Raw genomic sequence first — 57671 nt, forward strand, 5'->3', positions numbered from 1 at the left:
TCGAGGCGGCCGTGACCCCGCGCACCCGCGCCGTCTCGGTCGTGCACTACGGCGGCGTCGCCCCGGACATGGACCGGGTGCTGGCGATCGCGTCCGCCGCAGATGTCGCGGTCGTGGAGGACAACGCGCACGGGCTGGGCGCGCGCTGGGGCGGGCGGGCGTGCGGCGCGTTCGGCGTGCTCGCGGCCCAGAGCTTCCACGCGACGAAGAACGTGCAGTGCGGCGAGGGCGGCGCACTGCTGGTCAACGACACGTCCCTGCTCTCGCGCGCCGAGGTGCTGCGCGAGAAGGGCACCGACCGGTCGAGGTTCCTTCGTGGCGAGGTCGACAAGTACTCCTGGATCGACCGTGGCTCCAGCTACCTCCCGAGCGAGCTATCTGCGGCGGTGCTCACTGCGCAGCTCGAGGCGTTCGACGACATCCAGGCGCGACGGCACGCGATCTGGGACGCGTACGCGACGGGGCTGGCCGAGTGGGCCGACCTCACCGGGACGTCCCTGATGAGCCCGCCTCCCGAGGCGGAGCACCCCGCGCACGTCTTCTGGCTGCTCGCTCCGACCGGGCCGCTGCGGGACGCCTTGCTGGACCACCTCCGAGCGGCCGGAGTGGGCGCGACGTTCCACTACATCCCCCTGCACTCCAGCATCGCGGGCGAGCGGTTCGGCCGGACCCCGGCGCCGTGCCCGGCCACCGACGACTTCTCGGCCAGACTCGTGCGCCTCCCGCTGTGGGCGGGCATGGCCGATGCGGCCGTCGAGCGTGTCCTCGACACGGTGCGGCAGTTCCGCCCCGTGGCGGTCTGAGATGTCGTGGGACGCGCTGGCGGCTGCGGGCGTGGTCTGCGTGCCCTCACCAGCCGAGTCCGCCCGGTTCGGGGTGGAGGTCCACCGCCTCACCATCGGCCCGGGGGAGCTGCGCGCGGGCGAGCTGCGCGCGCTCGTCGAGGCGTCGGCGGCTGACGTCCTCGTCGTGCGGTACGACGTCGGCCGGCAGGAGGTGCCCGCCGTGCTCGCCGCGACCTCGCGGGCGGTGCTCCCTGCCGGTGCGCTCACCTACTGGGAGACGCCGGTCCGGGCCGGGCGGGCGTCGGGGTCCACGGAGGTGGTCCCCTCGGGTGCACTCGACCCCGCCGTCGCGGAGTCGGTGGTGCGCGACGTGGTGCGGAGCTCGTTCGCGGCCTACGGCAACCACTACACGGCCGACCCGCTGCTCGACGCCGCGGCGGCGTTGGCGGGTTATGAGGAGTGGGCCACGCAGTCCCTGCGCCAGGACCCGGACGACGTTCTCGTGCAGCTGCTCGAGGGCGTCCCTGTCGGCGTCGCGACGGTCGAGCACGCGGACGACCACGTGGAGGTGCTCCTGGCCGGGCTCGTGCCGGTAGCGCAGGGGCGGGGACTGTACGGCGATCTGCTGGCTGCCGTCGAGGCCCGTGCGGCCGCGCGTGGCCTCGGACGGCTGGTGATCTCGACGCAGGTGCAGAACGTCCGGGTGCAGCGGGCATGGGCCCGCCAGGGGCTCAGGCCCTTCGCCGCGGTCGAGACGGTGCACCTGGTGCGTCGCGAGGCCCTCCGGGTCGGCCGAGCTCCGGCGACGTAGCCCGTCGACCGGACCCGCCTCGGTGTCAGAGGGACTCGCGGGCCGCCGCGACGTCGAGCGGAGCACCCGGGGCGCCGGGTGCCGACCCGAGCGGCCGGGGGAGGTACTCGGTCGCCGCGGCGAACCACTGCGCGAACGACAGGGTCGGCGCGTCCCCCGCGGGTGCGTCGGCCGCCGGGGCCCCCGACCGCCGCCGGAGCTGGGTCGTCGCGCGCGACAGCGGCGCGCCGAGCCAGTGGTCCAGCCATGGTCCGGCGTGCCGTCGGTCCCACCCGAGAAGCCGGCGCAGGTCCGCCGGCTGCAGGAGGTCGTCTGCGCCCGTCTCGGCGCGGGCGACGGCTGTGCGCTCGGCCGTCCCCACCCCCCGGTCGTAGAACTCGGGCCACCGGGCGGCGAGCGAGCCCGCGTCATCGGGCCGTTCCCCGGCCAGCCGCATGGCGTCACCGGACACCGTCGCGTCGATCCCCAGCGACGCGGCGTACACGACCGGGGTGGACAGCCGGTTCGACACCACGCGCGACGCCCCGGTCAGCAGCGTGTGCAGACGGCCGAGGAACCGGGGGTCCGTCCGGGTGCCGAGGGTGACGACCCGGTGACCGGCGCCGACGTACGCGTCGACGACCCGAGGGTCGCGCGCCTCGACGTGGTACAGGCAGACGGTGCTCGGACCCTCCGTGCCGGCCCACGCGCGCGCAACCGCGGCGTGGTCGCCGAGGAGGGGCTGCGTCGCTATGCCGTGCACCGGCAGGATCACCGTGCCCGAACCCGGCGGGCGCGGGCCGGCTACGGCGCACAGGTAGTGCCACGGCGCCCCGATCGCGACGCTGCGGCGGTCGCCGGCGGCCGGGTCCCAGGCGCGGGACCGGTGGGACCACACGAAGAGCGCACGGCGGCGCGGGCCGTCGGGGGTGCCGATCGCGGGGAAGTCGCGGAAGTGGGTGTCGAGCGGCGACGCCGCTGTCCACCCGTGCTGCACGAGCCCGGGCAGGTGGCGGGGACCGCGCAGCCCGGAGTACCGCGCGAGCGCGCTGCTGTGACCGTAGTAGTGGTTCTGGGACTCCACGAGATCGAGCCTACGGTGCGCGGGAGCACACCCGGTCGGCGCGGAGATGTCCACATCCGGCTCTCCGCCGCCTCCGTGGCCGTTACGCTGAGGACCAGACCGGATCGACAGGGAGAGCAGGAAGCGCGTGGCGGACAACGACGACGTGTGTCTCGTCATGCCCCTGTACAACGAGGGTCCCGTGGTCGGTGACGTCGTCGAAGCAGCCCGGGAGACGTTCCCCCGTGTCGTGGCGGTCGACGACGGCAGCGCCGACGGCTCGGCGCGGATCGCACGCGACGCCGGTGCCTTCGTCGTCCAGCACCCGGTGAACCTCGGGCAGGGCGCGGCGCTGCAGACGGGCTTCGACGCAGCCCGGAGGCTGCCGGGGGTCCGGTTCGTCGTGACGTTCGACTCGGACGGGCAGCACCGCACCGAGGACGCCGCGGCGATGGTCGAGCGGCTCCGCGCCGACGAGGCGGACGTGGTCTTCGGCTCGCGGTTCCTGGACGGACGGACGCGGCCCGGTCTCGTGAAGGGCGTGGTGCTGCGCACGGCAGTCGTCTACTCGAACCTGACGACCGGCGTGCGCCTGACGGACACGCACAACGGGCTGCGCGCGCTGAACCTGCGCGCGCTGGCCGGCATCCAGATCCGGCAGAACCGGATGGCCCACGCGTCGGAGATCATCGAGCAGGTCGGCCGGTCCGGGCTGCGGTGGGTCGAGCACCCGGTGCACATCGAGTACACCGACTACTCGCGGAGCAAGGGCCAGTCCGTGTGGAACGCCGTGAACATCGTCGCCGAGCAGCTGTACAGGTGATCCCGTGCTGATCAAGCTCCTCCTCCTGCTCGCGATCGCGGTGATCGCCGTCCTCAGCGTGCGCTCGGGCCGCGGGGCGAGGCGCCTCGCCTTCCGGCGCATCGGCGTGATCGGGTTCGCGGTGCTCGCCGCGGCGTCCGTGCTGCTGCCCGACGCGTGGAACGAGCTCGCCGCCGTGGTGGGGGTCGGGCGCGGCACCGACCTCATCCTGTACGGGTTGATCGTGCTGTTCTTCGCCTCGATGGTCACGAGCTACCGGCGGTTCCGCGAGATGGAGACCCTGCACACGGTGCTCGCCCGCCGGATCGCGCTGGACGAGGCGTTCGGCGTGCTGGCCGTGCTCCCGCCCGGCACCGCCGGCCCCGTCGCACCCGCCCCCCACCCGGACGAGGTCCCCGCGCCGCACGAGGGCACGAGCGCGTGAGGTCCCGCGGAGCCCGCAGTCCGCGAGCGCTGGGACCGCGGTCCGCCTTCTGGCTCACTTTCGTGCTGTTCGCCCTGCTCGGCGGGGTCTGGTCGCTGACCTCGCCGCTGTCGGCTGCTCCCGACGAGGCCGCGCACCTCGCCAAGGCGGCCGGGGTCGCCCGAGGACAGCTGCTCGGTGAGGAGTGGGCGCCCGGACGCTACGTCGTCGCGGTGCCTCAGGTGTACGACGACGTCGCAGACGTCAACGACTGCTTCGCCTTCCGTCCCGAGCGGTCCGCTGCATGCTCCGATGCCCTCCGAGAGACGTCCGCGGAGCCGACCGCCGTCCTCACCTCGGCGGGACGGTACAACCCGCTGTACTACGTGCTCGTCGGCTTGCCGACCCACCTGCCGCCGACTCCCGTCGCCCTGCACCTCGTGCGGCTGATGAGCGTCCTGCTCTGCGCGACGACGCTCGCGATGGGCGTGCGTTCCGCGGTCGAGACCCGGGCCCGGACCTGGCCCGTGCTGGCGGTGTTCGGTGCCACGACCCCGATGGTCGTGTTCATGCTCTCGGTGGTGAACCCGAGCTCCCTGGAGATCACCGCGGGTCTCGGGCTGTGGGCGACGTTGCTGGCGATCCTGCGCGACCCGCGACCGGACCTCCTGCGCCGGCAGATGCTGAGGGCGGGAGTCCTGGTCGCGCTGCTCGTCAACGCCAAGTCGGTGTCGCCGCTCTACCTGGCGATCATCGTGCTCGTGGTGATCGCGACCGTCCCGTGGTCGCGGACCCGGTCGGTGCTCGTGGACCGGCGGGCGTGGCCCGGCCTCGCCCTCGGTGTCGCCGCGTCGGTCGCCGCTGTCGTCTGGATCCGCCTGGCCGGTGCGATCGGGCGCCCGAGCGAGGCGCCCTACCCGGAGCTGACCCCGGGTGTCGCGGCGGAGCGGGTCCTGGGCCGCAGCGACCAGTACCTCGCGAACATGCTCGGGCAGTTCGGCTCGCACGACACCGGGATCCCGCTGTGGGGCTACATGCTGGCGGTGCTGGTCGCGCTCACCCCGGTCGTGCTCGCGCTGGCGGTCGGGAGCAGGCGGGACCGCGCGGTGATCGGCGTCCTCCTGGTGCTCGTGATCGCGCTCCCGGTCGTCCTCCAGGTGCCGCAGGCGACGGAGCTCGGTCTGCCGTGGCAGGGCCGCTACGTCCTGCCGATCGCGGTCGGGCTGCCCTTGCTGGCCGGCTACGTGCTCGCCGAGCACCGCGACGAGCTGGGTGGTCGGCTCGGGCACCGGCTCGCCGGCATGCTGGTCTGGTCCTGGGCGGTGGTCCAGCTGCTCTCGGTGGTCGCGAACCTCCGGCGGTACACGGCCGGCGCCGCGTGGCCGTTCGTCGCCGCCCGCGACCCGGACTTCTGGACGCCGCCCCTCGGGCAGGCGACGCTCCTCGTCCTCGCCGTCCTGATCTGCGGGGGAGGGGCCGTGCTCGCCTCGCGGCTCGCCCGGGACCTGGCACGGGCGGACGAGACGACGCGCGCCGCGCCGGAGGGTGGCGACGGCGGCGGGACAGGACCCACGGGTCGCCCTGCCGTCGAGGCCGACGTCGCCGGCGGGCCGAGGTGACCGACCGGACCACGCGCAGCGCCGCCGTGGTGCGACGGGTCGGCACGGCGACGGACGGCACGCTCGACGTCGCCGTGGCCGCGCTCGGCCTCTGGACCGCCGTCTACGGTGTGCTGCTCCTGGGAGTGCCGCTCGTCCTCGGGGTCGTGGTGTGGGCGCTCGCGGTGGTGGGACTCGCCGTCGCACGGTCGCGGGGGCCCTGGTTCGCCGATGCGGTGGAGCCCGGACCGTGGTCGACCGTCGGCGCGCTGGTGCTCGGCGCGGCGACGGCGGTGCTGTCGTCGGTGATTGCCCGGCCCGAGTGGGACGACGCCGCCTTCGTCGTGCGGTCGACCTGGGTGGCCGACCACGGTGCCCTGGCCACGGGCGACATGATCTTCAGCGACGACGGCGCGTGGCCGGCGACCTTCGGCCAGAGCCCGAACATCTCGTCGGTCGAGACGCTGCTCGGCGCCGTCGCGCACGTCACCGGCGTGTCGGCGGGTGACGTCGTCTACCGGTACCTCGTTCCGCTGGCGACCTTCGCGGCGGTCTGGGCGGTCTGGCGGCTCCTGCGCGTCTGGGGTGCCCGTCGCCCCCTGGCGTCGCTCGCGCTCGCGCTCGTCGTCGTCGTGATGGGCGGGTACACGCACGCGAGCTTCGGGAACTTCCACCTGGCCCGGATCTGGCAGGGCAAGGCGCTCCTGGTCTCCGTGCTGGTGCCCTACCTCTACGCGGTGCTGTTCGCCGCGGCCGCCCGGTCCCGTCGTGACGACCGCACCCTGACCCGGACGACGCCGCTGCTGCTCGCGACGACGGGCGCGGCGGCGGTGGGAGCGTCGTCGACCGCCGTGTTCCTCGTGCCGTTGATCGCGGTCATCGGGCTGGTGCCCATGCTGGTCCGGCGACGGGTACGCGACGTGCTCGTCCTCGGGGCGGCGACGGTGCTCGTGCCCGTCGTCGCCGGGGTGGTCACGGTGCTCTCGCCCAGCGGCTCGGGCAACGAGGCGGGCCGGTCGACGACGTGGCTGTGGACGCGCGTGCTGGATGACGGCTGGGTGGGCGCCGTGGTCGTGGTGGCGGCGCTGGTGGTGCTCGTGGGGGTGCTCCGGCCGGCCTGGGCCGGGGTCGTCGAGCCAGGGAGCCAACGCGGGCTCGCGGTGGTCGTGCTGGCCGGGTTGCTGTGCTCCCTGCCGCCGCTCTACCCGGTCCTCACCGCGCTGATGGGCGGGGACGCCATCGCCTACCGGCTCGCCTGGCTGGTACCGGTGCCGGCCCTGATCGGTCTGCTCGCCAGTCTCCCCGCCCGCCGAGGGTGGTTCCCCGTGGTGCCGTTGAGCGCGGGCGCGCTCGCGGTGGTCCTGGTCGTCGGGCAACCCCTGTGGGCGGCGTCCAACCTGGCGCACGTCGGGCGCCCCGGCACGTGGAAGGTCCGCGACCAGGCCGACCTGGCCGCGGCGCGGTGGATCGTCCAGGAGCAGCCCGAGGGCCGCTACCTCGCGGCGAACTGGGTGGCGATGATGACCGGGGTGCTCACGTCCGAGCTGCGCCCCGTCGGCACGCGCCTCGACTACGTGCGCTCGCTCGAGGGCGTGCCCGGTGCCGACGTCGAGAACCGGCTCCTGCTGCAGCAGATCGCCGACGGCAGCACGGAGCTGAGGACGACGGACCACCTCGAGGACGCGGAGCTCGCGCTGGACGCGCTGGATGTCGACGTGGCGTGCGTGGTGTGGTCGGACGAGTTCACCGGCGAGCTGTTCAGCACGTGGCAGCCGGGTTTCGCGTCGGGGCCGTGGACCTGCTGGAGCCGGGTGCCGTGAGCACGGCCCTGCCGGGGGCCGGTCACGACGAGGCCCGCACCCGATGGGGTGCGGGCCTCGTCGTGACGGGGGTGCGCGCGGCTCAGTCGCGGTTCTCGAGCAGACCGAGCAGGTACGCGCCGTAGCCCGACTTCACCAGGGCCTCGCCGCGCTCGCGCAGCTCGTCGTCGCTGAGGAACCCGCGTCGCCACGCGACCTCCTCGGGTGCCCCGATCTTCAGGCCCTGGCGGTGCTCGATGGTCCTGACGTAGTCGGACGCCTCGATCAGCGAGTCGAAGGTGCCGGTGTCGAGCCACGCCGTGCCGCGGGGGAGGACCTCGACCTGCAGGCGGCCCTGGGACAGGTACTCGCGGTTCACGTCGGTGATCTCGTACTCGCCCCGGGCCGACGGCTTGAGGTCCTTCGCGATCGCGACGACGTCGTTGTCGTAGAAGTAGATCCCCGGGACCGCGTAGGACGACCGCGGCTTCGCGGGCTTCTCCTCCAGGGAGAGCGCGCGCCCCTCGTCGTCGAACTCCACGACGCCGTAGCTCGTCGGGTCCGCGACGCGGTACGCGAAGACGGCGCCGCCGTCGATGCCGTCGAACCGGGTCAGCGTCGAGCCCAGGCCGGGGCCGTAGAAGATGTTGTCACCCAGCACGAGCGAGGCGGACTCGTTGCCGACGAAGTCCGCGCCGAGCACGAACGCCTGCGCGAGCCCGTTGGGCTCCGCCTGCACCGTGTACTGGATCGAGACGCCGAACTGCGAGCCGTCGCCGAGCAGGCGCCGGAACTGGTCGGCGTCGTGCGGGGTGGTGATGATGAGGATGTCCTGGATACCCGCCAGGATCAGCGTCGACAGCGGGTAGTAGATCATCGGCTTGTCGTAGACGGGGACCAGCTGCTTGCTGACGCCGAGGGTGATCGGGTGCAGTCGGGTGCCCGAGCCGCCGGCCAGGATGATTCCGCGCATGGGGGCCAGTGTGCCGCACCCTGCGCATCCGCCGGAAATGGACGCGCAGGGTGCGGGCGTGTCACCTGGTCGTGACGGTGCGGCACCCGAGCGAGGCGGCGGGTCCGGCCGGCGCGTTGCTCGGCACGACGCAGACCGTGTGCGGGCCCGCGGCCGCGGCGACCGTGAGGGCGAACCCGCGGTTCGGTCCGGCACCGGGGACGGCGCGCGCGACGTCGGGGCGGCTCAGCTGCGTGGTCGTCCAGTAGCCGCGACCGTCGACGTAGACCGAGATCCCGACCGGGGCCGTGGTGTCGGCGTCGTGCGCCCACCCGACGACGGACACCGTGCCCGCGCCACCGGTCGCCGCCTCGAAGTTGCCGACCGGCGGCGTGGCGTCGACCGGCACCCGCCGGCAGCCCAGCGCGGTGTTGGGTCCCGCAGGAGTGTTCACCGCCACGATGCACACCTCGTTGACCGCCCCGCTGGTTGCCGGCACCGTCAGGGCGAAGCCCTGCGCGGGTCCCGCGCCGGAGACGGCGCGCTGCACGTCGGGTCGGGCGAGGCTGGTGGTCGTCCAGTAGCCGCGGCCGTTGACGTAGACGGCGACCCCGACGGGCGCCGTGGTGTCGCTGTCGTGGGCCCAGCCGGTGACGGTGAGCCGCCCCCCGGAACCCGACGCCGCCTCGAAGTTGCCGCGCGGGGCGGCAGCATCCACACCGACGGTGCGGCATCCCAGGGCGACGGCGTTGCCGGTCGGCACGTCGACGGCGCTGACGCACACCTGGTGGGCCGAGCCGCTCGCCGCCGGCACCGTCAGCTGGTAGCCCTGATTCGGTCCGGCTCCGGTGACGGCACGCTGCACGTCGGGGCGCGGGACCTGCGTGGTGGTCCAGTAGCCGCGACCGTCGACGTGCACCATGATCCCGACGGGCGAGGTGGTGTCCCGGTCGACGGCCCACCCGGTGACCGAGATCTGGCCGTTCTTGCCGCTCGCTGCCTCGAACTGCCCGCGCGCGGGCGTCGTCGCGACGTTGACGACCCGGCAGCCCAGCGTGGTGTCGTACCCGCCGACGCCGACGTTCGTCGCCCACAGGCAGACGACGTTGCGGGACGCGTTGAGCGGCACCGCGGCCTGGAACCCGTGGTTCGACCCCGCCGACGGGTACGCGGCGGCCACGTCGGGCCGGGACTGGTTCGCGGCGATCGTCGTGCGCTGGCCGTTCACCGAGACGACGGCCTGGATCGAGGCACGGCTCTCGGGGTCGTGGACCCAGCCCCGCACGGTGAGGGTGGTGCCGCTCACGGACGTGCCGTCCCAGCTGCCGAACGGGGACGTGGACACGCCGCCGTCGATCAGCTGGGCCACACGCCCGCGGATGTCGCCGAGGGCGTTGTAGAGGTTCTGCCCCGGGCACGAGGTGAGGTTCGCGTCGCGGTGCCCGTAGATGGTCGGGAAGGTCACCACCGTCCCCGCGGGGTACTTGGTGGCGCCACCGCCGGAGACCATCGAGACCAGGGCGTTGCCGCGCACGCGCAGCTGGGAGAACTTCCACGCGATCGTCTGGGAGATGGCCTCGAGCATCGCGGCCGGCGCCGCGGCGCTGCCGTACTCGCCGATCGCGGAGACCCCGAAGGTGCGGCTGTTGAAGCCGCCGGTGTGCACGCCCACGATGGTCTGGTCGATCGAGCCGGCACGTCCCTCGAACACCCGGCCGAACTTGTCGACCAGCATGTTGTAGCCGATGTCGCACCAGCCGCGGCCGCCGGACGCCTCGGGGCGGGTGTGGTACGAGTAGAAGCCGCGCAGCAGCCCGGGCACGTCCGCCGCGCTGTAGCTGTTCGACGACGCCGTGTGGTGCACCGCGGCGGAGACCATCTGCGTCGAGACGTCGGACTGGCAGCTGCGCAGCGACTCGTCCGCCCCCCACGCCGCGCGCGAGATGATCGCGGGCGCGGGGTGCGACGCCGCGGTCCGCACCCCGGCGGCGGACGACGTGCGGTACACCGCGGAGGTGATGTCGGCCGTGCCGGACGCGCTCGCGGACGGCACCACGTCGGCCACCACGGGCGCGGGGTCCTCGCCCGGGTCGATCAGCACGGCCTTGAGGCCGCGGACGGTCCCGGCGTCGGCCTCGGCCCAGATCTGCAGGCCGTCGGCGTCGACCGCCACGATCGGGTCGGTGGCGCCGCGGGTGCCGGTCGCGTCGGTCCGGCTGTTCCCGTCGGGGGCGATGTCGGAGGCGCCGGCCGCCTCCCAGTCGGTCCACTCGCCGGCCGTCCGGTAGCGGTACCGGACGACGACGCCCTCGAGCCCGGGGTCGGCGTCCCAGGTGATGCCCAGGACGGAGAAGGGGTCGGTGTCCAGCTCGCGGGTCAGCACGTCCGGGGCGGGGGCCTCGGTGGCCTCCGGCGTCGGCTCGGCGGTGGGCTCCGCGGTCGGCCCGGCGGTCGGGCCGGCGGTCGGCCCGGCCGCGGGCGCGCTCGGTGCGGGCTCGGGGTCGGTGGTCGCGTCGGGCTGCGCGGGGGCTGCGGGCTCGGTGGGCTCGGTGGGCTCGGCGGGCGCTGCGGTCGCGCCTGGCGCGGCGGCGTCGTCGGCGTCGGCGGCGACGTCGGTCGTGACGGCCGCGGTCCGGAACACGGCGCCGGCGTCCGCGGACGCACCGGTCACCTGCGCGTCGGGCAGGACGGACTCGGTCGAGTCGAGCTCCTCGGCGGGCAGCGGCGCCTCGTCGGGCAGGGCGGCCACCTCGGCGGCGACGACGCCCCCGAGGTCGAGCTCCTGGACGGAGACCTCCGGCGCGGTGGCGGTGGTGGTGGTGTCGGCGGTCGCGACGACCGCCATCGGGGCGACCAGCCCGCCCGTGAGTGCCAGGACCGTGCCGGCCCTGCCCCAGTGTTGCGCCATGCGAGCGCCCCCATTCGTGTGTCTCGGTGCGCCTAGGGGACCATCTCGCGGCCGCGCGCGTCCCGCGCGACACGCGTCGCGCCTGCCACAGCCGGGCCGGGATCGCCACCCGGGGTGTGGAATCGTGGGTGAACCTGCGGGCCGGACGGGTGACAGGGCCCCGGACCGTGTCCGATATGTGCCAATCTGTCCCCATTCCAAGCCGAGGGGAGCGTGATGATCCGGATCTCGAGTGCCGAGCTGCACTACGCCTGGGGGTCGCCGTCCGCGATCCCCGACCTGCTGGGCACGCCGGCGACCGGCGGACCCGTCGCCGAGGCGTGGTTCGGCGCCCACCACGCCGGGCCCTCCCGGATCGTGCCGGACCCGGCCGGCCACGACCACGCGGCCCCCTCCGGCACGCTCGCGGCGGCGATCGCCGAGGACTCCCGGCGCCTGCTCGGGGACGACGTCGTCGCCCGGTTCGGCCCCACGCTGCCCTACCTGCTGAAGATCATCGCGGCCGACCGCCCGCTGTCCCTGCAGGTGCACCCGAACATCGAGGCCGCGCGCGAGGGGTTCGACCGCGAGGAGGCCGCCGGCGTGCCGCTCGACGCGCCGCACCGCTCCTACCGCGACCGCAACCACAAGCCGGAGCTCGTGTACGCGCTGACGCGGTTCGAGGCGGTCAGCGGGTTCCGCGCCCCGCGCCGGGCGGCGGAGCTCCTGGCGGGCCTCGACGCACCCCTGGCCAAGGAGCTGCACGACGAGCTCGCGGCCCAACCGGACGCGCGCGGCATCGAGGCCGCGTTCACCTGCCTGCTCCAGCCCGGCACCCGGCCCGGCCCGGAGGCGGTGGAGGAGGTCGTGGCGGCGTGCGCGGCGCGGCTCGCGCACGGGTCGCCGTCACCGCGCGCCGACCGCACCGTGGTCCGCCTCGCCGAGGCGTACCCCGGCGACCCGGGCATCGTCACGTCGCTGCTGCTGAACCCCGTGACCCTGCACCCGGGCGAGGCGCTGTTCGTCCCCGCGGGCGGGGTGCACGCGTACCTCAGCGGGGTCGGCGTGGAGATCATGGCGTCGTCGGACAACGTGCTGCGCGCCGGGCTCACCCCCAAGCACGTGGACGTCGCCGAGCTGCTGCGCAACGTCGACTACGTGGCCGCGCCGCCGATCCGGATCGCCCCCGAGCGGTTCCACGGCGCCACCCGCGTCTACTACGCGCCCGTCGACGACTTCGAGCTGTCGATCACGACCGTCGAGGACGACGGCCTGCACCCGCTGCCCGGCCGCGGGCCCCGCGTCCTGCTGTGCCTCGACGGCGCCGCGACCGTCCGGGGTGCCTCCGGCGCGACGCTCACGCTCCAGCGTGGCGAGGCGGCCTTCGTGCCGGCCTCGGACGGGGCGCTGCAGGTCGAGGGCCGGTCGCGGCTGATCCAGGCCGACGTGCCCTGACCCGGGTCGACGCGGGTCAGGCGGCCCCGCCCGCGACCGCCAGGTCGTGGTCGACCATCGCGCCGACCAGCGCCTCGAAGTCGTGCGTGCGGGTCCAGCCGAGCTCCCGCTCGGCGCGACCGGGGTCGCCGACGAGCTCCGGCGCGTCGCCCGGACGCAGCAGCCCGGTGTCGACGTGGACGTACCGCTCCCAGTCGTCGATCCCCGCGCGCGCGAACGCGGCACGCACGAAGTCCTCGACCGCGTGCGCCCGCCCGGTCGCGACCACCCAGTCGCCGGCGCCGTCGTGCCGGGCGGCACGGACCATCGCGTCCACGTAGTCCGGCGCCCAGCCCCAGTCCCGGCGCGCGGCGAGGTTGCCCAGGACCAGGCGGTCGTCCAGCCCCCGCGCGATCCGGGCGGCGCCGCGCGTGATCTTGCGGGTCACGAACGTCTCCGGCCGCCGCGGCGACTCGTGGTTGAACAGCACGCACGACGCGACGTGCAGCCCGCGCTCGCGGTAGACCGCGGCGAGGTGGTGCGCGAACGCCTTCGCCGCGCCGTAGGGGTTCCGGGGGGCCACCGGCGTCGACTCGTCCTGCGGGACCCGGTCGGGGTGCCCGAAGATCTCGGCGGAGGACGCCTGCACGACCCGCACCGCCCGGCCCGACGCGTCCTGCACCGCCAGCGCGGCGTCGAGCAGCGCGAGCGGCGCCAGCCCGGACAGCTCGGCGGTCGCCTCCGGCTCCGCCCAGGACCGCGCGACCGAGCTGATGCCGCCGAGGTTGTACACCTCGTCCGGGGCGAGCCGCAGCACCAGCGCGCGCAGCCCGTCCCGGTCGGCCAGGTCCACCGCGTGGGGGGTCCAGCCGACGCCGACGGGCACCTCGTCCCCGGGGCGGACGGTGCCGTGCACCACCACGCCCTCCGCGAGCAGGCGCTCGACCAGGTACGACCCGTCCTGCCCGGTCGCGCCGGTCACCAGCGCGACGGTCACGCCACCCGCCCGCGCTGCTCCGCGAGGTCGTGCTCCACCATCATCGCGACGAGCGCGGGGAAGTCGACCGTCGGCCGCCAGCCGAGCCGCTCGTGCGCCTTGGACGCGTCGCCGACGAGCAGGTCCACCTCCGCCGGGCGGACGAACTCGGCGTCCGTGCGGACCAGGCCGGACCAGTCGTCGATGCCGACGTGCCCGAACGCCGCGTCCAGCAGGTCGCGGATCGAGTGCGTCTGCCCCGTCGCGACCACGTAGTCGTCCGGCTCGTCCTGCTGCAGCATCCGCCACATCGCCTCGACGTAGTCGCCGGCGAAGCCCCAGTCGCGGCGCGCCTCGAGGTTCCCCAGCACGAGCTCGTCCTGCAGGCCCAGCGAGATCCGCGCGACCGCCTGGGACACCTTGCGCGTGACGAACTCGGGCCCGCGGCGCGGCGACTCGTGGTTGAACAGGATCCCCGACGACGCGTGCATCCCGTAGGACTCGCGGTAGTTGATCGTCATGTAGTGGCCGAACACCTTCGCGACGCCGTACGGCGACCGCGGCCACAGCAGCGTGGTCTCGCGCTGCGGGACCTCCTGGACCTTGCCGAACATCTCCGAGGAGGACGCCTGGTAGAACCGCACCCGGCCGGGGTCGTCCCCGGCGTGCAGGCGCACCGCCTCGAGCACGTTCAGCACGCCCGCCGCGGTGACGTCGGTCGTGATCCGGGCGTTCTGCCACGAGTACGCCACGTACGAGATCGCGCCGAGGTTGTAGACCTCGTCGGGCCGGGACGTCGCCAGCGCCGCCATCAGGCTGGGCGTGTCCGTGAGGTCGCCGGTCAGCACGTGCACGTCCGGCACGGCCTCGCGCACCAGGGCGATCTTCGGGTTGTTCTGCCCGCGCACCAGCCCGTAGACCTCGTACCCCTTCGCGAGCAGCAGCTCGGCGAGGTACAGGCCGTCCTGGCCGGTGATGCCCGTGATGAGTGCGCGTGCCATGTGGTCTCCGGTTCGTCGTCGGTCACCGGCGCGGCGGCGGCGCACCCCGGTCCGGTGGCTAGGCTACCGACGACCTCGGGATACGGACGGCACGGGCGGGCGTGGGACAGGCGTGAGCAGAGCATGAAGGTCGTCGTGCAGGTGCCCTGCCTCGACGAGGAGCAGACCCTGGCGGCCGTGCTGTCGTCGGTGCCCACGCACATCGACGGGGTCGACGAGATCGCCGTCGTGGTCGTGGACGACGGGTCCACCGACCGGACCGCCGAGGTGGCGCGGGCCCACGGCGCGACCGTCGTGCGGCACGCGCGCACGATGGGGCTGGCGCGCTCGTTCCGGGACGGCGTCGACTGGGCGCTCGCGCACGGCGCCGACGTGGTCGTGAACACCGACGGCGACGACCAGTACCCGCAGGACCGGATCGGCGACCTCGTGCGCCCGATCCTCGAGGGCGTCGCCGACGTGGTGATCGCCGACCGCCAGACGGCGACGATCGCCGAGTTCTCCTGGTTCAAGAAGCGGATGCAGCGGTTCGGCAGCGCCGTCGTGAACGGTGCCGCCGACACGCGGCTGCCCGACGCGGCCAGCGGCTTCCGCGCGTACTCGCGCGCCGCCCTGCTGCGGATCAACGTGGTCACCGACTTCTCCTACGCGATGGAGACGATCATCCAGGCCGGGCACAAGCGGCTCCGGATCGTCAGCATCCCCGTGGTCACCCACCCGAAGACCCGGGAGTCGCGGCTGTTCCGCAGCGTGTTCCACCACATGGCCCGGTCGGCGTCGGCGATCGTCCGCTCGTACCTCATGTTCAAGCCGTACGTCGTGTTCGCGACGCTCGCGGTGGTGTTCGGGGTCCTGGCGCTGGTGCCGATGGTCCGGTTCCTCGCGCTGTGGCTGGTGAACGGCGAGGCGGGCAACGTCCAGTCGCTGATCTTCGGGGCGATCATGGCCGTGGCGTGCCTGCTGTCGGGCGCCCTCGGCGTCCTGTCGGACCTGCTGCGCACCAACCGGGTCCTGCTCGAGGAGCAGCTGGAGCGGATCAAGCACCTGCAGTACGACGGCCGCCCCGGCGCCTGAGCGGCGCCCGAGGCCCGGCGGGTCGTGGCCGCTACGCTCGCCTGCGTCGCACCGCGACCCCTGCACCCTCCCCGGAAGGACGCGCCGTGCCCGGACCCGCCTCGCTCGCCCGCAGCACCTACGTGGGGTTCTGGCGGTCGGCCCGGCGGGTCGCCCGGACGACCGGCGCGCTCGACGCCCTCGACGCGCGTCGCGCGGCCCGGCCGCGGGGGGTGGCGGCACAGCTGCGCTCGCTGTTCGCGATCCACGACGCCGCCGACCTGGTGGCGCTGGACGTCCCCTGGTGGACGTACGGCGCGACCGACCGGGTGGCCGCGCACCTCGCCGCGCTCGGCGGCACGGCGCGCGTCCTGGAGTACGGATCGGGTGCGTCCTCGGTCTGGCTGGCCCGGCGCGCCGCGCACGTGACGAGCGTGGAGCACCACGTCGGCTTCGCCGCGCTCGTGCGCGAGCTGGCGCGCGACGCCGGGGTCGCCGACCGGCTGGAGGTCCTGGAGGTGCAGCCGGACCGGTCGCCCGACCCGGTCGTGCCCTCGGGCAAGCGGGGCGAGGAGGGGCTGGACTACGCCGCGTACGTCCGCGCCGCGGAGCGGGTGGCCGGCGAGGTGGACCTGGTCGTCGTCGACGGCCGGGCGCGCGCCGCCTGCGTCGAGGTGGCCGCCCGGCGGCTGGCGCCGGGCGGTCTGCTGCTCCTCGACGACAGCCAGCGACCCCGGTACGCCGCCGCGGTCGCGACCTCGGGGCTGGTCGTCGAGCGCTACCGCGGCTGGGTGCCGTCGCTGCCGTACCCGCGCGAGACCGCCGTGCTGTCGCTGCCGTCGACGCCCCGTCGGCCGTGAACCGGGAGCGTCGCCCGCGCCTGCTGCCGCGCGCGCTCCTGGCCGTCCCCGACCGGGCGCCGGTGCTGCTGGGCTGCCTGGGCGTGGCCGGGGTGCTCGCGGTGCTCGTCGGACAGCTGCGCCCGGTCGTCGTGCTCCCGCTCGCCGTGGCGCTCGCGGCGGTGACCTGGCGGTGGGTGCCCCGCCCGCCGCGGGCGACGCGCGGTCACGTCGGCGCCACCGTGGTGGTGCTGGTCCTGTGCGCCGCGTGGTGGGGCCTCGGGCTCGCCTCGGTCGCGCAGTACGTCGTGGTGAACCGCGACCCCGGGTTCCTGACGCTGCGGGGGCTGTGGCTCACCGACCACCCCTCGGCGCTGGTCCCGGTCGGCGGTGCGGCCGCCGTGGACGCCGCGGTCCCCGCCGCCTCCGCGGGCACCGAGGCGTTCTGGCTGCACGACGGGCAGCTCTACGCGCAGGGCAACACGATGCTGCCCTCGTTGCTGGCGGTGCAGGGCTGGGTCGGCGGCGAGCGCGCGGTGCTGGCGGGCAACCTGCTGATCGGGGTGGTCGCCCTGCTCGCGGTGTTCGCGGCCGCCCGCCGGTTCGCCGGGCCGTGGTGGGCGCTGGTCCCGACGGTCGCGCTGGGCCTGAGCCTGCCGTTCCTCACGTTCACCCGCGCCGCGTACACGGAGCCGCTGACCGTCGCCCTGCTGTGCGGCGCCCTGGCGGTGGCGCACGGGGCCTGGCACGGCGGGCCGCGCGCGCTCGGGGTCGTGCCGACGTCGGCCCGGCTCGTGCCGACGTCGGCGGGGGCCGCCCGGGTCGGGCCGCACGTGCTGGTCGGCGCGCTGGTCGGCGCCGTGGGCACCGCGCGGATCGACGGGGCCGTCGCCGTGGTGGGCCTGGCCCTGGGCTACCTGCTGGTGGCGCTCGGCCCGCTCGGCGCCGCCGACCGGCGCGCAGCCACGCGGGCGGCCCTCGCGGCGACCGGCACGGGCGCGGCGCTGGTCGCCCTCGGGATGGTCGACGTCCTGCGCCTCAGCCCCGAGTACGTGCGCGTGCACCAGACCCAGCTCACGGCGCTGCTGACCGCCACGGGGACGCTGCTCGTGCTGGCCGTGCTGGCGCTCGTCGTGCCGGGGCGGTGGTGGCAGGGCCCGCGGCGGGCCGTGCACGCGCACCGCCGCGCGCTGGGGTCCGGCGCCGCCGCGCTCGTGCTCGTCGTGGCCGCGGGGGTCGCGTCGCGGCCGCTGTGGTGGCAGGGCCGGTTCACGGACCCGGCGTCCGGGTACGGCTACGCGGTGCAGGTGCTGCAGGCCGCTGCCGGGCAGCCGCTCGACCCCGCGCGGTCGTACGACGAGCAGACGCTCACCTGGGTCGCCTGGTACCTCGGCGTCCCGGCGGTGGTGCTCGGCGTCGTGGGGCTCGCCGTGCTGGCCCGACGCGGCGTGGCGCGCCGCGACCCCGCGGCGACCCTGCTGGTGGCGGTGGTCGGCGTGGCGGCGGTCTTCCCGCTGCTGCGGGTGAGCATCACCCCGGACCAGATCTGGGCGGTGCGCCGGCTGCTGCCCGCGACGTTCCCGGGGCTGCTGATCGCGGCGGCGTGCGCGCTGGCGGCGCTCGCGGGGCCGCGCGCGTCGGTCGGGGGGCGCGGAGCGGTGGTGGCGCGCGGGGCGTCCGGGGGAGCGCGGGGGGCGTCCCCGGGTGCGCGCCGTGCCGCCGCCGCGGTGCTGGCGCTGGCCGTGGTCGCCTTCCCCCTGACGACGTGGCGCCCCGGCGCGGACGTGGTCGAGCTGTCCGGGCGGGCGACGCAGGCGCACGCGGTCTGCGACGCGCTGGACGACCTCGGTGTCGACCGGGTGGTGTGGACCCACTCGAGCCCCTTCCGGTACCTGGCGACCCTGCGGGTGGTCTGCGACGTCGAGGTGGTCGAGGTGCTCGAGCCGCCCACCGCGGCGGACCTGGCGGCGATCCGCGCCGCGTGGGGCGGGGAGCCGGTGGCGGCGCTCAGCTTCGACGCGACCGACTACCCGTGGACGACGCCGCCGACGATCTCGGTCGGGGGGACGGCGTCGACGACCCTGGGCCGGACGCTGACCGGCGTCCCGCGCACCGTGGACACCACGTGGAGCGAGGTCTGGGTCGGCCTGGTCCAGCCGGACGGGACCGTGCGACCCGCGATCCGACCGTGAGAGCCGCCGGGGCGGGCGCTGCCGTGGCTCAGAGCCGGGCCGTGACCCGCTCGGTCGCGGCGATCCGGTCGGCGCGGTCGGGCGCGTCGCCGGGCGCCGGGCGCAGCAGCACGACCGACCCGCCCGCCGCGAGCACGCCGAGCGTGGTGAGCAGCGTGCCGGGCGTCGCGGTGCGGGCGTCGCCGACCGGCAGGAGCGCCCGGTCGCCCGCGGCCACGGGGGCCGTGCCGAGGGCGGCCGCGACGAGGTCGGCGTGCGGCACCGCGGTCGCGCCCACGTCGAGCGCGGCGCGTGCGGGCTCGACGGCGGGCACCCAGCCGATCACGTCGCCGTAGGTCATCACGGACTGGGCGGCGTCCAGGGCGCCCGCCGGCAGCGGCCCGTCGAACCCGCGGGCGAGCGCCGGCAGCGCCACCGCGACGACGCCGTGCCGGGGGAGCGCGAGGGCGTCGGGGCGGTCGGTGACGACCACGTCGGCGGCGGTCGCGTCCTGGTCGTCGGCGTCCAGCACCGCGACGGTCGCCCCGGTGCGCCACGCGGCCAGCGCCCACACGACCGTGCGCCAGTGCGGCGGGAGGTCCAGCAGCACGCGCGTCCCGGGCCCGGCGTCCAGCTCCTCGACGAGGAGATTCGTCGACTTGCTCACCCAGTTGTCGAGCACCGCGCCGGACAGCTCGATCCGCTCGCCGGCGGGGCCGTACCAGGTGAGCCGGGGGCGACCCGGCTCGCTGAGCAGGGCCGACAGGACATCGGCGACGGAGGCGGCGGGACGGGGGCTGGCGGCTGTCACGCGCCCAGCCTAGGTGCGGGCGCCCATGAGGAACCGGACATACCGCCCAGAACTGCTCGCACTAGCACTCTTCCGCTTGACTACGCGGAACGACACGCGTGTAATTCCCTGGAACGGGTGGTCCTGGGACGTGATCGGGAGCCTGTGGCCGCACGGCCCATCATCTCGCAGCACGACGGGGGGAAGCACACATGTGGAGTCTGCTCGACGACGAGGGACCCTTCCCGTCCGACGCCGGCACGACCCGGCCCGAGGCAGGGGTGGCCGACGTGCTGCCGATGTTCGGGACCCCCGAGGACGACGGCATCATGGGCTGGCAGGAGCGCGCGCTGTGCGCCCAGACCGACCCCGAGGCGTTCTTCCCCGAGAAGGGCGGATCGACCCGCGAGGCCAAGAAGGTCTGCACCGGCTGCGACGTCCGGTCGGAGTGCCTGGAGTACGCGCTGGCCAACGACGAGCGGTTCGGCATCTGGGGCGGACTGTCCGAGCGAGAGCGCCGCAAGCTCAAGCGGCGTGTGGTCTGAGCCGCGCCCGCCGGGGCGCATGATGTCGTGAGCATGTCCGACACCTCGCACTCCGGCACGCCCGCGACGGGCCCGGTGCCCGTGCCCGCCACGGGCTCCCTCACGACCGCGGCCCCCGCCACGGTCGTGGTCGTCGCACGTGGCGCGACCCCCTTCCTGCCGACGACGCTGCGCGCGCTCGCCGGCCAGACGCGCGCCCCCGCCCGGGTGCTGCTCGTCGACGTCGGTGACCGCCCCGACCCCGCGCTCGCCGGGGTGATCCGCGACGCGGGTCTCCCCGCGGGCGCGACCACACTGCTGAGCGCCCCCGGGGCCCGGACCTTCGGCGACGCCGTCCGCACCGCGGCCGCCGGCGAGGACGGGCTGCCCGGCGGCCCGCAGCGCTGGCTGTGGCTGCTGCACGACGACGCCGCGCCCGAGCCCACCGCGCTCGCGGAGCTCGTGCGCGCCGTCCAGGCCGCCCCGTCGGTGGGCGTCGCCGGCGTGAAGCAGCGCACCTGGACCGCGCCGGCCCGGCTGCTCGAGGTCGGCGTCCGCACCTCCCGCTCCGGGCGCCGGATGACCGACGTCGAGCCCGGCGAGGTCGACCAGGGCCAGCACGACGGCCGTGAGGACGTCCTCGGCGTGGGACTGGTCGGGGCGCTCGTACGCCGCGACGTGTGGGACGAGCTCGGCGGCACCGACCCGGTGCTCGGGCCGTTCGGGGACGGGCTCGACCTGTCCCGCCGCGCGAGGCTCGCCGGTCACCGCGTGCTCGCCGTGCCCGCGGCGGTCGTCCGGCACGCCCAGGCGACGTACCACGGGCTGCGCACCGCGGGCGTGGAGGCGGGCGTCGACGCGGTGGTCGACCTCGACGCCGACGGCGAGCCCGACGGCGCCGACCCCCGCCGCTCGTACGCCGCCCGACGCACCGCCCTGCTGCACACGCGTCTCGTCTGGGCGCCGCTGCCGCTGCTGCCGCTGGTCGCGGTGATGGCGGTGCTCGCCGGGCTGGTCCGGGTGCTGGTGCGGATCGCCACCAAGGAGCCCGCCCTGGCCGCCGCCGAGGTCGTCGCGCCGCTGCGCGCGCTCGGGCGGCCCGCCGCCGTCGTGCGCGCCCGCGGTCGCGCCCGGCGGACCCGCCGGATGCCCCGCCGGACCCTGCGTCCGCTCCAGGCCGACCTGCGCACGGTGTGGCGGCAGTGGCGGGACCGGCGGCTGACCCGTGCGGAGGCGCGCCGCGTCGTCCGCGCACCCTCCGAGCTCGAGCTCCGCGAGCTCGCCGCTCTCGCGCTGCGCCGCCGCGTGGCGCTGGGCGCCGTCGTGGTCGCGCTGGTCGTCGTCACGGCCGCGGCGCTCGGACCCCAGCTGCTCGGCGTGCTCGGCGGCGCGCACCTCGTCGGCGGTGCGCTCGTCCGCGCCGCGTCCGGGGTCGGCGACGTGTGGACCGCGGCGACCGGGGGCTGGGTGTCCGGCGAGCTCGGCGCCGCCGCGCCCGCCGACGCGCTGCTCACCGCGCTGCTGCCCGGCACCGTGCTCGCCGGCGGCAGCCTCCAGGCGGCGCTCGCCGTGCTGCTGCTCGGCTCGGTGCTGCTCGCCGGGCTCGGCGCCTGGTTCGCGGCCGGCGCCGCGACCCGGTCGGTCGGGGTGCGGATGTGGGCCGCCGTCGTGTGGGCCGCGCTGCCGAGCCTGCTGCTCGGTGTCGGGCAGGGCCGGGTCGGGGCCGTGCTGGTCCACCTCGCGCTGCCCTGGCTGGTCCTCGCGCTGGCCCGCGCGGTCGGGGCGCACCAGGTCGACGCGGTGCTCTCCGGCGTCGCGACCGCCGCGCCGGTGCACCCCGACGGCGAGCACCGCACCGACCCGGGCGCGCAGGAGTGGCCCGACCCGGAGGCCTGGGCCCGCGCCGGCGAGCCCGCGCCCACCCGGCGCGGGCGGCGTGCGCGTCCGGCGAGCCTGTCGGTGGCGGACGAGGGGTCCTCGGGCACGGGCGACGACGCCGCCCCGGACGCCCCGGCTGCGCCCGGCACGACGGCGCACGACCGCGCACCGGACGCCGTCCGCGACGAGGCGACCGACGCCACGCCCGTGCGCGGCACCCGTGCGGTGGAGCAGAGCCGTCCCGCTTCCGTGACCGCGCAGCTGGCGCGACCGGCTGACGACGCCGAGCACGCGGCGACCGCCGACGCCGACCGCGCTGCCGACGCCGACCGCGAGCCCACCCCCGGCCGGCCCGCCGACGACCCCGACCGGACCCCAGCCCCACCCCGGCGCCGGACCGACCACCTCGACCCCGAGCCCGTCGCCGCCCCGGCTGCCCCCGCGCGCCCGACCGGCTCGGTCGCCGCCGCGGCCGCCGCGTCGCTCGCGTTCGCGGCCGTCGCGGCCGGTGCACCCGCGCTGCTGCTGCCCGGTGTCGTGCTGCTGCTGCTCGTCGCCGCGTGCGCCCCCCGCGGCCGCCGGCTGCGGGTGGTGCTCGCCGCGGCCCCGGCGCTCGTGCTGCTCGGACCGACGCTCGCCGAGGCGCTGTCGCGGGGCGTGGCGGGCGTCCGGCTGCTGCTCGCCGACCCCGGCACCCCGCTCGCGTCCCGGCCCGCGACCCCGGTCGGCGCCCTGCTGGGGATCCCGGGCGACGCCGACGCGCTCGTCCCCGCCTGGCTGCCGAGCGGGGTGCCCGACGCGGTGCTGACGTGGTGGCCGGCGGCCACCGGCGTGGCGGTGCTGCTGCTGGCTCTGCTCGCCCTGCTCCGCGGTGCACCCCAGGCGCGGGCCGTGCGGCTCGGCTGGGCGGTCGGGGCCGTCGGCGTCGCGGTGGCGCTCCTCGCCGGACGGGTCGCCGTCGGGCAGGACGAGGGCGCGGTGGTCGTCGGCTGGGCCGGGACCGGGCTGTCGCTGGCCGCTGCCGGGCTGCTGACGGCCGCCGTGACGGGGACGCGCGGACTGCGCGGGCGGCTCGACCGGGTGTCGTTCGGCTGGCGACAGGTGACGGCCGCAGTGGTCACCGTGCTGGCCGTCGCGCTGCCGCTGGCGACGTGGAGCGGATGGGCCACCCAGCTGCGGTCGGGTGCCGGCGACCTGACCACCCGGTCGCGCGCCGTGGTCCCCGCCATCGGGCGGCAGACCCAGGACTCCGCGGACGCGCCGCGGGTGCTCGCCGTCGTGCCGACGGTCGACGGCGTGCTCGACTGGCAGCTGCTCCGCGGCGACGGGCCCCAGGTGCTCGAGGACGCCGCCGCGGTCCGCACCGCCACGGTCTCCGGGCCGCCCGACGCGGCCGAGGTCGCGGACCCGGACGACGCGACCGCCGAGCTGCAGGCCGTCGTCGGCACGCTGTCGGTGGGATCCAGCACCGACGTCGCGGCCGACCTCGCGGCGCTGGCGGTCGCCGACGTGCTGGTCCCGCCGCTGACCGCCGACCAGGTCGACGACACCGCGTGGCAGCAGCAGCGGTCGGCGCTCGTCGGTCGGCTCGACGCCACACCCGGGCTCGAGCGGATCACCGACGTGGCCGCGGGCGTCATCTGGCGCGTGCAGCCCTCCGGCGGCGCCGTCGGCGAGACCGACGACGCGTCCGCCGGGACCCCGGGCGCCGTGCCCGCCGCGGTGACGGCGTGGGCGCGGCTCGTCCCCGACGCCGGGACGGCAGCCGACGCCGAGGGGCTCGCCTCGACCGGTGCGAGCGCGGTGCCGGCGGTGCCGGGCGTGGTCAACCACGTCGACACGACGATCGAGCCGGGCGAGCCCGGCCGGCTGCTGGTCCTGGCGGAGCGCTCCGACGTCGGCTGGCGGGCGACGCTCGACGGCCGGCCGCTGCGCGCGGTGACCGAGGGCTGGCGGCAGACGTTCGAGGTCGGGGCGGACGGCGGCCGGCTGGTCGTCGCCCACCGGGCACCGGACCGGACGGTGTGGACGGTGGCGCAGGTCGCGGTCGGCGCGCTCGCGCTGCTGCTGGCGCTGCCGGTACGACGCAGGCGGGCGGGAAGACGATGACCACGGACGGCACGACGACGGGCGCGGAGCGCGGGACCGACGCGCGGCGGGCAGCCGGGCGCGTGGCCCGGGTCCTGTCCGGCGTGCTGGTCCTCGGTCTCACCGGGGGCGTGGTGGCCCTCGCCGGCACCCGCCCCGCCGACGAGCCCGGCCGGGTGCCCGCCGACGTCGTCGAGGTCGGGGCGACCGCGACCACGCTCGTCTGCCCGGGCCCGCTGCAGCTCCCGGACGAGACCGGCTCCGGCGACTCCGCGTTCCGGCGGGTGCCCGTGGACCCCGTGGAGTCCGTCACCGTGGCGAGCACGTCGACGTCGGGGACCGTGTCGCTCACGCCGCTCGCCGCGCCGTCGCAGGACCTCGCGGGCGGCGCGGGCGTGCTCCGCGCGCCGGGGGCGCCGGTCGTCGTGCGCGCCGAGCCGGTCGACGACCTGCCCGTCCCGGTCGCGGGCGCCAGCGCCTCCGTGGTCACCGAGGGCGACCTGCGCGGGTTGTCCGCGGCGTCGTGCTCCCGGCCGGGTTCCGACGCCTGGCTCGTGGGCGGCAGCACCGCGCTCGAGAGCTCCGCGGACCTCGTCGTCGTCAACCCGGGCGCGACGGCCGCCGACGTGACCGTCGAGGTCTGGGGCCCGTCCGGTCCCGTCGACCTCGCCGGCGGCGCGTCCGTGCTGGTCGCTCCCGGGGAGCAGCGCACCGTGGTCCTCCCGGGCGTCGCGGCGGAGCAGCGGCGCCTGGTCGTGCACGTGGCCTCAGCGGGCGGCCAGGTCACCGCCTACCTGCAGGACTCGCTGCTGGACGGCTTCACCCCGCGGGGCACCGACCTCGTCACCGCCGGCAGCGCCCCGGCGACCACCCAGGTGGTGCCCGGGATCGCCGTGTCGGAGTCCGGGGTCGACTCGGTCGACGCCGGTGCCCTGCGCCTGATGGCCCCGGACGCGGACGGGACGGTGTCGGTGCGCCTGCTCGGCGCGGGCGGCGACGTGGCGCTGCCCGGCGCCGAGGCGGTCGACCTGGCCGCGGGCGAGGTCACCGACGTCTCGCTCGGCGGGCTGGCCGCGGGGACCTACACCGCGGTCGTCGAGGCGGACGTCCCGGTGGTCGCGAGCGCCATGATCACGCGGACCGGGACGCCCGGTGAGCTCGACGAGCAGCCCCGGCTCGAGCGCGCGTGGGCGGCGGCCACGCCGAGCGGCAGCGGGGTGGCCGCCGTGCCGCAGGGCACCGCCGCGACGCTCGCGCTCGGCGCGGTCCCGACCGGACGCACGCCCACGCCGGAGCCGTCGGTGACGCCGACGCCCGAGCCCACGCAGGGCCAGGTACCGGACCCGACCGAGGACACCGAGCCGCAGGGCCCCTCGGTCACCGTGACGGTCCGCGGCTACGGCGCCGACGGGCTCGTCGGCGAGGAGCAGGTCCCGGTGGGCGTCGGGTCGACCGTCGCGTTCCCGGTGGCGTCCCTCGGTGACGGCGTGCTCGGGGTCGAGGTCCTCACCGGCGACGACCCGCAGGCCGACGTCGCCTGGGCCGTGGTCGCGTCCGTGGGACGGCCGGACGGCCGGCTGGTGTCGGTGCTGCAGCCCCTGGTCGAGACCGACGCGGTCACCGGGGCCGAGGTCCGGGCGGGTCGCCGGCTCGGCGTCGGCTGAGTCGCGACCGGCTCAGCGCGCCGCGGGGGCGCCCGAGCGGCTCAGCGTGCCGCGACGCGCCCGACCGGCTCAGCGCGCCGCGCGCAGCTCCACGCGCTCGCGGACCTTGAGCCCGACGCTGATCGCCGCGCGGACCGGCCACTCGTACCAGCGGTGGTAGCGCCGGTGCAGGTAGCGCTCGGCGGAGGCGTGGTGCGCGGAGATCATCCGCGCGGGCTTCGCCTTCCAGGACACGCCGCCGACGTGCACGACGCGCGCCGACGGCACGTACACGTTCGCCCACCCGGCCAGGGTGAGGCGCTCCCCGAGGTCGACGTCCTCGAAGAACATGAAGTAGTCCTCGTCGAACCCGCCGACGGCCTCGAAGGCCTCGCGGCGCAGCAGCAGGCACGCCCCCGACAGCCAGCCCGCCACCCGCTCGGTGCCGGCCGACTCCTGGCGGCGCTGGTACGCGCGGGTCCACGGGTTCCCGGGCCAGACCCTGCCGAGCAGCGCGTGCCCGACGCCCTGGGTCAGCGACGGCAGCTCGCGCGCCGACGGGTACACGGAGCCGTCCTCGTTGAGCAGCGCCGGGCCGAGTGCGCCCGCCGTCGGGTGCCGTCGGGCGGCGGCCAGCAGCGTGTCCAGCGAGCCCGGCTCCCAGACCACGTCCGGGTTGGCGACGACCAGCCAGTCCTGGTCGGCCCCGCGGGCCCCGGCGTTGGCGCCCCCGCCGTACCCGAGGTTCTGCCCGGTGCGCAGCACCCGGCCGCCCGCCTCGGCCGCGACCCGGTCGGCGACCGCACCGTCGGCACCGTTGTCCACCAGCACCAGCTCGACCGGCGCGGACGTCGCGGCCGCGAGGGAGCGGGTGAAGTCGGCGAGCTCCGCGCCCGGGTGGAACACGATGCTGATGACGCGGACACCGCCCGGGACGGCGACGTCGGGCGCGGGGTCCGGGGCGGGTGCGGGGGAGGGCGTCGTCATGGCCCGGACAGGCTATCGCCCGTCGCCGTGCTCGGGGTCCACCTCGTCCGGGGACCGGCCCAGCAGGTGCGCGACCTGCTCGACGACGACCTCGTGCACCAGGTCGTCGAGCTCGTCGGCGTCGCCGACCCGGCTCTCCACCGGCCGGCGGTACAGCACGATCCGCGGCGGCAGGCCGGGCTGCGCGGGGAAGTACCGGCCCAGCGGGACACCGCCGGACTCCCACGGCGCGGGGTTCGACGGCGGCACGTCCTCGACGGCGAACTCGACGCCGTCGAGGTAGGTGCCCCACCGCGCCTCGAGCCGCTCGACCGAGTCCAGCACCAGGTCGTCGAACCGCTCGGCGCGGGTGCGGTGGGCGGGCAGGGAGCTCGGCAGCAGGGGGCCGCGGATGCCCCGTCCGCGGCGGTCCCGGCGTCGGACCGGGCCGACCACGCGGTCGCCGGGCAGGGCGGGGACGAACCGACGTGGAGCCATCCCGGCACTGTATCCGGGACGGGGCGCGGGTCGCGCACGCTGCGGGGGCGCCCGCACGGGTACCGTCTACCCCGTGAGACCCGTCCGCCAGTGCTCCCGCACCGCGTGCGGTCGACCGGCGGTGGCCACCCTGACGTACGTGTACGCCGACCAGACCGCCGTCCTCGGCCCGCTCGCGACGCTCGCCGAGCCGCACTCCTACGACCTGTGCGCCGAGCACGCGTCGCGGCTGACCGCCCCCCGCGGGTGGGAGGTCGTCCGCCTGACGCCGGAGTTCGTCGAGTCCGGTCCCAGCCACGACGACCTGCTCGCGCTCGCCGACGCCGTGCGCGAGGCCGGCCGGCCCGCCCCGGACCGGTCGCGGCACTCCGCGGCGGTCCCGGACGGCCTGCCGCCGGCCTCGCAGCTCGCCGACACCGAGACCCGTCGCCGCGGGCACCTGCGGGTGCTGCGCGGCGAGGACGGCTGACCGGCGTGGCCACCGCGGGGGGCGGTCGGCGCAAGGGACGCCGGGCCGAGCAGGACGCGACACCGCTCGGCTCGCTCAGCAGCCCGGGCCAGCAGCACGCGCCGGGCACCGAGGTGTGCGAGGTGTGCGCCTCGCCCCGGCTGACCCGCCTGCACCTGGCGCTCGCCGACGGCACGGACGTCACGTTCGTGTCCTGCCACGAGTGCGAGCACCGGGCGTGGTTCCCGATCGCCGGTGACGGCACCCCGCTCGACCGCGACGAGGTCGTGCGGCGGTCCAGCAGGGCCTGAGCCCCGGGTCGGCCGCGGGCACGGTCACCCGCAGCGGGCAGGGGCGGCGCAGGTCCGATGGGATACCGTGACGGGCGTGACCGACACGTCCTCCGCGCTGCCCGACCTGACCGGCCTCATCAAGGCGTACGACGTCCGGGGCACGTTCCCGGACCAGCTGAACGCGGAGGTGGCCCGGGCCATCGGCGCCGCGTTCGCCGACGTCGTGGTGCTGCCCGAGGTGCGCGACGGCGCCGCACCCCGTGTCGTGATCGGGAACGACATGCGCCCGTCCGGCCCGGAGCTCGTCGCGGCGTTCGCCGACGGCCTGGCCACCCGCGGGGTCGACGTCGTCACGATCGGCCTGTGCTCCACCGACGGCCTGTACTTCGCGTCCGGCTCGCTCGACATCCCCGGCGCGATGTTCACCGCCAGCCACAACCCGGCGCAGTACAACGGCATCAAGCTCTGCCGCGCGGGGGCCCGCCCCGTCGGCCAGGACTCGGGCCTCTCGCGGGTCCGCGACCTCGCCGCCGAGTACCTGCGCGACGGCGTCGTCACGGCCGAGGGCGTGACGCCCGGCACCGTGACCGAGCAGGACCTGCTCGTCGCCTACGCCGAGTTCCTGCGCGGCCTGGTCGACCTGTCCGGCATCCGCCCGCTGAAGGTCGTCGTCGACGCGGGCAACGGCATGGGCGGGTTCACCGCCCCGGCGGTCCTCGGCACCGGCGCCGGCCTGGCCGCGCTGCCGCTGGACGTCGTCCCGCTGTACTTCGAGCTCGACGGCACGTTCCCGAACCACGAGGCGAACCCGCTCGAGCCGGAGAACCTGCGCGACCTGCAGAAGGCCGTCGTCGAGCACGGCGCCGACATCGGCCTCGCGTTCGACGGCGACGCCGACCGCTGCTTCGTCATCGACGAGAACGGCGACCCGGTCAGCCCGTCCGCGATCACCGCGCTGGTGGGCCTGCGCGAGATCGAGCGGGAGAAGGCCGCCGGCCGCACCCCGACCGTGATCCACAACCTCATCACCTCGATGGTCGTCCCGGACCTCGTCACGGCCGCGGGCGCCAAGGCCGTGCGGACCCGCGTGGGCCACTCGTTCATCAAGGCGCAGATGGCCGAGTCCGACGCCGTGTTCGGCGGCGAGCACTCCGCGCACTACTACTTCCGCGACTTCTTCTTCGCGGACACCGGCATGCTCGCGGCGCTGCACGTCCTCGCGGCGCTCGGCGGCCAGCCGCACCCGCTGTCCGCGCTCGCCGAGCAGTACCAGCCGTACGTCGCGAGCGGGGAGATCAACTCCACGGTGACCGACGTCCCCGCCGCGCGGGCCCGCGTCGTCGAGGCCTACGTCGAGCAGCAGGGCGCCGGCCCGGTCGCCGTCGACGAGCTCGACGGCCTCACGGTGTCGCACTGGGACTCCCAGCCGCAGTGGTGGTTCAACCTGCGGGCGTCGAACACCGAGCCGCTGCTGCGCCTGAACGTCGAGGCAGCGGACGAGGACATCATGGAGAAGGTGCGCGACGACGTGCTCGCGCTCGTCCGGAAGCAGGGCTGATCATGACCTCGTCGACCACCGGCACCACCGGGCTCGCCCCCTGGGTGCGGGACCTGCTGCGCTGCCCCGTGACGGGCGCGACGCTCGTCGACGGCGTCGGCCCGGGCGGGCAGCCCGAGCTGGTGTCCACCGACGCCGAGCGGCCGCTCGCGTACCCGGTGCGCGACGGCATCCCCGTGCTGCTCGCCGACGAGGCCCGCCAGGTCTAGCATCTCCGCTCGGGCCGCTCACCGGCCCCCGCGCGACGCGCGGTGGCACGGCGGAGGGACGGGCATGGCACACGGAGGCGGGAACAAGGCGATCATCGCCGCGCTGGCGGCGAACCTGGGGATCGCGGTGACGAAGTTCGTCGCCTTCCTGCTCACGCAGTCCAGCTCGATGCTCGCCGAGTCGGTGCACTCGGTCGCGGACTCCGGGAACCAGGCGCTGCTGCTGCTCGGCGGCAGGCGGGCCCGGCGGGCGGCCGACGAGGAGCACCCGTTCGGCTACGGGCGCGAGCGGTACATGTACGCGTTCATCGTGTCGATCGTGCTGTTCAGCCTCGGTGGCCTGTTCGCGCTGTACGAGGCCTGGCACAAGTTCGCCGAGCCGCACCCGATCGAGTCCTGGCACTGGGTGCCGATCGTCGTGCTGCTGGCCGCGATCGGCATGGAGGGCTTCTCCTTCCGCACCGCGATCGTCGAGGCGAACCACACCCGCGGCAAGCAGGGCTGGGTGTCGTACATCCGCACCGCGAAGGCCCCCGAGCTCCCCGTCGTGCTGCTGGAGGACTTCGGCGCGCTGGTCGGCCTGGTGCTGGCGCTGTTCGGCGTCTCGATGACCCTGGTGACGCACGACGGCCGCTGGGACGCGATCGGGTCCGCCGCGATCGGCGTGCTGCTCGTGCTGATCGCGATCGTGCTGGCCGTGGAGACCAAGAGCCTGCTGCTCGGGGAGTCCGCGACCCGCAAGGACGTCGACGCGATCCGCGCCGCCCTGGTCGGGGCGGGCGTGCCGTCCGTCATCCACCTGCGCACCCTGCACCTCGGCCCCGAGGAGCTGCTGGTCGCCGCGAAGATCGAGGTCGCCGCGACGGCGAGCGCCGCCGACGTCGCGGACGCCATCGACGCCGCGGAGCAGCGGGTCCGCGCCGCGGTCCCGATCGCCCGGGTCATCTACCTCGAGCCGGACCTCCGCCGCGCGGTCGCCGCGGGCTGACCGGCGCACGACGACGCCCCCGGCACCGCGTGGGTGCCGGGGGCGTCGTCGGGGGAGCGCCGGGGCGTCAGACGCCGGCCTTCTCCTTGAGGTCCGTGACGAAGTCCGGGTTCTCGTCGAGCCACGTCTGGGCCGAGCCGAGGGTGTCGGAGCCGCCCTCCTCGTTGAACATGAGGTTCTCGAGGGAGAACAGCTGCTCGTCGGTGAGGGTGAACGCCTCGATGAGCTTGGTCAGCGTCGGGTAGTCCTCGGCGAAGCCGGTGCGGCCGACCGTGTGGATCTCCTCGGCCTCGCCCATCGCGCCCTCGGGGTCCTCGAGGTCGCGCACGGGGTACTCGTCGTAGGCCCAGTGCGGACGCCACAGCGTGACGGCGATGTTCTCGCCGGCCTCGGTGGCGCCCTTGAGCTCGGCGAGCATCGCCGGGGTCGAGGACACGACGAACTCCATGTCGTCCAGGCCGTAGGTCGGGATGGCCTCGTCCTGGGTGATCCGGGTCAGGCCGGCGCCGGACTCGATGCCGACGATCCGGTTGCCGAACGCGTCGGCGTTCTCGGCGAGCTCGTCGAGCGACGTGATCGGGGCGTCCTCGTTCACCGCGACGGTGAGCTTCGCGTCGTCGTACCAGACGCCGAGCTGCTCCATGTCGTCGCCGTACTGGTCGAGGTAGTCGGCGTGCGTGTTCGGCAGCCACATGTCGAAGTTGACGTCGAAGTCGCCGCCGGTCAGCCCGGTGTAGACGACGCCGGGGTCGGCCTCCTGGGACTCGACGGTGTAGCCGTCCTCCTCCAGCATGGCCTGGAACAGCGCCGACACGGCGATGCCCTCGTCCCAGCCGGAGTGCACGCCGATCGAGACGGTCGAGAGGTCGCCGTTCTCGAGGGTCTCGGCCTCGGCGCTGCCGGAGCCCGAGGAGCAGGCGGCGAGCGCGGCGGTCAGGCCCAGCGCGGTGGCGGCGAGGGCGGTACGACGGGTGCGGGTGCGCATCGTGTCCTTCCGGTGGGCGTGCGGCATCGTGCCGTGCGCCCGGGTTGGGGTCGGTGGGGGTGCTGCGGGCGCCGGGGCCCGCGGGGTCAGGGAGCGGTCGCCGCGGCGACGGCGCGGGCCGTCCGGGACCGGGTGCTGAGCGCGGAGGTCACGCGGTCGAGGAACATCGCGAGGATGACGACCGACAGGCCGGCCTCGAACCCGAGCGACACGTTGACGCGCTGCAGGGCCTGGACGACGTCGCCGCCGAGGCCGCCGGCGCCGACCATGCCGGAGATGACGACCATCGACAGGGCGAGCATGATCACCTGGTTGACGCCGGCCATGATGGTCGGCAGCGCGAGCGGCAGCTGGATCTGGCGCAGGATGCGGCCCTCGGACGAACCGAAGGCGTGCCCGGCCTCGACGACCTCGCGGTCGACCTGGCGCAGGCCCAGCTCCGTCATCCGGACGCCCGGGGCCATCGCGAAGATGACCGTCGCGACGATGCCGGGGACGACGCCGACGCGGAAGATCACCACGGTCGGGATGAGGTACACGAACGCCGGCATCGTCTGCATGAAGTCGAGCACCGGCCGCAGCACCCGGGACACGCCGTCGTTGCGAGCGGCCCAGATGCCGAGCGGGATCGCCACGACGAGCGCGACGGCGCTGGCGAGGATCACCAGCGCGAGGGTGTCCATCGCGTTGCCCCACTGGTTCACGCCGGCGATGACCAGCAGGCCGACCAGCGTGCCGACGGCGAGCTTCCAGCCCTTCGCGAACAGGGCGATCAGCGCGAGCACGACGGCGATGATCCAGAACGGCGGACCGCTGAGCACGGTGTCCAGGCCGTCGTAGGCGCCCTCGAGGACGCCCTTGATCGCGGCGAACACCGCGCGGAACGTGGTCGTCACCCAGCTGATGGCGGTGTCGACCCACTCGCCGAGCGGGAGGCGGGGGACACCCTGGTCCGTGGTGTCCAGGGCGAGGATCGCGGCGGCGTTCACGCGAGCACCTCCGTGGTGGTCGTGGTGGCGGGCGTCGCCTCGGCGGCGGGGGTCCCGTGCGGCGGCGTGCTCGTCTCCGGGGGGACCATCGCCTCGAGCAGGATGGCGCGGGGGATCACCCCGACGAGCCGGCCCTTGTCGTCCGTGACCGGCACGGGCAGCGGGGACTCGGCGGCGGGCGCGAACACCTCGGCCAGCGGGGTGTCGACGGACACCGACGTGAGGCTGGTGTCGACGAGGCCCTCGAGGGTGTCCTTGCCGGCACGGGTCGCGTCGACGGCGTCGGCGTCCCGGATGATGCCCTTGAGCACGCGGGTGCGGTCGACGACGTACGCGGCGGCGACCTGGGCGTCGCGCATGGTGCGCAGCGCGAGGCGCGGACCGCCGGCGGCGAACGCGACGGCCGCGGGGCGGCGCATCACGGAGGACGCGGTGAGCACGCGGGTGCGGTCGACGTCGGCGATGAACTGGGCGACGTAGTCGTCGGCGGGGTTCGACAGGATCTGCTCGGACGTGCCGACCTGCACGATCCGGCCGTCGCGCATGACCGCGATCCGGTCGCCGAGGTACATCGCCTCGTTGAGGTCGTGCGTGATGAACACGATCGTCTTGCCGAGCGTCTGCTGGAGCTCCAGGAGCTGGTCCTGCATCTCGCGGCGGATCAGCGGGTCCAGGGCGCTGAACGCCTCGTCCATCAGCAGGATGTCGGTGTCGGCCGCCAGGGCGCGGGCCAGGCCGACGCGCTGGCGCATGCCGCCGGACAGCTCGTGGGGGAGCGAGTCGCCCCACTGGCCCAGGCCGACGAGCTCCAGGGCCTGCTGCGCCTTGTCGCGCTGCTCGGCCTTCGGCACGCCTTGCAGCGCCAGCGGGTACGCGGCGTTGTCGCGCACCGTGCGGTGCGGCAGCAGCGCGAAGTGCTGGAACACCATCGACACCTTGCGCTGGCGGATCGAGCGGAGCTGGGCGGCGTTCACCGCGCCCAGGTCGTCGTCGCCGAGCAGCACGCGCCCGGCGGTCGGCCGCCAGAGCCCGTTGAGCATCCGGATCAGGGTCGACTTCCCGGAGCCCGAGAGGCCCATGACGACGAACGTCTCGCCGCTGGCGATCTCGAGGCTCGCGTCGATCACCGCCGCGGTGCCCCACGGGCGCACGTCCTCGCGGGACGCGCCGTCCTTGAGCCGCTTGACGGCCTCGCCCGGCCGACGGCCGAACACCTTGTACACGCCTTCGACGCGCAGTCCTGTCACTTCTCCACCCTCGTCACGTCATGACGCTCCGGCCGCTGCCCTCGGGGACGAGGTCGGGCGCTCCCCTCGCGGGGGCGCACCGGGGCGGTGCGTCGTGGTCGGCTGGCCCGCGCGGACCGCCCCGCGAGGGGTGGTCGCACCGGCGGCGGACGCACCGCGGCCCTCGCTCCGGCAGCCCCGTGCGGGGCGCTGCGAGGGCCGAGATCTGGGCGTCACGCGCCGACCGTTCGTCGATCTGGTCGTGCTCCACCGTGCCCCATTTCCCGCTCGTTGGCGAGGCGAACCGGTGGATATCCGGTGGATCCTGGGATGACTTCGCCGCGTCGCGCGTCCTCTGACCTGCGGTTTTACCTGGTCTTGGATCGTTACTCCTTTGTGACCTTGTGGTCGGGATCTCGGCTCCCGCGCCGGGGGGATGTCCCCCGGGAGACCGGTGGGAGCACCGGGTGCCGCCGGGGGCGCGCGGCGCGGGACGATGGTGCCCGCAGCCCGCCCCGCCCCCGCCGAGGAGCCCCCGATGTCGTCAGCCCGCCCGACCACCGCCGAGCCGTCCGCGCCCCCTGCGGACGCCGTCGGGGACCCCGCCACGGGTGCGCCTGCGGCCACCCCGCCGGCCCGCGGTGCGATCTGGGACCCCGGCGTCCTCGCGCGCACCTGGCGGGAGTACGTCTACCTGTTCTTCGTGCTGCTGCTGGCGCCGTTCGCGTTCGCCTACGCGGTGCTCGCCGTGGTGCTGCCGCCGTCGCTCGCGGTCACGGTCGTCGGCCTCCTGGTGACGGGCTGGGTCGTCGTCGGCGGGCGGATGTGGGGCGCGCTCTACCGCCTGATGTCGCGCGGGATGCTCGCGACGCCCGTCCCGCCGCCGCTGCCCCGTCGGCGGGTGCGCGGGTTCTGGCGCCGGGTCGGGGCGCTGCTGGGCGACGCCCCGGGCTGGCGGGCGATCGCGTTCGGCGCGCTGACCCTCCCGCTGTCGATCATCGGCTTCGTGACGAGCACCGTGTTCCTCGCGGTCGCGCTGGGCGGCGTGACGCACTGGTACTGGTACCGGTTCCTCCCGGAGCAGGAGGCGCCCGACGGCACCCTGCACCGCGGCGCGTCGCTGAACAGCAGCTACTTCATCGACACGCCCGCGCGGCAGTGGATCCTCGTCGTCCTCGGTCTGCTCTGCTTCCTCGCCTGGCACCGGATCACGCTCGGATTCGGGCACCTGTTCCGGCTGCTGTCCGCCGGCCTGCTCGGCCCGACCGAGGCGAGCCTGCGCGTCGCGCACCTCGAGCAGACCCGCGGGTCGGCGGTCACCGACGCCGACGCCCGGCTGCGCCGCATCGAGCGCGACCTGCACGACGGCACCCAGGCGCGGCTCGTGACCGTCGCCATGCAGATCGGCGACGTCCGCGACCGGCTGGCGCAGGGCGCGGCGGCCGACGCCGCGCAGGACCCCGCGCTGGAGCGGGCCCGCGCCGAGGCGCTCGCCCTGCTCGACGACGCGCACGGCGGCCTGAAGCTCACGCTCGTCGAGCTGCGCGAGATCGCCCGGGGCATCCACCCGCCGGCCCTCGACGACGGGCTCGCCGTCGCGCTGGAGACGCTCGCCGCCCGGTGCCCCGTCCCGGTCACGGTCGACGTGGACCTGCCCGGCCGCCCCGCGCCCGAGGTCGAGACCATCGCGTACTTCGCGGCCGCCGAGCTGTTGACGAACGTCGTCCGGCACTCCGGGGCCAGCGGCGCGTACGTGCGGCTCGAGACCCAGGACGGCTGGCTGCGGCTGCGGGTCCGCGACGACGGCCACGGCGGCGCGCGGTTCGGCCTGCCCGGCGCCTCCGGGGGGACCGGCCTGGCCGGGCTGGCCGACCGCGTCGCCACGGTCGACGGCCGGATCGAGCTGGACAGCCCGCAGGGAGGTCCTACGGTGGTCACCGTGCACCTGCCGCTGAGCGCCACCCGATGACCCGCGCGCCGCGCGCCGCCCACGTGACCCGCGGGGGTGCCGCGTGCGGATCGTGATCGCCGACGACTCCGTGATCCTCCGCGACGGCCTCGCGGCCCTGCTCGCCCGGCGGGGTCACGAGGTCGTCGCCGCGGTCGGGGACGGCGACGCACTGGTCCGCGAGGTCGAGGCGCTGGCCGCCGCCGACGCGCTCCCGGACATCGCGGTGGTCGACGTCCGGATGCCGCCGGGGTTCACCGACGAGGGCCTGCGCGCGGCGCTGACCCTGCGCGCTGCCCACCCCGCGCTGGGCGTGCTGCTGTTCTCCCAGTACGTCGAGACCCGGTACGCCGCGCAGCTGTTCGGCGGCGACGCCCGCGGCGTCGGCTACCTGCTGAAGGACCGCGTCGCCGACGTCGCCGACTTCCTGGACGCGCTCGAGCGGATCGCCGCGGGCCGCACCGTCCTCGACCCCGAGGTGGTCAGCCAGCTGATGGGCGCCGCGCGCGTCGACCCCGGCGTCTCCCGGCTCACGCCGCGCGAGACCGAGGTGCTGGAGCTGATGGCCCAGGGCCGCTCGAACGGCGCCATCGCCGAGGCGATGTTCCTGTCCTACGGCGCCGTCGAGAAGCACGTCACGTCGATCTTCGGCAAGCTCGGCCTCGCCCCCGACGCCGGCGACCACCGCCGCGTCCTGGCCGTCCTGCGCCACCTCCGCCTGGACGCGTAGCGGCCGCGGCACGCGGCGGCGCCGAGGTCGAGGGTTCGCCGCGAGGTCGAGGGTTCCAGGGGCACGCTGGAGGCCGAACCCTCGACCTCGGCGGGCTCGCAGGGGTGGCCGGCACCCGGGGGACAGCCCCCGTTCCCGGTCGGGCTGACCCTCGGCGGACGTCGGGGGCTGCACCCGTTCCGACCTGCGGCGGGACTCGACAGGCTGGGGTCGTGCCCGATCGCCGGGCTCCCGCGCGGACCACCGCGCGGCGCCCTCGCGGGAGCTCCGCATGTCGATCGCCCTGCCCGTCCGCCCCGCCGGCACCCGGCCCGATCCGGCCGTCCGGACCGACCCCGTCGTCCGGCCCGGCCCCGTCGCGCGACCGACCCCCGCCGGGGCGCCCGCCCGCGCCCCGCGCGACCCGTACGTCGACGGCGTCCGCGCGGTCGGCACGCTGCTGGTCGTCGCGCTGCACTGGCTGATGGTCGAGGCCACCTGGGACGGGTCCGACCTGGTGGTGGGCAACGCGCTCGGGCACGGGTGGGCGTGGCTGCTGACCTGGCTGCAGCCGCTGCCGCTGCTGTTCTTCGCCGCCGGCGCTGCCGCGCGCTACGACCGGGTGCGGCACCCGGACCAGCCGGGCTGGCGGTTCGCCGGGGTGCGGCTGCTGCGGATGGCCCGGCCGGTCGCGGTGTTCGCGGGCGTCTGGGCGCTGCTGCTGGTCGCGCTGCCGGTGCTCGGGGTGCCCGGGGCGGCCGTGGACCGGGTCGCGCGGATCGTGCCGCAGCCGCTGTGGTTCCTCGGCGTGCAGATCGGGCTCCTGGCGCTGACGCCCGTGCTGCTGTCCGCGCTGCGGCGGTGGGGCGGCGCGCGCGTGCTCGTCGTGCTCGCGGTGCTGCCGGTGGTCGTCGACCTGCTGCGGTTCTCCGACCTCGTGACGTTCCCCGGCGCGCCGAACGTGCTGTTGGTCTGGGCGGTGCCGTTCGTCGGCGGGCTGCTCTACGCGGAGCGCCGGGTGACCGCGGCCGGGCGGCGGCGTCCCGACCTCGTGCCCGAGCGGACCGTGCTGCTGCTGCTCACCGGCTGCGGCCTGGTCGCCACGGTGCTGCTGCTGGCCGTGGGCCCGTACCCCTGGTCGCTGATCGGGATGCCGGGCGACACGATGTCCAACCTGGCGCCGCCGACCGCGCCGGTCGTCGGGTTCGCCGTCGCGCAGGTCGCGTCGCTGCTGCTGGTCCGGGACGCCGTGGCGCGGTGGGCGGGTCGCTCCCGGGTCGTGCGGTGGGTCGGCTCGCGGTCGATGGGGCTGTACCTGTGGCACCTGACCGCGATGTTCGTCGTCGCCGGGGTGGTGCTGCTCGGCGTCGGGGAGGTGCTGCCGGAGCCGTGGACCTGGGACTGGTGGACGTCCCGGGCGGGGTACCTCGGGGCGGCGGGGGTGGTGCTCGCGGGGCTCGTCGCCGGGGCGGCGCGGGTGGAGCGCGGGGCCGCCCGGCGACGCACGCCATGAGTGGTACCGTATTCCGGTACGACTGAAACTGGAGGGGCGATGTCCATCTCGGCGAGCGAGGCCCGCAAGACGCTGTTCCCGTTGATCGAGCAGGTGAACGACGACCACCTGGCCGTCGAGATCGTGTCCCGCAAGGGCAACGCCGTGCTCATGCCCGCGGACGAGTACGCCGCGTGGCAGGAGACCGCCTACCTGTTCCGTTCGCCCGCCAACGCCCGACGGATCCTCGACGCCTACGAGCGCGCGACCGCGGGAACGGTCGAGGAGCACGAGCTGGACCGCGGGTGAGGCTGGTCTGGGACGCGACCGCCTGGGAGGACTACGTCCACTGGCAGACCGCCGACCGTCGGGTGCTCAAGCGGATCAACACCCTGCTCGACGCGTGCCTGCGCGACCCGTCCGGCGGCATCGGGAAGCCCGAGCAGCTGAAGTACGGCGCGGCGGGGGCGTGGTCCCGGCGCATCACCGACGAGCACCGGCTGGTCTACCTCGTCCAGGGCGACGACCTGGTCGTCCTGCAGGCGCGGTACCACTACTGACCGCGCCCCGCGTCCGTCCGCAGCGCACCGCCCGCAGCCCGCTTCCAGCCCGCTCCCAGGTCCGCGTGCTGCGATGACGGGGTGCTGACCGACGACGCCCGCCGCCCCGCCGACCTCGCGACCGTCCCCGAGCCGACCCCGTGGCAGGTCCGCCGCGCGGGGCTCGTCGACGTCAACCGGATCGCCCGGATGATCGACGAGCACCGGCCGTTCATCGACCTGGACGGCGACGGCCGGCCCGACGAGGTGCCGCACCCCGAGCACGCGGCGACCGCCACCCGGCTGGTGCTGAGCCTCGGCGGCCTGGAGCACGGCGAGCTGTGGTTCGCCCAGGAGGACGACGCGGTCGCGGCGGTGGCGTTCTGGCTGCCGCCGGACGCGGACCACCTGGCGCAGGACCTGCACCGCGTCGTGGCCCGCGAGCTCGACGTGGTGCCGGAGCGCGACCCCGAGCCGGCGCACGCCCCGCTGCGGTCGATCGTCGGGGCGACCGCGCAGACGCTGGCGCTGATGCGGACGACGGACGCGGAGCGGGTGCTGATCCTGCTGTCGGACGACGGCGAGCGGGTGGGGGAGCGGCGCCTCGCGCTGCTGGCGGACGTGCTGGCACCCGTGGTCGAGGCGCAGGCCGCCGCCGGGCGGGACGTGCTCGCGGTGACCGTCGACCCGACGCAGGTGGCCGACCTGGTCGCGCTCGGGTTCGCCGAGCTGGGCCGGGCGCCGCTGGGCGCGGCGTCGCTGTGGCTCGGGGCGCGCCGGGCGGGCTGAGCCGGGTCAGGCCGGGCCGGGGTCGGGCCGAGCCGGGGTCAGGCCGAGCCGGGGTCAGGCCGCGATCGCGACCTGGTACCCGGCGGCGTCCTCCTCGAGGTCGCCCGTCTCCCCGTCCCGCACCGCGCGGCGACCGAGGACGATCGTGTAGGTCCAGAACGCCGCCAGCGCGAGCGCGCCGATGGCGATCTTGACGCCCCACGGCAGGGCGGAGCCGGTGACGAACCCCTCGACCAGGCCGGACAGCGCGAGCGCGCCGGCCAGGCCGATCGCGACGGTGACGAGCGCCCGGCCCTCCTCGGCGAGCGCGCGCGACCGCGGGCGGCCCTGCGGGTCGACCCACGCCCACGCGAGCCGCAGACCGGCGGCCCCGGCGACGAAGATCGAGGTGAGCTCGAGCAGCCCGTGCGGGGCGATGAGCTGCAGGAACACGTCGAGGCTGCCGTGGGCGGCCATCATCCCGCCGGCGGCGCCGACGCTGACCGCGTTCTGCGCCAGCACGTAGAGCGGGCCGACGCCGGTGACGCCGAGGCCCACGCACAGGGCCGCGATCCACGCGTTGTTGGTCCACACCACCGCGGCGAACCCGGCGCCCGGGTCGTAGTACTGGGCGAACTGGTTGTCGACGTAGTCCTGCCGCTGGGAGGGGGTGCCCATCGCGGCGAGCGCGTCGGGGTCGGTCGCCACCCACCAGCCGGCGACCGTGCCGACGGCGAGGAACGCGACCATGACCGCGACGGTCCACCAGCGGATCCGGTAGAGCGCCGCGGGCAGCGACACGACGACGAACCGCCGGACGTCCCGCCAGGCGGGCTCGTGCGTGCCGGCGATCCGCGCCCGGGACCGCGCGAGCAGCTGCGAGAGGCGGGTGACCGTGTCCGGGTCGGGCGCGGACGAGCGGACCGTCGACAGGTCGGTGGCGACCGACTGGTAGAGCCGGACCATCTCGTCGGCCTCGGCGCCGTCGAGGCGGCGCTGCCGGGACAGGGCGTCCAGACGCGCCCACGCGGGCTGGCGCACGGCGGTGAAGGCGTCGAGGTCCACGCCCGATACCCTGCCACAGGCAGACGACCCGGCGGTGGCGGAGGTGGACGTGCAGGACGAGGGCATCGTCATCGGCGAGGGCGTGCTGCTGGACGCCCGGCCGACGTCGTTCGCGAACCGGGTGCTGGCCGCGCTGATCGACCTGGTGGTGCTGGCGGTCGTGGTCGTGCTGCTGCTGCTGGTCGCGTTCCGGGTGGTGATGCTCGCGCCGGACCAGGACGTCCTGCAGATCACGTTCGTCGTCCTCATGGTGACCGTGCTGGTGGTGCTGCCGACGACGGTGGACACGCTCACCCGGGGCCGGTCGCTGGGCAAGCTCGCGGTGGGCATCCGCATCGTGCGCGACGACGGCGGCCCGATCCGGTTCCGGCAGGCGCTGGTCCGCGCGCTGGTCGGCGTGCCGGAGCTGTGGCTCACGGCGGGCTCGGTCGCGCTGATCACGTCGCTGGTGAACCCGCAGGGCAAGCGGCTGGGCGACCTGCTCGCGGGGACGTACGCCGTCCGGGTGCGCGGTCGCCAGCAGAAGCCGTCGGTCGTCGTGATGCCGCCGTTCCTGGCGGGCTGGGCGACGAGCGCGGACGTCGCGCGCCTGCCCGACGGGCTCGCGCTCGAGGCCCGCCAGCTGCTCGGCCGCGCCGCGGGCCTGCACCCGGGCTCCCGGCACGCGCTCGGCCAGCGGCTCGCGGGCGAGGTCGCCCGCTACGTGTCGCCCGGTCCGCCGCCGGGCACCCACCCGGAGGCGTTCCTCGCGGCGGTGCTGGCGACCCGGCGGGACCGGGAGTACGCGGCCTCGACCCGGGCGGCGGAGCGGGCCGCCGTGGAGTCCGCGACGCTGCACCGGCTGCCGCACGGTGTGCCCGACCCCGCGCGCTGACGTCGCCTGGCGGCGCGCCGTCCCGATCTGGACACCGCAGCGCCCTGGCCGTGCGCGCGGCTAGCGTGGCCGTGACCAGGCGGTACGGCGGGACGGGGTAGCAGCGTGCAGGGACAGCTCGACGGGGTGCTCGACCAGGTGCTGGCGCGGAACCCGGGGGAGCCCGAGTTCCACCAGGCCGTGCGCGAGGTGTTCGCGAGCCTGGGCCCGGTGCTCGCGCGGCACCCGCGGTACGTCGACGCCGCCGTGCTGGAGCGGCTGTGCGAGCCGGAGCGGCAGATCGTGTTCCGGGTGCCGTGGGTGGACGACGCCGGCCGGGTGCGGATCAACCGCGGGTTCCGGGTGCAGTTCAGCACCACGCTCGGTCCGTCGAAGGGCGGGCTGCGGTTCCACCCGTCGGTGAACCTCGGGATCGTGAAGTTCCTCGGGTTCGAGCAGATCTTCAAGAACTCGCTGACGGGCATGCCGATCGGCGGCGGCAAGGGCGGTTCGGACTTCGACCCGCGCGGGCGGTCCGACGCCGAGGTGATGCGGTTCTGCCAGTCGTTCATGACCGAGCTGGCGCGGCACATCGGCGAGTACGTGGACGTGCCCGCGGGGGACATCGGCGTCGGCGGTCGCGAGATCGGCTACCTGTTCGGGCAGTACAAGCGGATGACCGGCCGGTACGAGTCCGGCGTGCTGACCGGCAAGGGCGTCACGTGGGGCGGCTCGCTGGTCCGCACCGAGGCGACCGGGTACGGGGCCGTGCTGTTCGCGCAGGAGATGCTGCGCACCACGGGCCGGTCGTTCGACGGGCAGCGCGTCGTGGTGTCCGGCTCCGGCAACGTCGCGGTGTACGCGATCCAGAAGGCGCAGCAGCTCGGCGCGCAGGTCGTGGCCTGCTCGGACTCGCGCGGGTACGTCGTGGACGAGCGCGGGCTGGACCTCGACCTGCTGCAGCAGGTCAAGACCGTCGAGCGCGGGTCGCTGGAGACCTACGCCGAGCGGCGGGGCGGCGGCGCGCGCTACGTCCCGGGCCGGCGGGTCTGGGAGGTCGGCGCCGCGGTGGCGCTGCCGTGCGCGACCCAGAACGAGCTCGACGAGGCCGACGCCCGCGCGCTGCTGGCGTCGGGCCTGGTCGCGGTCGCGGAGGGCGCCAACATGCCGACGACGCCCGGCGCGGTGGCGCTGCTCCAGGAGGCCGGCGTGCTGTTCGGGCCTGGGAAGGCGGCGAACGCCGGCGGGGTCGCGACGTCCGCGCTGGAGATGCAGCAGAACGCCAGCCGCGACTCCTGGTCGTTCGAGTACACCGAGGACCGGCTCGCCGCGATCATGCGGGACATCCACGACCGGTGCGCCGCGACCGCCGACGAGTACGGCTCGCCGGGCGACTACGTGGTGGGCGCGAACATCGCCGGGTTCCTCAAGGTCGCGGACGCGATGCTCGCGCTCGGGGTGGTCTGAGGCGCTAGCAGGGGTCGGCGCCGTCGGGGTCGTCGACCAGGCGGTGCAGCAGGCGTAGCAGCTCGCCGCGCTCGGCGGGCTCGAGCCGGCCGAGCAGCTCCTCGGCGTGCCGGCGGCGCTCGCGGTCCGCGCCGGCGAGGACGGCGCGGCCCTCCTCGGTGAGCGCGACGAGGGTGGCCCGCCGGTCGGTGGGGTCGGGCTGCCGGGCGACCAGGCCCGCGCGCTCCAGGTCGTCGACCAGCGAGGTCACCGACCGGGGGACCACGTCGAGCGCGGCCGCCAGGGCGGTCTGGCGCTGCGGCTCGCCGGCGCGCGCGACCACGCGGAGCAGCCGGTGCCGGGAGGGCGTCAGGTCGACCTGCTCGCGCACGTCGCGGCGCATCGTGTGCAGCGCGCGGCGCAGCAGCCAGAACAGCTCGTCGCCGGGGTGGGCGGGCGGGGTGACCGGGCTCATGGTCCCCACGATAGCGAATGTGGCACATAGAGAGGTACCCTCCCTAAAGTTCCAGCCCCAGGGAGGCTCCATGTCCATGCACGGACCCCAGGGCGGCGGAGGTGGCCGGGCCATGTACCGGTCGTTCCGCCTCGACCCGTCCGTCACCGGGCGCCGCGTCACGCGTGACGTGCTGCGCCGCATCCTCACCTTCGCCCGGCCCTACCGCCGGCTCATCACCGTGTTCCTCGTGATCGTGGCGCTCGACGCCGCCATCGGCGCCGTCACCCCGCTCGTCTACCAGCGGATCATCGACCACGGCATCGCGCAGGGCCGCACCGGCCTGGTGCTCGGCCTCGCCGGCGTCGTCGCCCTGCTCGCGGTCACCGCCGCCGGCCTCACGCTCGCGTCGCGCTGGTTCTCGTCCCGGATCGGGGAGGGCCTGATCCTCGACCTGCGCACGCAGGTGTTCGACCACGTGCAGCGGATGCCGCTCGCGTTCTTCTCCCGCACCCAGACCGGCGCGCTCGTGCAGCGGCTGAACGGCGACGTGCTCGGTGCGCAGCAGGCGTTCACGTCCACGCTGTCGAACGTGGTGTCCAACGTGCTGACCGTCGTGCTGGTGATCGCCGCGATGCTGTCGCTGTCCTGGCAGATCACCCTGGTCTCGCTGGTGCTGCTGCCGGTGTTCGTGCTGCCGGTGCGTGCGATGGGCCGCCGGCTCGCGGCCGTGACGTCCGAGTCGTACACGCTGAACGCCGAGATGGGCCAGACGATGACCGAGCGGTTCAACGTCGCCGGCGCGCAGCTGGTCAAGCTCTACGGCCGCGCCGACGACGAGACCGCGGTGTTCTCCGGCCGCGCCGCCCGGGTGCGGGACATCGGGATCACCAGCGCGATGTACTCCGCGGTGTTCCGGGTCGGCCTCACGCTCGTCGCCGCGGTCGCCGTCGCGATCGTCTACGGGCTCGGCGGCGTGCTCGCCATCCAGGGGTCGCTGACGGTCGGCGTCGTGGTCGCGCTGACCTCGTACCTCACGCGGCTCTACGGGCCGATCACCGCGCTGTCGAACGTCCAGGTCGACGTCATGACGACGCTCGTGTCGTTCGAGCGGGTGCTCGAGGTCCTGGACCTGAAGCCGACCGTCGCCGACGCCCCCGACGCGGTGCCGCTGCCCGACGACCTCGCGTCGACCGCGAGCGTGCAGCTCGACGACGTGTCGTTCCGGTACCCGGCCGCCTCCGAGGTGTCGCTCGCGTCGCTGGAGTCCGTCGCCCGGCTCCAGACCGAGGTCCCCGGCACGACGCTCGAGCACGTGTCGTTCACCGTGCCCCACGGGCACCTCGTCGCGCTGGTCGGCCCGTCCGGCGCGGGCAAGACCACCGTCTCCGCGCTGGTCGCCCGGCTGTACGACGTCACCGGCGGCACGATCCGGGTCGCCGGGCAGGACGTCCGTGCCACGACGCAGGCCAGCCTGCGCGACGCCATCGGGATCGTCACCCAGGACGCCCACCTGTTCCACGACACCATCCGCGCGAACCTGCTCTACGCCCGGCCCGACGCGACCGACGCGGAGATCGAGCAGGCCCTCGAGCGCGCGCAGATCGCCGACCTCGTGCACCGGCTGCCCGACGGCGTCGACACCGTCGTGGGCGACCGCGGCTACCGGCTCAGCGGCGGCGAGCGCCAGCGGCTCGCCATCGCGCGGCTGCTGCTCAAGGCGCCGCCGATCGTCGTGCTCGACGAGGCGACCGCGCACCTCGACTCCGAGTCCGAGGCCGCCGTGCAGCGTGCGCTCGCCGAGGCGCTCGAGGGGCGGACCGCGATCGTCATCGCGCACCGGCTGTCGACGATCCGCGAGGCGGACTCGATCGTGGTGCTCGACCGCGGGAAGGTCGCCGAGCAGGGCACCCACGCGGAGCTGCTGGCCCGCGGCGGGCTCTACGCGGAGCTGTACGAGACGCAGTACGCGTCGGCGGGCTGAGCGGCCCGGCTCATGTGGGCTGGACGGCCCGGCTCAGGCCGCCCAGCCACGCGCTCCCGCGAGCCGGCGCAGCATCGCACCCACCACCGACGAGGCCTGGTCCACCCCGGGGTCGGCGTTGGTGAGCACCGCCAGCACGCCGCCCTGCTGCGGGTACACCCGTGCCTGGCACTGGAACCCGTCGCCCCAGCCCTGCGTCATCACGCAGACGCCGCGCGCCGCCCCGAGCACGAACACCCCGAGACCCACCCCGGGCTCGGCGGCGTCGTCCAGCATCGCGGCGGCATGCCGGGCGTCGAGCAGCACCGCGTCGTCCGCGCCCGCCCACGCCCGACCCAGGTCGGTGAGCAGCACGCCGAGCTCCGCGGGCGTGGTCCACAGCCCGGACGCGGCGAGCCCGGGGTAGTGCCGGCGGACGCCCGGCACGCGGCTGCCGTCCGTGCGGTGCCCCGCGGCCGCCCGGGCCGCCACCCGGTGCAGCACCTCCCGCAGGGCGGCGTCGGCGGTCGCACCGGGGTCGGACGCGGCCCCGGGGTCGGTCCCGGCCCAGAACGCCGTCGCGGTCAGCCCCAGCGGCGCGACCACCGCCCGGTGCGCCGCGGCCGCGAACGGCAGCCCGGTCACGACCTCGACGACCCGCTCGAGCAGGCAGTACCCGCCGTCGGCGTACCGGAACCCGGACCCGGGGGCGTGCGCGACCCGGACCGGTCCCGGGTGCGCGCCGAGGCGGCCGGCCAGCACGTCGAGCAGCGGCGGCGCCGCGCCGTCCGCGGGTTCGAACGACCCGGCCGGGTCGGTCACCCCGCCCGCGTGCCGCAGGAGCTCCCGCAGGGTCGGCCCGCGCCCGCCCGCCGCGGGGTCCAGCGGCACGGGCACCCAGCGGTGCACGTCGTCATCGAGGTCGAGCAGCCCGTCCTGCGCGAGCCGCAGCACGACGACAGCCGTCACCGCCTTCGCGGCCGAGCACGCGTGCAGCACCGTGCCGGCGTCCGCGAGCCGGCCGATCGCCGTGTCGGCGTACCCCGTCACCGCGACCGCCGGGTCCTGGCCCGGCTCGACGACGACCGCGGCGACCGCGGGGGAGCGGGGGACGGCGGCGTGGTCGAGGGGCGGCACGTCCAGCAGTCTCGCGCGCGACCCACGGCCCGGCGGGGGACCTTCGTTCCGGGCTCGGGCACCGGGCCCCTGCCGTCAGGGCACCGCGACCTGCACGGCGTGCTCGGCGGCGTCGTCGGCGACGAACCGCGCGAGCACCTCCGCCTCGGTGACCGCGGCGGCCCGCTCGGCGCGGCTCCAGGGCCGCAGCGGGGTGAGCGTCAGGTGCGCCCGCTCGCGGCGGGTGCGGGGCGCGCCCGCGAGCCGGGGCAGGGCCTCGCGGCGCAGGGCCCAGGTCCCGGCGACGACGCCGTCCAGCAGCACCGCGGCCGGGGGCACGCCGTTCGGGCTGGCGAGGGCGGGCCGGGCCGCGGCGGGGACGATCCGGCTGCGGTCGTCGTGCCCCAGCAGGACGTCGTCGTAGTCGGGCAGCAGCCGGACCGGCGCGGGTGTGTCCTCGGGCGGGCGCGGGGCGTCCGGCAGGTCGAGGAGCACCCGGGTGCGGCCCCGCGTGCCGGCCGACGCCCGACCGTCCGCCGACGTGGGCGGGTCGACGTGCTCCACCTCGACCAGCTCGGGCCGGAGCCGGTCGACGACCGCGCCGAGCCGGGTGAGCCCGCACCAGCGCTGCAGGTCGGCGACGGTGGCCGGCCCGTACGCCGCGAGGTACCGGCGTGCCAGGTCGGCGAGCACGTCGTCGGGGTCCGCGGCGGTGAGCGGGCCGGCGTGCGGGTCCGCGGGCGTCCGGCCGAACCACGTCTCCGCGGTGGTCCAGGTCGTCGCCATGCTGCGCCCCCAGACCCCGCGGGGTGTCACCTGCACCAGCGGCAGCAGCCCCCGGGCGCCCTGCGCGAGCGCCCGGGGGTCGACGTCCGGCCAGGTGGCGGCGAGCCGGTCGCCGAGCGCAGCGGCGGTCAGCGGCCCGTCCGCGAGGGCGTCCCGGGCCGCGCGGGCGAGGTCGTCGAGGTCGAGCCCGCGCAGCGCCGGACCGGCGGTCGCGTGGCCGGCGAGGTTCCGCCGGAACAGCGGCACCAGGACGGGCCACAGCGTCAGGACGTCGTCGGCGGTCGCGAGGTGCACGGTGTCCCGCAGCAGCGCGAGCCGCCCGACGCGGCGGTCGGTCATCGCGTCCGCGAGGTCGTCGTGCGCGAACCCGGCGACCCGGGCGTGCAGGGCGAGGTACGCGGACGGCGGGTTCTGGGACTGCAGCGCCACGAGGTGCGCGACGACGCCGACGGCGGGCCCGGCCGTGCGCTCGAGGAGGTGCTGGCGTGCGAGCAGCGCGCGCCCGAGCCCCCGGGTGGTCACGCGCTCGCGGTCGGTCACCCGGTCACGGTACGGCCCGCCACCGACGACCGGTCAGAGCCGCCCGGCGGCCTTGAGCGCGAGGTAGGTGTCCGCCAGGCGCGGCGCGAGGTCGTCGGGCAGGGCGTCGACGACCTCGACCCCGTGGCTGCGGAGCCGGACGGCCACCGCGGACCGCTCCAGCTCGGTGCGCTCGGCCGCGGCGGCGTCGAACAGCGCGGCGACGTCCTCGCGCCCCGTGCGCAGCCGCTCGACCTCGGGGTCGCGGACCGACGCGAGCACGACCTGGTGACGGGACGCGAGCCGGTCGACCACGCTCAGCAGCCCCTGCTCCACGGCCGACGGCTCCAGGGCGGACAGCAGCACGACGAGCGCGCGCTGGGACAGCCGCTCCTGCACCTGCGCGACGACGCCCGGCCAGTCGGCCTCGACCAGCGACGGCTCGACCCCGGCGAGGGCGTCGGCGATCGCCGGCATCAGGCGGGGCCCGGACGCGCCCGCGACCCGGGCGCGCACCGTGCGGTCGTACGCCAGCAGCTCGACCCGGTCGCCGGCGCGGGACGCCAGCGCGGCGAGCAGCAGGGCCGCCTCGACCGACGTGTCCAGGCGCGGCTCCTCGCCGGTGCGGGCCGCGCTGGTGCGGGACGTGTCGACCACGATCAGCACCCGTCGGTCCCGCTCGGGGCGCCAGGTGCGGACCACGACGTCGGACCGGCGCGCGCTCGCCCGCCAGTCGATCGACCGCACGTCGTCGCCGATCACGTACTCGCGCAGCGAGTCGAACTCGGTGCCCTGGCCGCGCACCTGGACGGCGGCGCGCCCGTCCATCTCCCGCAGCCGCGCCAGCCTGCTCGGCAGGTGGCGCCGGGAGGCGAACTCGGGCAGCACCCGCAGCGTACCGGGCACGTCGAACGACGCCTGCCGGGCCGCGAGCCCCAGCGGCCCGAGCGTCCGGACGGTGACCCGGTCGGCGTGCAGGTCACCGCGCCGGGACGGGCGCAGCGGGGTCTCGAGGCGGCGCGACTCGCCGGGCGGCAGGTCGACCTGGTGCCGGTTGCGCTCCGCGTGCGCCGACGGCTGCCACGCGTCCCGCACGACGCCCCGCAGCCGGCGCGCGCCGGTGTGCGTGAGCGTCAGCCGGGACCGGGCGGGCTCGTGCAGCCGGACCGAGCCCGCGGGGTCGCGCCGGATCGCCACCGCGCGCGGCGACGCGGCCAGCAGCGCGTCGCCGACGCACAGCAGCACCGACAGCACCGCCCAGACCAGCACCGTGCCCGGCACCGGCAGGAGCAGCACCGCGACGGCGCCGACCGCGGTCAGCGCGACCGCGCGCCAGGTGATCGCCACGCGGCCGACCTCAGCGGGGGACCGGGACGGACGCCAGGACGGTGTCGAGCACCGACTCGGCGGTCACGCCCTCGAGCTCGGCCTCGGCCCGCAGCTGCACCCGGTGCCGGAGCGTCGGGTGCGCGAGGGCCTTGACGTCGTCCGGCGTCACGTACGGCCTCCCCGACAGCCACGCCCAGGCGCGCGACGTCGCGAGCAGCGCGGTGGCACCACGCGGCGAGACGCCCAGCGACAGGGACGGCGACTGGCGGGTGGCGCGGACCAGGTCGACGACGTAGCCGATGACCTCGGGCGCGATCTGCACCTGCGCGACCTCGGCCCGGGCGCGGTCGAGCACGTCCTTGCCCGCGGCGGCGCGCACCCCCGCCCGGACCAGGTCCCGCGGGTCGAACCCGGCGGCGTGCCGCGCGAGCACCTCGATCTCCTCGTGCCGCTCGGGCAGCGGCAGCGTCAGCTTGAGCAGGAACCGGTCGAGCTGCGCCTCGGGCAGCGGGTAGGTGCCCTCGTACTCGACGGGGTTCTGGGTGGCGATGACGATGAACGGGTCCGGCAGCGGGCGCGGCGTGCCGTCGACCGACACCTGCCGCTCCTCCATCGCCTCCAGCAGCGACGCCTGGGTCTTGGGCGGCGTGCGGTTGATCTCGTCCGCGAGCATGAGGTTGGTGAACACCGGGCCCTCGCGGAACGAGAACTCGGCGGTCCGGGCGTCGTAGACCAGCGAGCCGGTGACGTCGCCGGGCATCAGGTCGGGGGTGAACTGGACGCGCTTGGTGTCCAGGTCCAGGGCCGCCGACAGGCTGCGGACCATGAGGGTCTTCGCGACGCCGGGCACGCCCTCGAGCAGCACGTGGCCGCGGCAGAGCATCGCGATCACCAGGCCGGTGACGGCCGCGTCCTGGCCCACGACGGCGCGCCCGACCTCGGTGCGTACCGCGCCGAGCGCCTCGCGCAGGTCCGCGGACGGCACCGGCGGGGCGGCGTGGGCGGGGGCCGACTGCGGCGCGGGCTGGTGCTGCGGCGCGGGCTGCGCCTGGGGGGCCGGCGCGTACCCGGCGTACGGCTGCGGCGCGGGCGGCTGCTGCTGGGGTGGCGTGCCGGGCTGCTGCTGCCACGGGTTCGGGGCGGGGTGGTCCTGGGTCACGTGGGGTGAACCTCGCTCTCGAGCTGGTCGAGCCGGCGGGCCAGGTGCTCCAGGCCCGCGTCTGACGTGGGGGGTGGTCCGTACAGGAGGTCGCGCACGTCGTCCTCGGCGCGCCCGGTCGCCCGGGCGAGCGCCGCGATCACGTCCGGCGCCGCGGCGGACCGGGCGAGCCCGAGCCGACGCGCGCTGCGGTCGGCGGTCCCGGCGCGCAGGGCCGCGGCCGCGTGCCCGTACGCCCGGGACGTCCGGTAGAGCCGGCCCCGACCGCGGGTGGTCTCCGCGGACCGGACGACGACCGGCAGCCGCTCCGTGACCACCCGGCCGAGCCGGCGGGCGCGCCACCCGGCCAGGGCGAGCAGCACCAGCAGGGCCTGCAGCCCCAGCACCGAGGCGACGGGCGGCAGCAGGTCCCCGAGCCCCGGCGCGGCGGGGGCCACGGACGTGTCCGTAGCGGACGGGACGTACCAGACGAGGTCGGCGTCCCGGCCGAGCGTCCGCAGCACCAGCGCGGCGTTGCCGGCCTCGGTGACGCGGGCGTTGGTGAGCATCGTGGCGTCGCCCAGCACGCTGACCTTCCGGCCGTCCGTCTCCGTGACGGACGTCAGGTAGGCCTGCGGCTCGGTGCCCGGCAGCGGGAAGCACAGCGTGGTGCCCGCCGGGGGCGTGCCGTCGACCGGCACCAGGCCCGCTCCGGTGGCGCTGACGGTCCCCGCGGCCTCGGCGTCGGGGTCGGTGCAGGCGGCCGCCAGCGACGAGGCGGTCCCGCCGCCGGACCACCCGGTCTCGAGCCCGGGCACCACCTCGGCCAGCAGCGACGACGCGTCCAGCAGCACCAGGTCCGCCTCGGTGCCGGCGAGCGCGTCCACCTGCTCGGGCGTCAGCCACCAGTCCGACGTCACCAGGAGCGTGCTGCCCGCGGCGGCGGCGTCTCGGGCCTCGGCCGTGGTGCGCACGTACGTGATCGTCACGCCCTGGTCGCGCAGCACCTCGGCGACCGCCATCGCTCCGTCGTCCCGCGGGTTGTCGGGTGCGAGCGGGGTGGTCGACCGGGCCGGTGCGGGCAGCAGCGACACCCCGACGCCCACGCCGAGCACGACCGCGACGCCCACCAGCCACCGGGACCGGCGCCAGCGGCCGCGCGCGCGGCTGCGGGCCGTGGTGCCGTCGCCGAGCACGGTGCCGTCGCCGAGCACGACGCCGTCGCCCGGCACGACGCCGGCGGCCTCCGGGGGACGGGTCGCGGTCGGCGCGGTCACGGGGCCACCCCGGTGCCGGGGCCGGCGGACGACCCGGTGGACACGGCGGTCGCGGCGGTCAGGCCGGCGGGCGGCGTCGGGCGGGCGGCGGCGACCCGGGAGTCGAGCTCGCGCAGCAGCGCGTCGTCGCCGGCGCCCGGGGTGCGCTCGCCGTACACGACGTCGTCGAACAGCCGCCCGGCGGCCTGCAGGTCCCCGGCCAGCGCGGGCAGGCGCAGGCCGGCGTCGGCCACGGCCTCGTGCGCCGTCCGGCCCGGGCGCTCGTCCAGCACCGCCCGCTCCTCGAGACCGCGGACCACGGCGCGGAACCGGTCCGCCACCGCGCCCGCCCAGTCGCCCCGCGCGGCGGCGGCGTCCGCGGCGGACCGCAGGTCGGCGGCCGTGCGCCGGTCGTCGTCCGCGAGCACCGAGCCCGGGCCGCCCACCCGGCGGCTGCGGCGCACCGGACCCGTCACCAGGAACGCCACCACCACGAGCAGCGCGAGCACGCCCGCGACCAGCAGCAGCGTCCCGACGTTGCCGAGCGGCACGCCGTCCGCGCCCTCGAACAGCCGCCCGAGCCAGTCCAGGACCATCTGCAGCAGGCTCGGCCGCTGGTGGTACACGGGGTCGGCGAGCTCACGCTCGAGCCAGCCGCGCGCCTCCTCGGCATCGGGCACCACCGGGACGCCGGACCCGCCGGCCAGCCACCTCACCGACCGGAGTCCGCCGCCGCGCGCGCCAGCTCGACGTCCAGGCCCTCGCGCCGCATCCGCACGTCGATGTACGCGAGCGCGACCACGCCGGCCATGAACACGGTGCTGATCGTGCTGGCGATCGCGGTCCCCACGGCGGTCAGCGCGATCGCGCCGCCGCTCGTGCCCAGGGGGTCCTGCAGCACCAGCGCGGTGATCATGCTGACCGGGAACACGATGACGTAGGCGACGACCTGCACCACGACCGCCGCGAGCAGGTAGACGCCCAGCAGGCGCCAGAAGCTCCCACGCGTCAGCCGCCACGCCCGCGCGACCGTCGTCCCGAACGACCCGCCCTCGAGCATGATCGCGGCCGGCGCGAGCAGCGTGCGCACCGTGATCCAGAACGCGCCGACGACCAGCGCGAGCACCGACAGCAGGCCCACGACCACGGTCGCCCACTCGTTCTGGGTCGCGACCCAGGTCAGGACGGTCAGGCCGACGAGCGCGCCCGAGAGCACGAGGACCGCGAGCACCTGGAGCACGCTGAACAGGACGACCTGGGCGAGCCGCTTGCCCGAGCCCCGCAGCACGTCGCCGATCGCGACGCGCTGGCCGATCACCGAGCGGCTCACCGAGAGGATCAGCAGGCCGGTCAGGACCAGCGTCGCGAGCGACGTGAGCGGCAGCGTGACGAGCTGGGCGAGGGAGGTGCCGAACGAGCTGCCCAGCACCTCGGTGTCCTGGGCGGTGAGCCCGGCGGTGCCGCCGAGCAGGTCGTCGACCTCGCCCGCGAGCAGGCCCGCCACGTACCACTGCAGCAGCGCGCCGAGCGCGGTCGAGATGGCGACGACCGCGGCGGTCAGGCCGAACATCGTCGTCGGGTTGTGCCGGATCGCCCGGAACGTGCCGTCGAAGATCTCCCAGATGCTCAACGGCCGCAGCGGGACGATGCCGGGGCGCGCGGCGGTCGGCTGGTACGGGGTCGGACCCCAGCCCTGGCCGGGCTGCTGCCCGTAGCCGGCGGGCTGGCCGTAGCCGGGCTGCTGGCCGTACCCGACGGGCTGGCCGTACCCGGGCTGCTGGCCGTACCCCGGCTGCTGCCCGGGACCTGGCTGCTGCCCGTACCCGGGCGGGGGGTAGCCGGGCTGCTGGGGGTACCCGGGCTGCTGCCCGTACCCGGGCTGCTGCGGCTGCTGCGCGGGCGGCACGTCACCCGGACGGCCCGCACCCGACGGGGTGCCGGGAGCCTGCCACCCGGCGGGCGCGAGCTGCCCGTACCGCGGGGCGGGCCGGTCGGCCTCGCCGGGCGCGGGCACCGGCTCGGGGCGGCCCTCGTCGTGCGGCGTGCTCATCGGGTGGCTCCCTGCTGCTCGGGTGGAGTCGGTCGGCGCCGGTGGACCGGGGTGCGCCCGGGCGCGGCGCGGCGCGGCTGACGCCATCGTGCCACGTCAGGCCCGGGCCGGGAGCCTGCTCCGACCGGGCGTCCCGGGGCGTGCGCGGACCCGCCGGACCGATCCGGATGCCATCATGGGGCGATGAAGGGACGCGTTCTCGTGGTCGACGACGACACCGCCCTGTCCGAGATGATCGGCATCGTCCTCCGCTCGGAGGGTTTCGAGCCGGTGTTCTGCGCCGACGGCGACGAGGCCCTGGAGATCTTCCGGGCCTCCCAGCCGGACCTCGTGCTGCTGGACCTCATGCTCCCGGGCAAGGACGGCACCGAGGTGTGCCGGCTGATCCGCGCGGAGTCGGGCGTGCCGATCGTCATGCTCACCGCCAAGGCGGACACCGTCGACGTGGTGCTCGGCCTGGAGTCCGGCGCCGACGACTACATCGCGAAGCCCTTCAAGCCGAAGGAGCTGATCGCCCGGGTGCGCGCGCGCCTGCGCCGCAGCGACGAGCCCGCCCCCGAGCACCTGCGCATCGGCGACCTGTCGATCGACGTCACCGGGCACCGCGTCACGCGCGACGGCGTCCCGATCCCGCTGACCCCGCTCGAGTTCGACCTGCTGGTCGCCCTCGCGCGCAAGCCCTGGCAGGTGTTCACGCGCGAGGTGCTGCTCGAGCGCGTCTGGGGCTACCGGCACGCCGCCGACACCCGCCTGGTCAACGTCCACGTGCAGCGGCTGCGGTCCAAGATCGAGGCCGACCCGGAGAGCCCCGAGATCGTCGTCACCGTCCGCGGCGTCGGCTACAAGGCGGGCGCGACGCCCTCGTGAACGCCGGCCCGACCGGTCGCGGCGCCGGTGCGGGCGCCCGGGCGGGGCGTGCGTGGCGCCTCGCCACGGTGCGGTCCGCGTCCCGGGCCCGCCGGGTGTCCCGGGCGTGGCGCGGGTCGCTGCAGGCCCGGGTCATCACGCTGACGCTCGCGGTCGGGCTCGCGGCGCTCGCGGTCCTCGGCGGCTACCTGTCGGTGAGCGTCCGGGACGGGCTGTTCACCCAGCGGGTCGACCAGGTGCTCGCGGAGGCCGCACGGGGCACCGCCCAGGCGCAGGAGACGTTCGACGCGTCGACCGCCACGACCGCGCCCGAGGTCCAGCAGCTGCTCTACGACATGGTGCGCGCGCTCCAGTCCGGGGGGTCCGGCGAGCGCGAGGTCTTCGTGCTGCGCACCCGCGGCCAGCAGCAGCCGATCCTCGTGACGGCGGGCGCCACCGACTCGGCGCTCGTGCCCCTGGTGTCGGACGACCTGCGGGACGCCACCGCCCGGGACGAGGGGCAGCGCTGGGAGTCCGTGGCCTGGCCCGCGTCGGCGTCGGCCACGGGTCAGGTCGAGCCCGCGGTGATGGTCGGCCAGGCGGTCACCGTCCCGGCGGCCGGGTCCTACGAGCTGTACTTCCTCTACTCGCTGCAGTCCGAGCAGGAGCGCCTGTCGTTCCTGCAGAGCGTCCTGTCGATCGGCGCGGTCGCCCTCGTGCTGCTGCTCGTGACGATGACCTGGATCGTGACCCGGCAGGTCGTCCGTCCCGTGCGGCTCGCGGCGCACGTCGCCGAGCGGCTCGCCGACGGCAGCCTCACCGAGCGCATGGCCGTGCGCGGCGAGGACGAGATGGCCCGCCTCGGGCGGTCGTTCAACGAGATGGCCGAGAGCCTGCAGGACCAGATCGCGCGGATGGAGCACCTGTCGGCCATGCAGCGCCGGTTCGTCTCCGACGTCTCGCACGAGCTGCGGACCCCGCTGACCACCGTGCGGATGGCGGGGGAGATGCTCTACGACTCCCGCGAGGACTTCCCGCCCGCGGTCCGGCGGTCCGCGGAGCTGCTCCAGCAGCAGCTCGACCGGTTCGAGGAGCTGCTGGGCGACCTGCTGGAGATCAGCCGGTTCGACGCCGGTGCTGCGGCCCTGGACGCGGAGGCGTGCGACCTGCGGTCGGTCGTCGCGTCCGCGGTCGACCAGGCGGTGCCGCTGGCGGCCCGCAAGGGGTCGTGGCTGTCGGTGGCGGAGCCCGCGGAGCGGTGCGTCGCGGACGTCGACCCGCGGCGCGTCGAGCGCGTGCTGCGCAACCTGCTGGTCAACGCCATCGAGCACGCCGACGGGACGGACGTCGACGTGACGGTCGGGGCGGACGACCGCGCCGTCGCCGTCACCGTCCGCGACCACGGGGTCGGGATGACGCGAGACGAGGCGGCGCACGTGTTCGACCGGTTCTGGCGCGCGGACCCCGCCCGCGCGCGGACCACCGGCGGTACGGGGCTGGGACTGGCGATCTCGCTCGAGGACGCGCACCTGCACGGCGGCTGGCTCGAGGCGTGGGGTCGCCCGGGGGAGGGCGCCTGCTTCCGCCTCACGCTGCCGCGGCGCGCCGGCATCGTGCTGGACGGGTCGCCGCTGCCGCTCGAGCCGCCCGCCGACGCGGACGCCGACGCCGACGCCGCGCACCCCGGCGAGCGCGACGGCGGCGACCCGGCGGCTCTGCCCGACCTCCCGCCGACGACCGGGTCGTTCGACGTGGTCGAGCGCGTGCGCGAGGCGCAGCAGGCCGTCGCGCGGGCCCGGGCGCGGGAGCAGCAGGCGTCGTCCCCGGACCGCGGGGACCGCAGCGGCGCGTCCGACCGCCACGGCGCGTCCGACCCCCACGGCCCTGCGAGGGAGCACCGATGAGCCGCCTGTCCGTGCCCGGCCCGCCCGCGTCCCGCACCGCGTGGTCCCGTCCAGCGTGGTCCCGCTCGTCCCGTCCCGCGCGACCGGTCGCCGCCGTGCTCGGGCTGCTGGGCGCGTTGGCGCTGCTGGCCGGGTGCGTGGGCATGCCGACGTCGGGCCCGGTGGGCGTCGGCGTGGAGCGCGTCAGCGACCAGGGCGGCGTCGAGCCGCTGGGCGACCCGCCGCCGCAGGACGGCTCGCCGGAGGACATCGTCCGCGGGTTCCTCGGCGCCAGTGCCGCCGGGTTCAGCCGCGACACCACCTCCGCCGACTCCGCCGACGACTTCCGCAACGCCCGCGAGTACCTGTCGGGGGAGAGCCGGCGCACCTGGAGCCCGCGCGAGCGCGTGGTCGTGTACTCCACGGCGTCCAGCCCCGACCTCGTCGTGCGGGACTCCCGGGTCGAGGTCACCCTGCGGGTCGCGGCGCGCATCGACGCCGAGGGCCGCTACCAGCAGGGCGGGGTGGACACCCAGGAGACCGTCGCGTTCGACATGGTCCAGGACAGCGAGGGGCAGTGGCGCATCTCCGGCCTGGAGGACGGCGTCGTGCTGTCGGAGCCGAACTTCGAGGCCATCTACCGCTCCGCCACGCTGTACTTCCTGTCGCAGGACGACCGGTTCCTGGTGCCGGAGACGCGGTGGTTCCCGCTGCGGAACCTCGCCACGTCGATCGTGCGCGCGGTGATCGCCGGCCCGTCCGACTGGCTGCGCGACGGGGTCCGCAGCGCCGTCCCCGAGGGTGCGGTGCTCCAGCCCGACGCGGTCTCGGTGGACGACGAGGGCGTCGCGGCCGTGAGCCTGTCCACCGGCGGGCTGCCCGCCGAGCCCGCGGACCGCGCGCTGATGCAGGCCCAGCTCGAGGCGTCGCTGCGGATCGCGCGCGTCCGGACCGTCGAGGTCTCGGCGGGCGGGGTGCCGCTGGGGGTCGACGCCGCGGAGCTCGAGCGCGGCCAGGACTGGGGCGGGGGCGTCGAGGTGATCCAGGACGACCGGCTCGCGCAGATGTCGCAGGGCGAGCTCGTGCCCGTCGACGGCATCGGCTCGCTCGCCGGGCTGGACGCCCGCGACCCCGCACGGGACGGCTCCGCGGCGCTGCGCGTCATGCTGTCCGGCCCCGACCGCCTGGTGACGGTCCCCACCACCGCGGCCGCGTCGCGCGAGCTGCTCGCCGAGCCCGCCCTCGTGGCCCCCTCGGTCGACCGGCACGGCTGGGTGTGGACCGCCTCGGCGCAGCGCCCCGGCGAGCTGCTCGCCGTCGACGGCGGCGGCACGGTGGTCGAGGTCCCCGTCGAGTGGCTGAACGACCGGACCGTCCGGTCCCTGCGGGTCGCCCGGGACGGTTCGCGTGCCGCCGTGGTCTCCGTGGGCTCCGACGGGGTGCGGGTCGACGTGACGAGCGTGGTGCGCGACGACTCCGGCACGCCCCAGATGCTCGGGGCGGCGTGGCGCACCGGTGCGACCCTCGTCGACGCGAGCCGGGTGGTGTGGGTCGACGAGTCCACGCTCGGCGTGCTCGGTCGGTCGGGGACGGCCACCACGGCGATCTACCACCTCGTCCCGCTGTCCGGCGAGGTCCAGGCCCGTCCGCCGCTGGCCGACTCCGTGGACATCGCCGGCGGGAAGGGCGACTCCGCGCTGTACATCGCCAGCTCCGAGGGCGAGCTGTTCGCGCGCGGCGGCGCGAGCTGGAAGAGCGTCGGGACCGGGGTCCGCGACCCGTCCTTCGCGGGCTGACCCGCCGGGGGAGCGGGCGCCGAGCCGTCCCCAGGCGGGTGCGCCGCGGGGACGGGCC

Annotated in this window: 50 protein-coding genes (1 of these 50 running past the window's edge); 30 read left to right on the forward strand and 20 right to left on the reverse strand. The window is 75.9% G+C overall.

Features of this window, described 5'->3' with window-relative positions; all coding sequences use genetic code 11:
- A protein-coding gene (gene rffA / locus ACFVXN_RS02385; protein WP_389226667.1) for a dTDP-4-amino-4,6-dideoxygalactose transaminase crosses the window boundary here: on the forward strand, nt 1-803 show its 3' portion. 346 nt of this gene lie to the left of the window's left edge; the window shows 803 of its 1149 coding nt (coding positions 347-1149); the start codon falls outside the window, past its left edge; it ends in the stop codon at nt 801-803.
- 40 nt (nt 804-843) lie between these two features.
- Complete coding sequence (locus ACFVXN_RS02390) at nt 844-1596, forward strand: GNAT family N-acetyltransferase (protein WP_389226670.1); 753 nt, start codon at nt 844-846, stop codon at nt 1594-1596.
- Nucleotides 1597-1621: 25 nt separating this feature from the next.
- Here ACFVXN_RS02390 and ACFVXN_RS02395 read toward each other — a convergent pair whose 3' ends face one another.
- A complete protein-coding gene (locus ACFVXN_RS02395; RefSeq protein ID WP_389226673.1) occupies nt 1622-2659 on the reverse strand; it encodes a hypothetical protein in 1038 nt (345 codons plus the stop codon).
- Nucleotides 2660-2816: 157 nt separating this feature from the next.
- Here ACFVXN_RS02395 and ACFVXN_RS02400 point away from each other — a divergent pair, with 157 nt between their 5' ends.
- The 4 genes from ACFVXN_RS02400 (at nt 2817) to ACFVXN_RS02415 (ending at nt 7282) form a co-directional block, all read left to right on the forward strand.
- Nucleotides 2817-3461, forward strand: coding sequence for a glycosyltransferase family 2 protein (locus ACFVXN_RS02400; protein WP_389227833.1), 645 nt, complete (start codon nt 2817-2819; stop codon nt 3459-3461).
- 4 nt (nt 3462-3465) lie between these two features.
- Entirely contained in the window at nt 3466-3885 is a 420-nt protein-coding gene (locus tag ACFVXN_RS02405) for a DUF2304 domain-containing protein (protein ID WP_389226676.1), read from the forward strand.
- Between the two features lie 62 nt (nt 3886-3947).
- On the forward strand, nt 3948-5483 hold the full coding sequence (locus tag ACFVXN_RS02410; RefSeq protein ID WP_389226679.1) for a DUF2142 domain-containing protein: 1536 nt from the start codon (nt 3948-3950) through the stop codon (nt 5481-5483).
- Nucleotides 5480-7282: a DUF6077 domain-containing protein gene (locus ACFVXN_RS02415; RefSeq protein WP_389226682.1), complete on the forward strand. Its 1803-nt coding sequence runs from the start codon at nt 5480-5482 to the stop codon at nt 7280-7282. Before ACFVXN_RS02410 ends, ACFVXN_RS02415 begins: the two co-directional genes overlap by 4 nt.
- 82 nt (nt 7283-7364) lie before the next feature.
- Here ACFVXN_RS02415 and rfbA read toward each other — a convergent pair whose 3' ends face one another.
- Complete coding sequence (rfbA, locus tag ACFVXN_RS02420; protein ID WP_389226685.1) at nt 7365-8234, reverse strand: glucose-1-phosphate thymidylyltransferase RfbA; 870 nt, start codon at nt 8232-8234, stop codon at nt 7365-7367.
- Nucleotides 8235-8295: 61 nt separating this feature from the next.
- Nucleotides 8296-11121 (reverse strand): hypothetical protein, encoded by a 2826-nt coding sequence (locus ACFVXN_RS02425; RefSeq protein WP_389226688.1) that lies wholly within the window; start codon nt 11119-11121, stop codon nt 8296-8298.
- A 216-nt stretch (nt 11122-11337) separates the two neighbouring features.
- Here ACFVXN_RS02425 and manA point away from each other — a divergent pair, with 216 nt between their 5' ends.
- On the forward strand, nt 11338-12555 hold the full coding sequence (gene manA / locus ACFVXN_RS02430) for a mannose-6-phosphate isomerase, class I (protein ID WP_389226691.1): 1218 nt from the start codon (nt 11338-11340) through the stop codon (nt 12553-12555).
- Nucleotides 12556-12571: 16 nt separating this feature from the next.
- On the opposite strand, the gene ACFVXN_RS02435 is transcribed toward manA, so the two are convergent.
- Together ACFVXN_RS02435 and ACFVXN_RS02440 are read right to left on the reverse strand one after the other, a co-directional pair.
- The gene (locus ACFVXN_RS02435; RefSeq protein WP_389226694.1) at nt 12572-13516 is read right to left on the reverse strand and encodes a GDP-mannose 4,6-dehydratase; all 945 of its coding nucleotides are present in this window, start codon (nt 13514-13516) and stop codon (nt 12572-12574) included.
- Nucleotides 13517-13527: 11 nt separating this feature from the next.
- Complete coding sequence (locus ACFVXN_RS02440) at nt 13528-14511, reverse strand: GDP-mannose 4,6-dehydratase (RefSeq protein WP_389226697.1); 984 nt, start codon at nt 14509-14511, stop codon at nt 13528-13530.
- A gap of 123 nt (nt 14512-14634) precedes the next feature.
- Between ACFVXN_RS02440 and ACFVXN_RS02445 the strand changes: the two genes are divergently transcribed.
- The 3 genes from ACFVXN_RS02445 to ACFVXN_RS02455 all read left to right on the forward strand — a co-directional run bounded on the left by ACFVXN_RS02445 (nt 14635) and on the right by ACFVXN_RS02455 (nt 18595).
- Nucleotides 14635-15585 (forward strand): glycosyltransferase family 2 protein, encoded by a 951-nt coding sequence (locus ACFVXN_RS02445; protein WP_389226700.1) that lies wholly within the window; start codon nt 14635-14637, stop codon nt 15583-15585.
- An 86-nt stretch (nt 15586-15671) separates the two neighbouring features.
- Nucleotides 15672-16424, forward strand: coding sequence for a class I SAM-dependent methyltransferase (locus ACFVXN_RS02450; RefSeq protein ID WP_389226703.1), 753 nt, complete (start codon nt 15672-15674; stop codon nt 16422-16424).
- A complete protein-coding gene (locus ACFVXN_RS02455) occupies nt 16421-18595 on the forward strand; it encodes a hypothetical protein (RefSeq protein ID WP_389226706.1) in 2175 nt (724 codons plus the stop codon). Before ACFVXN_RS02450 ends, ACFVXN_RS02455 begins: the two co-directional genes overlap by 4 nt.
- A gap of 28 nt (nt 18596-18623) precedes the next feature.
- Here ACFVXN_RS02455 and ACFVXN_RS02460 read toward each other — a convergent pair whose 3' ends face one another.
- Nucleotides 18624-19385: a TIGR03089 family protein gene (locus ACFVXN_RS02460; RefSeq protein WP_389226709.1), complete on the reverse strand. Its 762-nt coding sequence runs from the start codon at nt 19383-19385 to the stop codon at nt 18624-18626.
- A gap of 278 nt (nt 19386-19663) precedes the next feature.
- On the opposite strand from ACFVXN_RS02460, the gene ACFVXN_RS02465 reads away from it, so the two are divergent.
- From ACFVXN_RS02465 to ACFVXN_RS02475, 3 genes are read left to right on the forward strand one after another with little or no spacing between them, the layout of a single operon-like run.
- Nucleotides 19664-19909, forward strand: coding sequence for a WhiB family transcriptional regulator (locus ACFVXN_RS02465; protein WP_389227836.1), 246 nt, complete (start codon nt 19664-19666; stop codon nt 19907-19909).
- Nucleotides 19910-19942: 33 nt separating this feature from the next.
- On the forward strand, nt 19943-23875 hold the full coding sequence (locus ACFVXN_RS02470; protein ID WP_389226712.1) for a glycosyltransferase family 2 protein: 3933 nt from the start codon (nt 19943-19945) through the stop codon (nt 23873-23875).
- Entirely contained in the window at nt 23872-25518 is a 1647-nt protein-coding gene (locus ACFVXN_RS02475; protein ID WP_389226715.1) for a DUF5719 family protein, read from the forward strand. Before ACFVXN_RS02470 ends, ACFVXN_RS02475 begins: the two co-directional genes overlap by 4 nt.
- A 69-nt stretch (nt 25519-25587) precedes the next feature.
- On the opposite strand, the gene ACFVXN_RS02480 is transcribed toward ACFVXN_RS02475, so the two are convergent.
- On the reverse strand, nt 25588-26484 hold the full coding sequence (locus tag ACFVXN_RS02480) for a glycosyltransferase family 2 protein (protein ID WP_389226718.1): 897 nt from the start codon (nt 26482-26484) through the stop codon (nt 25588-25590).
- A gap of 12 nt (nt 26485-26496) precedes the next feature.
- Nucleotides 26497-26961, reverse strand: coding sequence for a metallopeptidase family protein (locus ACFVXN_RS02485; RefSeq protein WP_389226721.1), 465 nt, complete (start codon nt 26959-26961; stop codon nt 26497-26499).
- A gap of 73 nt (nt 26962-27034) precedes the next feature.
- Here ACFVXN_RS02485 and ACFVXN_RS02490 point away from each other — a divergent pair, with 73 nt between their 5' ends.
- The 5 genes from ACFVXN_RS02490 to ACFVXN_RS02510 all read left to right on the forward strand — a co-directional run bounded on the left by ACFVXN_RS02490 (nt 27035) and on the right by ACFVXN_RS02510 (nt 30457).
- Nucleotides 27035-27430 carry a DUF3499 domain-containing protein gene (locus ACFVXN_RS02490; protein ID WP_389226724.1) on the forward strand — a complete coding sequence of 132 codons (396 nt, stop codon included), beginning with the start codon at nt 27035-27037 and terminating at the stop codon, nt 27428-27430.
- Between the two features lie 5 nt (nt 27431-27435).
- Entirely contained in the window at nt 27436-27720 is a 285-nt protein-coding gene (locus ACFVXN_RS02495; RefSeq protein ID WP_389226727.1) for a hypothetical protein, read from the forward strand.
- 67 nt (nt 27721-27787) lie between these two features.
- A complete protein-coding gene (locus ACFVXN_RS02500) occupies nt 27788-29260 on the forward strand; it encodes a phosphomannomutase/phosphoglucomutase (protein ID WP_389226730.1) in 1473 nt (490 codons plus the stop codon).
- 2 nt (nt 29261-29262) lie between these two features.
- A complete protein-coding gene (locus ACFVXN_RS02505) occupies nt 29263-29469 on the forward strand; it encodes a Trm112 family protein (protein WP_389226733.1) in 207 nt (68 codons plus the stop codon).
- A gap of 64 nt (nt 29470-29533) precedes the next feature.
- Complete coding sequence (locus ACFVXN_RS02510) at nt 29534-30457, forward strand: cation diffusion facilitator family transporter (protein WP_389226736.1); 924 nt, start codon at nt 29534-29536, stop codon at nt 30455-30457.
- 67 nt (nt 30458-30524) lie between these two features.
- Here ACFVXN_RS02510 and ACFVXN_RS02515 read toward each other — a convergent pair whose 3' ends face one another.
- The 3 genes from ACFVXN_RS02515 to ACFVXN_RS02525 all read right to left on the reverse strand — a co-directional run bounded on the left by ACFVXN_RS02515 (nt 30525) and on the right by ACFVXN_RS02525 (nt 33678).
- Entirely contained in the window at nt 30525-31442 is a 918-nt protein-coding gene (locus ACFVXN_RS02515; protein WP_389226739.1) for a glycine betaine ABC transporter substrate-binding protein, read from the reverse strand.
- A gap of 86 nt (nt 31443-31528) precedes the next feature.
- Nucleotides 31529-32431 carry an ABC transporter permease gene (locus tag ACFVXN_RS02520; RefSeq protein ID WP_389226742.1) on the reverse strand — a complete coding sequence of 301 codons (903 nt, stop codon included), beginning with the start codon at nt 32429-32431 and terminating at the stop codon, nt 31529-31531.
- Nucleotides 32428-33678: a glycine betaine/L-proline ABC transporter ATP-binding protein gene (locus ACFVXN_RS02525; protein WP_389226745.1), complete on the reverse strand. Its 1251-nt coding sequence runs from the start codon at nt 33676-33678 to the stop codon at nt 32428-32430. Before ACFVXN_RS02525 ends, ACFVXN_RS02520 begins: the two co-directional genes overlap by 4 nt.
- Before the next feature lie 517 nt (nt 33679-34195).
- Here ACFVXN_RS02525 and ACFVXN_RS02530 point away from each other — a divergent pair.
- From ACFVXN_RS02530 to ACFVXN_RS02555, 6 genes are all read left to right on the forward strand, one after another.
- Entirely contained in the window at nt 34196-35626 is a 1431-nt protein-coding gene (locus ACFVXN_RS02530) for a sensor histidine kinase (protein WP_389226748.1), read from the forward strand.
- Nucleotides 35627-35669: 43 nt separating this feature from the next.
- Entirely contained in the window at nt 35670-36335 is a 666-nt protein-coding gene (locus tag ACFVXN_RS02535) for a response regulator transcription factor (protein ID WP_389226751.1), read from the forward strand.
- Nucleotides 36336-36606: 271 nt separating this feature from the next.
- Nucleotides 36607-37827, forward strand: a complete 1221-nt coding sequence (locus ACFVXN_RS02540) for an acyltransferase (protein WP_389226754.1) — start codon at nt 36607-36609, stop codon at nt 37825-37827.
- Between the two features lie 39 nt (nt 37828-37866).
- Entirely contained in the window at nt 37867-38115 is a 249-nt protein-coding gene (locus tag ACFVXN_RS02545) for a type II toxin-antitoxin system Phd/YefM family antitoxin (protein ID WP_389226757.1), read from the forward strand.
- Nucleotides 38112-38366, forward strand: coding sequence for a Txe/YoeB family addiction module toxin (locus ACFVXN_RS02550; RefSeq protein WP_389226759.1), 255 nt, complete (start codon nt 38112-38114; stop codon nt 38364-38366). The genes ACFVXN_RS02545 and ACFVXN_RS02550 overlap by 4 nt, the downstream gene beginning before the upstream one ends.
- Before the next feature lie 81 nt (nt 38367-38447).
- Nucleotides 38448-39134 carry a hypothetical protein gene (locus ACFVXN_RS02555; RefSeq protein ID WP_389226762.1) on the forward strand — a complete coding sequence of 229 codons (687 nt, stop codon included), beginning with the start codon at nt 38448-38450 and terminating at the stop codon, nt 39132-39134.
- Between the two features lie 54 nt (nt 39135-39188).
- Here the strand turns inward: ACFVXN_RS02555 and ACFVXN_RS02560 are convergent, their stop codons facing one another.
- The gene (locus ACFVXN_RS02560; protein ID WP_389226764.1) at nt 39189-40178 is read right to left on the reverse strand and encodes a stage II sporulation protein M; all 990 of its coding nucleotides are present in this window, start codon (nt 40176-40178) and stop codon (nt 39189-39191) included.
- Between the two features lie 34 nt (nt 40179-40212).
- On the opposite strand from ACFVXN_RS02560, the gene ACFVXN_RS02565 reads away from it, so the two are divergent.
- A complete protein-coding gene (locus ACFVXN_RS02565; protein WP_389226767.1) occupies nt 40213-41052 on the forward strand; it encodes an RDD family protein in 840 nt (279 codons plus the stop codon).
- 105 nt (nt 41053-41157) lie between these two features.
- Nucleotides 41158-42498, forward strand: coding sequence for an NADP-specific glutamate dehydrogenase (gene gdhA / locus ACFVXN_RS02570; protein WP_389226770.1), 1341 nt, complete (start codon nt 41158-41160; stop codon nt 42496-42498).
- A 4-nt stretch (nt 42499-42502) separates the two neighbouring features.
- On the opposite strand, the gene ACFVXN_RS02575 is transcribed toward gdhA, so the two are convergent.
- Nucleotides 42503-42952 carry a MarR family winged helix-turn-helix transcriptional regulator gene (locus tag ACFVXN_RS02575; RefSeq protein WP_389226773.1) on the reverse strand — a complete coding sequence of 150 codons (450 nt, stop codon included), beginning with the start codon at nt 42950-42952 and terminating at the stop codon, nt 42503-42505.
- A 70-nt stretch (nt 42953-43022) separates the two neighbouring features.
- Between ACFVXN_RS02575 and ACFVXN_RS02580 the strand changes: the two genes are divergently transcribed.
- Entirely contained in the window at nt 43023-44915 is a 1893-nt protein-coding gene (locus ACFVXN_RS02580) for an ABC transporter ATP-binding protein (protein WP_389226776.1), read from the forward strand.
- A 33-nt stretch (nt 44916-44948) separates the two neighbouring features.
- Here ACFVXN_RS02580 and ACFVXN_RS02585 read toward each other — a convergent pair whose 3' ends face one another.
- From ACFVXN_RS02585 to ACFVXN_RS02615, 7 genes are all read right to left on the reverse strand, one after another.
- Nucleotides 44949-46031 (reverse strand): serine hydrolase domain-containing protein, encoded by a 1083-nt coding sequence (locus tag ACFVXN_RS02585; protein ID WP_389226779.1) that lies wholly within the window; start codon nt 46029-46031, stop codon nt 44949-44951.
- A 75-nt stretch (nt 46032-46106) separates the two neighbouring features.
- Nucleotides 46107-47336, reverse strand: a complete 1230-nt coding sequence (locus ACFVXN_RS02590) for a winged helix DNA-binding domain-containing protein (protein ID WP_389226782.1) — start codon at nt 47334-47336, stop codon at nt 46107-46109.
- Nucleotides 47337-47369: 33 nt separating this feature from the next.
- Entirely contained in the window at nt 47370-48662 is a 1293-nt protein-coding gene (locus ACFVXN_RS02595) for a DUF58 domain-containing protein (protein ID WP_389226785.1), read from the reverse strand.
- Between the two features lie 10 nt (nt 48663-48672).
- A complete protein-coding gene (locus tag ACFVXN_RS02600; protein ID WP_389227839.1) occupies nt 48673-49629 on the reverse strand; it encodes an AAA family ATPase in 957 nt (318 codons plus the stop codon).
- A gap of 170 nt (nt 49630-49799) precedes the next feature.
- A complete protein-coding gene (locus ACFVXN_RS02605) occupies nt 49800-51059 on the reverse strand; it encodes a DUF4350 domain-containing protein (protein WP_389226788.1) in 1260 nt (419 codons plus the stop codon).
- Nucleotides 51056-51754 carry a DUF4129 domain-containing protein gene (locus ACFVXN_RS02610; RefSeq protein WP_389226791.1) on the reverse strand — a complete coding sequence of 233 codons (699 nt, stop codon included), beginning with the start codon at nt 51752-51754 and terminating at the stop codon, nt 51056-51058. Before ACFVXN_RS02610 ends, ACFVXN_RS02605 begins: the two co-directional genes overlap by 4 nt.
- On the reverse strand, nt 51751-53088 hold the full coding sequence (locus ACFVXN_RS02615; protein ID WP_389226794.1) for a hypothetical protein: 1338 nt from the start codon (nt 53086-53088) through the stop codon (nt 51751-51753). The genes ACFVXN_RS02610 and ACFVXN_RS02615 overlap by 4 nt, the downstream gene beginning before the upstream one ends.
- 183 nt (nt 53089-53271) lie before the next feature.
- On the opposite strand from ACFVXN_RS02615, the gene mtrA reads away from it, so the two are divergent.
- The 3 genes from mtrA to ACFVXN_RS02630 are packed head-to-tail and all read left to right on the forward strand — an operon-like array spanning nt 53272 to nt 57613.
- On the forward strand, nt 53272-53955 hold the full coding sequence (gene mtrA / locus ACFVXN_RS02620) for an MtrAB system response regulator MtrA (RefSeq protein WP_389226797.1): 684 nt from the start codon (nt 53272-53274) through the stop codon (nt 53953-53955).
- The gene (mtrB, locus tag ACFVXN_RS02625) at nt 53952-55838 is read left to right on the forward strand and encodes an MtrAB system histidine kinase MtrB (protein WP_389226800.1); all 1887 of its coding nucleotides are present in this window, start codon (nt 53952-53954) and stop codon (nt 55836-55838) included. The genes mtrA and mtrB overlap by 4 nt, the downstream gene beginning before the upstream one ends.
- On the forward strand, nt 55835-57613 hold the full coding sequence (locus ACFVXN_RS02630) for an LpqB family beta-propeller domain-containing protein (RefSeq protein WP_389226803.1): 1779 nt from the start codon (nt 55835-55837) through the stop codon (nt 57611-57613). The genes mtrB and ACFVXN_RS02630 overlap by 4 nt, the downstream gene beginning before the upstream one ends.
- Nucleotides 57614-57671: the final 58 nt, after the last annotated feature.

Origin of the sequence: Cellulomonas sp. NPDC058312 (assembly GCF_042880135.1) — a bacterium.
In the GTDB taxonomy this organism is placed as follows: domain Bacteria; phylum Actinomycetota; class Actinomycetes; order Actinomycetales; family Cellulomonadaceae; genus Cellulomonas.

Coding starts and splice junctions, on each gene's coding strand:
- ACFVXN_RS02400 (WP_389227833.1), top strand. CDS start 2,817: ATGCCCCTGTACAACGAGGGTCCCGTGGTCGGTGACGTCGTCGAAGCA.
- rfbA (WP_389226685.1), bottom strand. CDS start 8,234: ATGCGCGGAATCATCCTGGCCGGCGGCTCGGGCACCCGACTGCACCCG.
- ACFVXN_RS02425 (WP_389226688.1), bottom strand. CDS start 11,121: ATGGCGCAACACTGGGGCAGGGCCGGCACGGTCCTGGCACTCACGGGC.
- manA (WP_389226691.1), top strand. CDS start 11,338: ATGATCCGGATCTCGAGTGCCGAGCTGCACTACGCCTGGGGGTCGCCG.
- ACFVXN_RS02440 (WP_389226697.1), bottom strand. CDS start 14,511: ATGGCACGCGCACTCATCACGGGCATCACCGGCCAGGACGGCCTGTAC.
- ACFVXN_RS02445 (WP_389226700.1), top strand. CDS start 14,635: ATGAAGGTCGTCGTGCAGGTGCCCTGCCTCGACGAGGAGCAGACCCTG.
- ACFVXN_RS02465 (WP_389227836.1), top strand. CDS start 19,664: ATGTTCGGGACCCCCGAGGACGACGGCATCATGGGCTGGCAGGAGCGC.
- ACFVXN_RS02470 (WP_389226712.1), top strand. CDS start 19,943: ATGTCCGACACCTCGCACTCCGGCACGCCCGCGACGGGCCCGGTGCCC.
- ACFVXN_RS02475 (WP_389226715.1), top strand. CDS start 23,872: ATGACCACGGACGGCACGACGACGGGCGCGGAGCGCGGGACCGACGCG.
- ACFVXN_RS02480 (WP_389226718.1), bottom strand. CDS start 26,484: ATGACGACGCCCTCCCCCGCACCCGCCCCGGACCCCGCGCCCGACGTC.
- ACFVXN_RS02485 (WP_389226721.1), bottom strand. CDS start 26,961: ATGGCTCCACGTCGGTTCGTCCCCGCCCTGCCCGGCGACCGCGTGGTC.
- ACFVXN_RS02505 (WP_389226733.1), top strand. CDS start 29,263: ATGACCTCGTCGACCACCGGCACCACCGGGCTCGCCCCCTGGGTGCGG.
- ACFVXN_RS02510 (WP_389226736.1), top strand. CDS start 29,534: ATGGCACACGGAGGCGGGAACAAGGCGATCATCGCCGCGCTGGCGGCG.
- ACFVXN_RS02515 (WP_389226739.1), bottom strand. CDS start 31,442: ATGCGCACCCGCACCCGTCGTACCGCCCTCGCCGCCACCGCGCTGGGC.
- ACFVXN_RS02530 (WP_389226748.1), top strand. CDS start 34,196: ATGTCGTCAGCCCGCCCGACCACCGCCGAGCCGTCCGCGCCCCCTGCG.
- ACFVXN_RS02540 (WP_389226754.1), top strand. CDS start 36,607: ATGTCGATCGCCCTGCCCGTCCGCCCCGCCGGCACCCGGCCCGATCCG.
- ACFVXN_RS02545 (WP_389226757.1), top strand. CDS start 37,867: ATGTCCATCTCGGCGAGCGAGGCCCGCAAGACGCTGTTCCCGTTGATC.
- ACFVXN_RS02575 (WP_389226773.1), bottom strand. CDS start 42,952: ATGAGCCCGGTCACCCCGCCCGCCCACCCCGGCGACGAGCTGTTCTGG.
- ACFVXN_RS02580 (WP_389226776.1), top strand. CDS start 43,023: ATGTCCATGCACGGACCCCAGGGCGGCGGAGGTGGCCGGGCCATGTAC.
- ACFVXN_RS02615 (WP_389226794.1), bottom strand. CDS start 53,088: ATGAGCACGCCGCACGACGAGGGCCGCCCCGAGCCGGTGCCCGCGCCC.
- mtrA (WP_389226797.1), top strand. CDS start 53,272: ATGAAGGGACGCGTTCTCGTGGTCGACGACGACACCGCCCTGTCCGAG.
- ACFVXN_RS02630 (WP_389226803.1), top strand. CDS start 55,835: ATGAGCCGCCTGTCCGTGCCCGGCCCGCCCGCGTCCCGCACCGCGTGG.